Origin of the sequence: Aeromonas veronii bv. veronii, assembly GCF_000820225.1 — a bacterium.
Classification (GTDB): Bacteria; Pseudomonadota; Gammaproteobacteria; order Enterobacterales; family Aeromonadaceae; genus Aeromonas; species Aeromonas veronii.
Window position 1 is genome coordinate 15,032 of record NZ_CDDK01000006.1, and the last position, 56,920, is coordinate 71,951.

Genomic DNA, 56,920 nt, shown 5'->3' on the forward strand with positions numbered 1-56,920 from the left:
TCAGCTGACGGAACGCCTTGAGAGCATACTCGTGGATCGCATCGGCCTGCGCCTGGGTCAGCCCCTCGGCACGCAGTGCGGTCTCGGTATGGCTGGCGCTGCTGTACTTCTCTTCATAGGTGTAGAACTTGTCCTGCGGCACGCAGATCTCGCCCGGATAGGTGGCCACCAGCTCGTCACCATACTGGTAAACCGCCACTTCCAGCTCACGCGGCTTGACCGCTTTCTCGATCAGAACCTGTTCGGAGTAACCAAATGCATCGGCAATGCCCTTCACCAGATCCGCTTCGTTGCTGGCGGAGTAGCAGCCAACGGAAGAGCCCTGGGAAGCGGCCTTGATAAAGACCTTGCCCCACTTGGCCAGCGCGGCTTTGGCCTCGGCCAGCGCCGCCTCATTTTGCTCGGTCAGGAATAGGTACGGGGTGTTGGGAATGCCGATGGCGGAGAGCCACAGCTTGGTGCTGATCTTGTTGAAGCAGATCTTGCTCGCCTCGGCATCGCAACCGAGATAAGGCAATCCGGCCAGTTCGAGGAAGGATTGCAGATCGCCGGTCTCACCCGGGTAGCCGTGGATGCAGGGCACCACGTAATCCACCGGACGGGCCACGCTGTCGAACGAAAGCAGCTTGTCGAGCCCCAGCTTGCACTCGCGGCCATCGGCACTGAGCCAGCGATCGGCGAACATCTCGACGCGGGTCACTTCGACACCGGACAGAAGGCCCAGTTGTTGCTCGAGGAAATTGGCGCTGCGCAGAGAAACCTCGTGCTCGGAGCCACCGCCGCCGCACAGCAGCAAGACATGCATGTTCTTCATTAGATGTGATCCCTTGGGAAAAGCGGCCTCGTCATGACCATTTGATAAGCCAACCACCATAACAACCGGACGAAGCCAGATACGAACATAAGTGCGCGCCAGTGTAGCAAGGGAGATCAACCCTTGTCAGCTGATGGGAGACCCATGACCCCACTTCTTGCAGTGAAAAGTCTCCCCTGTGTCAAAATCGGGACACATTGCCCCTCAGCGCGGGGGATCGACCCTTCCCATGCCGTTGCCATTAACCCGAAACCAGCCGGCGATGCTGTAGCGCTCGCGATTGGCAGGCAGCACCTCATGGGGAAACTCCTCGGAGAGAAACATGACCAGCCGCCCCCCCTTGGGGCTGACATCCATCAGAAACTGCTCCTTGTCGTCATACATGCGCAGCACTCCACCCGCTTCGGGCAGCCAGTCGTTGTTGAGGTAAAACACGGTGGTAAGACGGCGGTTGGAGCGACCGGCAAAGGCATCCCGATGGGTGGCGTAAAAATCCCCGCTGCGATAGCGGGCGAAGTGGGCCTCGTAGTCGAACAATCCCAGCATCAGCATCCGGTTGGCGGCAAGACGCAGGGACTCCATCCGGGCGAGGTAGTCAGCCACCGGCGCACCGAGGGAGGGCTCCAGCCAGTGGATCTGGTCACGGCGAATATCGGGATTGCCCTGGTGCAGGGCGTTACGGCCGATCCCGGCCGGTTGCCATTCGCTTGGCAAACAGGCTTTGAGGGCATCCACCTCGGCGGCGGTCAAAAAATCATCCACTATCACCCATCCCCGGGTGTAAATGGCATCCATGGCAGCTTGATAGTCCAAGATTGGCTCACAATGAGTGGAAAGAGGGCGCTTTGTAGCGACTTACCGGCAAAGTCACAAACCGGTTTGCTTCTCTTGAGAAGTCCCAACATCAATACGCGAGTTGCAGCCCGCCTCCCCGCATTTTTGTCGCCAGTTGTGATCCCGCTCCGCCAACAGGCGTATTGGCTGTCGAAACTGTGATGGCCCTTGCAATCGGGACGAGGAGGCGCCGCGGCCTCCTTGCGGTGCCAAGAGCCAGCCGATACCGTATCCGCATCGCCATGTTGCTGTTCATCCTGCGCTTGTCTCTGTCACCGACCGAACTACTCACGGCACAACCCGCGCATCACCCACGAAAGGATCTTCTCATGCCTCTGCCCGATCTCACTTTGCAACGACTGGATGGTACCCCCTACCCGCTAACTCAACTGGCGGGCAAGGTAGTGCTGGTGGTCAACGTGGCCAGTCGCTGCGGCTTTACTCCCCAATATGAAGGGCTGGAAACGCTCTATCGGGAGCTAGGCCCCAAGGGGCTGGTGATTTTGGGCTTCCCCTGCAACCAGTTCGGTCAGCAGGAGCCGGGGGATGCGGACGAGATCGCCCGCTTCTGCTCCCTCGACTATCCGGTCACCTTTCCCATCATGGCCAAGTGCGATGTCAACGGTGAGCATGCCCACCCCTTCTACCAGTGGCTCAAGCAACAGAAACCGGGCTTTCTTGGGCTGGAAAACGTCAAATGGAACTTCACCAAGTTCCTGATCGACTGCAATGGCAAGGTGGTTGACCGCTTTGCTCCCACCACCAAGCCGGAGAGTCTGGCCGAGCAGATCAGCGAGATGCTCTGATGCTCCCGCACCGTTTTACGCCACTGCGTTGAACGATTGTATGGCGGCCGGTGCGACAGCTACTGCGCATCGGCCGCTCTTTTGCTATATTACGGCCCCGTTATCATTTCCATATCGTGGCTGGCCCCAACATGCTGGCTGCCCGTTGAGCCAAAGGCTCATCTCAGGAGTTTCTCTCGAACATGTCATTCAACGAACTGGGTCTGTCTCCGCATATTCTGCGGGCCGTCAAGGAGCTGGGTTACGAACAGCCAACCCCCATCCAGCAGCAAGCGATTCCGGCCATTCTGGCCGGTCAGGATGTGCTCGGCGGCGCTCAGACAGGCACAGGCAAAACGGCCGGTTTCACCCTGCCGATGTTGCAGCGTCTGCTGGCCAACCACGGTCGTGGCCGTCGTCAGGTGCGCGCACTGGTACTGACCCCGACCCGCGAACTGGCGGCACAGGTGGGCGAAAGCATCATCAAGTATGCCCACCACCTGCCATTCAAGACTCTGATCGCCTATGGCGGTGTCAGCATCAAGCCCAATCTGGACGCCATCAAGCTGGGTGTGGACATTCTGGTCGCCACCCCGGGCCGTCTGCTGGATCTGCTGACCCAGGGCGCCCTGACCCTGAGCCAGCTGGAAGTGCTGGTGCTGGATGAAGCGGATCGCATGCTCGACATGGGCTTTATCGTCGACATCCGCCGCATCATGAAGGCGCTGCCTGCAGAGCGGCAAACCCTGCTCTTCTCTGCCACCTTCTCAAACGACATCAAGGCGCTGGCGGACGATCTGCTGAACGACCCCACCCTGATCGAGGTGGACCCCAGCAATACTGCCGCCGAGCAGGTGACCCAGCGCATCATTCAGGTGGATCGGGAACGCCGCCGCGAGCTGCTATCCCACATGATTGGCCGTGGCAACTGGCAGCGGGTGCTGGTGTTTGTCCGCACCAAGCAGATCGCCGACCGCCTCGCCCAGCAGATGCAAAAAGATGGTCTCAATACCGTGGCGATCCACGGTGACAAGAGCCAGGGAGCCCGCAACCGGGCGCTGGCCGATTTTCGCAGTGGCGAGGTGCGGGTGCTGGTGGCGACCGATATCGCCGCCCGCGGTCTCGATATCGATCAACTGCCCTACGTGATCAACTTTGAACTGCCCCAGATGGCGGAGGATTACATCCACCGTATCGGCCGTACCGGCCGCGCCGGTCGTGGCGGCGAGGCCATCTCGCTGGTCAGCCAGGACGAGCTGGGTCAGCTCAAGGCTATCGAAGCCCTGATCGGCCAATCCCTGTCCGTGGAGATCCTGGAAGGGTATGAGCCCAGCGGCAAGCCGAGTCGCCAGACTCTGCCGGGCAGCAAGCCGGTGCAGAACCCGCCTCGGGCTCGCGGTCATGCTAACGCCAAGAGCAGCAATGCCAAGGGCAAGCCAGCCGCGGGCAAGGGCAAAGCCAAGGGTGACGCCAGCAAAAAAACTGCACCGGCCCGCAAGCGGGAAGTGGTGGGCGAGGATATCGGCTTTGCGCCAATGCGCCGCCTGCCCAAGGCGCAGCGTGACAGCTATCAGGAGAGCAGCGACGAGTAAGCTCGCGCGACGCTAACTGCCAAGCCAAAAGAGGGAGCCTGCAAGGCTCCCTCTTTCGTTATGGATCGCTCGGAGCCATGCAAGTGCTCCGTGCAAATGCTCCGCTCGGGCTCAAACCAGCGAATGGCGCACCGCGGCGGTACCATGGCTGGGCGGCGCTGAACCATCGAGCGGATTGTGCTGCAAGAACTCGAACAAGCCAGCCTGCATATTGACGTTCCAGAAGCGTCCGGCGAGGGTGAGTTGCAACCGTGCGTTCTCGATCTCGGCCAGCCCGTGCTGCTGCCAGGCGGCAAAAAGCGGCATCAGATGGGTCAGCAAAGGCGTTGGCAGACGATCCAGCGCCAGCACACCGCTGTCGAGGGCGCCACGCAGCAGACCGTCCATCCTTGCATTGGGATTGCGTCCCATCACCATCCCGGGCGCCCGCTTGCCACTGGCCAGCGCGTCGTGCCAGGGGGCCAGATCCCGCCCATACATCAAGCCGTGGCCAAGAATGCTGCCCCCTGCCCCGGCACCAAAGGGGAGGATCTCCGCACCGCGCTTGGCCATCTGGTTATAACGACTCTGCTCGGCCGGACTGCGCCGCCAGTGGCTGCAAGAGAGACGTTCCCAGCCGTGAGCTTCCAGTTGCGCCCCGCCATAGGCATACATGGCCGCCCGCTGCTGGCCATCGGCGAGCCAATCCAGGGTGCCCTTCTCCTGCGCCCGCTCCAGATTGGTGCCCTGCATGGCGATGAGCTGGTAGAGATCGACCCCGTGTACACCGCTCGCCATCACATCGCGGATATCCTGCTGCCACACGGCATCATCCTGACCGGGCAGACCAAAGATAAGATCCGCCACGATCACAGCCGCATCATCCCGGGTCAGCTCACCCAGACGGGTCAGCAAGGTCTCCCTGTCATCGAAGCGGGCCGCCTGCTGACGCACCCGGGTATCAAAGCTTTGCACCCCGAATGAGAAGCGGTTGAAGCCCCCCGCCAGCGCAACCTGCCATTTCTCATCATCAAAGCCGTTGAGACGCCCCTCCAGCGTCACCTCGGCATCGGCCGCCAATGGGAAACGGCGGATCACGGCGGCCAGCATGGCCAGCTCGTCGGCGCTCATGTCGGTCGGCGTACCGCCCCCCACATAGACGGCTGAAAATGGCATGCTCTGCGCCAGCGGGGTGTCAGCCGCCTGCGCAAGAGAGGTACAGAGGGCGTTGACATAGCGGTTGATCCGCGCCGGGTTGGCGCCATTTTCAAAGAAATTGCAGAAGCTGCAGCGCTTTCGGCAAAACGGAATATGGATGTAGAGGGCGCACTCCTCAGCTTCACTCTCTCGCTGCCACCAGCTCTGCCAGCCAGCCTCATCCAGCGGGAAGGGGCGCATCCCTCCCCGACTGGCGTGAGCCGAGGTCTTGGCGCTAAAAGCAAACTTGAGGGGATCCGGCGTGGCAATACCGGTCATGGAAGGGGTCAGATTCATGATGGTCACTATTATCAGCAAATAATGACAATGATAACGATTATCGTTACTGACAATTTGTTCTGGATCAACCCGAGGAGCAGCCCCCTCCCGAAAGGCATTTTGGCAACCTGCATTACCGATCTGCTTAACAGATTATTTACTCAAGAGTGGTTATCGTGTGCCGATAGAGAACCATCTCCCGCCGTTTCTTCGTCTACGATCAAGATGATACGGGATCACATAACAACACCAAGCGCATGGAACTTGCCCAAAATGCATAACCTCTCCTTGAACTGGAAAATATTCCTCCCTCTTGCGCTGGTCATCAGCACCACCTTTGGCCTCTGCTTCGAACTCTCCGCCTGGCTGCAACGGGATCTCGCCATCCGGCTGGCAGAGGAGAAAGTTGAGAGCATGGCCAACACCTATATGGATCAGGTGAACGTGCTGATGATGACAGGTGGCATGGCCAACCGGCAGATAGTGCAGACCAAACTCAAGAGTGAAGCGGGCATCGTTGAGGCCCGTCTGGTGCGCGCACCAGCAGTAAGCAACCTGTTTGGCCCGGGTCATCCGGATCAGAAAGTGCAGGATCCCCTCGATGAGCGTGCCATCAATCAGGGCGAAGCCATCCTGGAGCAGCAGGGCAACCGGCTCACCCTGATCAAACCGTTCAAAGCCTACAAGGAGTATCGCGGCACCCAGTGCCTCACCTGTCATCAGGTCAATGAGGGGACCGTGATGGGGGCTGTGCGGATCAGTTATGACCTCAGCCACACCTTCGGCGAGATCCGCCACAACAACCTGATCCTGAGCGGCAGCCTGGCCGCCGTCTTTAGCCTCGGCTTCGGCTTGCTCTGGTGGGTATTGCAACGCTACGTGAAACACCCTTTGCGCCAGCTGCAGCTCACCATGATCCGAATGGCCAAAGAGCGCGACCTCGCCCTCCCCCTGGTCAATCACAGCCGGGATGAACTGGGCCAGATGACCCGCGCCGTCAATGACATGGTGCAGGGATTCCGCCACAGCCTGCAGGAAGTGGAAGGGGCAACCCACCAGCTCTATCAGGAATCAAACCAGATCCGTCAGGTCGCGACCCAGACCGAAAACTCGGCCCGTCAGCAAGAGGGGATGACCACCCAGGTCGCCGCCGCCGTCAGCGAACTGGCCGCCAGCTCTCATGAAGTGCGCGAACATGCCCGCCACAGCGCCGAGCTCTCCGCCCTCACCAATCAGGATGCCGCTGACACCAGTCGCCTCGCCCAGCACTCCATCACCGATATGGGCGAGATGTCGGCAGAGATCGATCGGGTGGACCAGGTGATCCAGCAACTCGACAGCCGTTGCCTGGCGGTTGACGGTGTGCTCGAGGTGATCAAGGGGATTGCCGATCAGACCAACCTGCTGGCCCTCAACGCTGCGATTGAAGCGGCCCGGGCTGGTGAGCAAGGCCGTGGCTTTGCGGTGGTGGCCGATGAAGTGCGGGCCCTCTCCAACCGCAGCCGCGCCGCCAGCGAAGAGATCTCCCAGATGATCGCCGCCCTGCAAAATGAGGCCCAGAGCGCTGTTACGGTGATCGGGGATGCAAAAAGCAAAGCCGATGAGAGCATCAGCAAGACCGAAGCGACCCTGGCAGCCATGCAGAACATCATCGAGCGCATCGCCCGCATCAACGACCTCAACGCCCAGATGGCCCAGTCGGCCGAAGAGCAGGACAGGGTCTGCCATGAGGTAGACAGCTCGGTCAGCGATATTCGAAACACCTCCAACGACACCCTGGGTCAGGCGCACGCCGCCAACCTCGCCAGCATCCAGCTGGTGGAGCAGTGCCAGAAACTGGAGGCGCTGCTGAAAACCTACCGTTGGTAATCCACTTGACCAACGAAAAAGCGCGACCCAAGGGTCGCGCTTTTGCTTTATGGATCAGATTTGGCCGAGCGGCCGCGTTGCTATTCCAGCGGCGCTCTGACTATTAACAGCGCCGCCAAGATAGCTTTAACGGGCGTTACGGGTTGCGACGGCATCAGCCAGGTTGCGCAGCAGCACTTCGGTATCAGCCCAACCGATGCAGGCATCTGTGATGCTCTGGCCGACGGTGAGTTCACACCCTTCCACCAGATCCTGACGACCTTCCACCAGATGGCTCTCCACCATCACACCAAACACCGCCTTGCTGCCGGCACGCAGCTGACCGGCTACATCTTCGGCCACCACCATCTGGTTCTTGAACTGTTTGCTGCTGTTGGCGTGACTAAAGTCGATCATCACCTTCTGCGGCAGACCGGCCTTCTCCAGCCCCTTCACAACTTCGCTGACATGGGCAGCGCTGTAGTTCGGCTCACGACCACCACGCAGAATGATGTGACAGTCCGGGTTGCCGCGGGTCGCCACGATGGCGGAGTGACCGTATTTGGTGACCGACAGGAAGTGGTGCGGCGCACTGGCAGCGCCAATGGCATCGATGGCAACCTTGATGGTGCCGTCAGTGCCGTTCTTGAAGCCCACCGGGCAGGAGAGACCGGAGGCCAGCTCGCGGTGTACCTGGGATTCGGTAGTACGGGCACCGATAGCGCCCCAGCTCATCAGATCCGCCACATATTGCGGGGTGATCATGTCGAGGAACTCGGAGGCAGTCGGCAGCCCCATGTCGTTGAGATCCAGCAACAGCTTGCGACCGATGCGCAGACCGTCGTTGATCTTGCAGCTGTTGTCGAGGTACGGATCGTTGATCAGCCCCTTCCAGCCCACTGTGGTGCGCGGTTTTTCGAAGTAGACCCGCATCACGATCTCCAGCTGACCTTTCAGCTCGTCGCGCAACGCCTTGAGGCGCTTGCCATACTCCAGCGCGGCAACCGGATCATGGATGGAGCAAGGACCAATCACCACCAGCAGACGATCATCTTCGCCAGCCAGGATATTGTGAATGGCCTGACGGGATTCAAAAACGGTGGAAGAGGCCACCTCGGTAGCCGGAAACTTCTCAAGCACCGCAACCGGGGGTAATAACTCTTTGATTTCACTGATACGAACGTCGTCGGTTTGATGCTGCATGACAAGGCTTCCTGCTAGATGACTGCGATTAGGAAATCTCAACATAGCCCGCGACAGGGCATGTGTAAATAGGAAATTACAGCAATCACAAAACTATTTTATATATCAATCTTGCAAGTTATTGAAATGATGCTAGGCGAAATAGAAGTGCGGATGAGGAAGGCAAAAAGGCCCGCTCAGCGCGGGCCCGAAGCGTCGGTGATGACGGGTTTGTCAGTGATCAGCCACGCTGGCTGATACTGGCCAGCTTGTCGAAGTAATCCGGGAAGGTCTTCGACGTGCACTTGGGATCATTGATGGTGACCGGTGTATCCGACAGCGCCACCAGCGAGAAGCACATGGCGATACGGTGATCGTTGTAGGTATCGATCTCGGCATGCTTGAGCTGGGTCGGCGGGGTCACGGTGATAAAGTCATGCCCCTCCTCCACTTCGACGCCCAGCTTGCGCAACTCGGTCGCCATGGCGTGCAGACGATCGGTCTCCTTCACCCGCCAGTTGTAGATATTGCGAATGGAGGTCGGCCCCTCGGCAAACAGCGCGGCAACCGCGATGGTCATGGCCGCATCGGGAATATGGTTCATGTCCATATCCACTCCGTGCAGCGGCGCCTGCTCGGCCTCGATGAAGTCATCACCCCAGGTGATGCGCGCGCCCATCTTCTCCAGCACATCGGCGAAGTGAATATCACCCTGAATGCTGTGCTTGCCGATACCGGTGACCCGTACCTTGCCCTTGATGGCACCCGCCGCGAGGAAGTAGGAGGCGCTGGAGGCATCACCTTCCACCAGAAAGTCACCCGGGCTGATGTAGGTCTGGTTGCCCTTGATGTAGAACAGCTTGTAGTTGTCGTGCTCGATGACCACCCCGAACTGCTTCATGATGTGCAGAGTGATGTCGATGTAAGGCTTGGAGACCAGCTCCCCCTTGATGTGGATCCGGGTATCACCGGCCGCCATCGGCGCCGCCATCAAAAACGCGGTCAGGAACTGGCTGGAGACGGAGCCGTCGACATGCACATCGCCGCCCCACAGCCCCTTGGCATCCACCACCAGCGGCGGATAACCATCGTGTTTCAGGTACTGGATATGGGCACCCGCTTCACGCAGGGCATCCACCAGATGGCCGATGGGACGCTCTTCCATGCGCGGCTCGCCGCCCAGAGTATATTCACCTGAGCCGAGGCATAGCGCGGCGCAGAGCGGTCGCATGGCAGTACCGGCGTTGCCGAGGAACAGATTGACCGGCTCTTTCACCGCAAAGCTGCGGCCCAGACCCTGCACGGTACACTCGGTCTTGTCGGCAGAGAGCTTGTACTTGACCCCGAGCTGGGTCAGCGCAGCCAGCATGTGACGAATGTCATCGCTGTCGAGCAGGTTGGTCAAACGGGTGGTGCCACGAGCCAGCGCCGCCAACAGCAGCGCACGGTTAGAGACACTCTTGGAGCCGGGCAGATTGACCTCACCGGCCACACGAGAAATGGGTTCCAAACGCAACGAATTCATAGACTTCCTGTGCTATCTCAAAAATAAACGCCTGTCCGGACGTTAACAGCCTGCGTCCCGCTCGGCAAGGGCACTTTCAGGGGAAATCGCACGGCAAACGCCAGCGCGCTGGTTCTGTTGAAAAAAAGACGCCGGGGTATCCCCGGCGTCTTGAATCACTGCAATAGCTGGAAGCGGCTCACGGGTTGTCACGAGAGGCCACCAGCAAACACATAGGGGCTCTGTTCTCAGCCGTTGCGCTTGGCAAAGCCATCCATAAAGCTGACCAGGGCCTTCACTCCCTCCAGCGGCATGGCGTTGTAGATGCTGGCGCGCATGCCACCGACGATGCGGTGTCCTTTGAGGGCCAGCAGACCAGCCGCTTCCGATTCGGCCAGGAACTGCTTGTCCAGCTCGGCATTTTTCAGCTGGAACGGGATGTTCATCCGCGAACGGCAGCTGACATCCACCTGATTGCCATAGAAGCTCGACTGATCGAGATAGTCATACAGGAAGTCTGCCTTCTCCTTGTTGCGCGCTTCCATTGCCTCGAGGCCACCCTGTTCCTTGAGCCATTCGAATACCAGACCGGCCAGATACCAGGCGTAGGTGGGCGGCGTGTTGAACATGGAGTCGTTCTTGGCTGTGAGCTTGTAGTCAAAAATCGAGGGCACATCGGCTCTGGCCTGATCCAGCAGATCATCGCGCACGATGGCGATGGCAAGCCCGGACGGCCCGATATTTTTCTGGGCACCGGCATAGATAATGCCAAAGCGGCTCACATCGAGAGGACGGGAGAGAATAGTGGAGGAGAGATCCGCCACCAGCGGCACCTCGCCGGTAGCCGGGATGTCAAACATCTCGATGCCGTCAATGGTTTCGTTCGGGCAGTAGTGAACATAAGCCGCATCGGCGCGAAACGCCGGGGTCGGCAGCAGGTGAGAGACCCCCTGCTCGTTCTTGGCAACCCCCTGGAAGGTCTGGATATCGCCATACTTTTTGGCTTCATCCACCGCGCTCTGGGACCAGACGCCGGTCAGCAGGAAGTCCGCTTTCTTGTTGGCCCCGCCCAGCAGGTTCATGGGTACGGCGGAGAACTGACCGCGGCCGCCACCGTGCATGAAGAGCACCTTGTAGTTGTCCGGCACCGCCAGCAGTTCGCGCAGATCCGCTTCGGCCTTCTCGGCCACCGCCATGTAGGGCTTGCCGCGATGGGAAAGCTCCATGACCGAGGCTCCCAGCCCCTGAAAATTACAAAATTCGCGCTGGGCGCGCTCCATGACTTCAACCGGCAGCATGGCGGGGCCGGCGCAGAAGTTGTAAATCTGTTTGCTCATGACGCTTTCCGTGAGTGGATGAGAGTAATCGATGACTTGTCAGGTTTTACACAAGAGCAGCCAGCGGATCAAAGGCTTTTTGGGAGCTGGCTCAACCTTTTACCGTCACTCTGCATCCCCCTTGCAGGAGAAAAAGCCCTGAACGGGTCAGGGCTTGCAGGGAACATGCACAGAAATGGCGGGCAGAGCGCATAAACGACCACAGCTCAGCCATTTCTGACAAATTTACAGTTTGGCGGTGAGCTCCGGCAGCAGGGTGAAGAGATCCCCCACCAGTCCGTAGTCCGCCACCTGAAAGATGGGGGCATCGCTGTCCTTGTTGATGGCCACGATCACCTTCGACTCCTTCATCCCAGCCAGATGCTGGATGGCGCCCGAAATGCCGACCGCGATATAGAGCTCGGGCGCCACCACCTTGCCGGTCTGCCCCACCTGAAGATCGTTGGCGACATATCCCGCATCAACGGCGGCCCGCGATGCCCCCACCGCGCCGCCCAGCTTGTCGGCCAGCGCCTCAATCAGGGCAAATTGCGCCTTTGAGCCCAGCGCCCGACCACCGGAGACCACGACCCGAGCGGCTGTCAATTCGGGCCTGCTGGAGCGCACCGCGCGGCGCTCGACCAGCCGGGTACGGCCAGCGAATTCGGGCACGGCCAAGTGCTCGATGAGAGCCTGCCCGCCCGTCGCCGCCTTGGCAAACGCGGTGGCCCGCACTGTCATCAATTTGACGGGCGCCGAGCTTGCCACTCTGGCAATGGCATTGCCCGCATAGATGGGGCGCAGGAAGGTGTCGCGGCTCTCGATAGCCGTCACCTCGGAGAGCATCTCCACCCCGAGCCGGGCCGCCACCTGTGGCAGCAGCGCCTTGCCCATGGCACTAGCCGCCATCAGGCAGTGGCTGTAACCTTCGCACCAGCAGGCCAGCAGCTTGTCGACCCCATCCAGCAGCCCGTCGGCCAGCAGGGGATGTTCGGCAAGCAGAACCTTGTCGACACCGCTGAGGGCTGCCGCCTGTTCACCCGCCTCGGTCAGCCCCTGACCCAGCAACAGCAGGTCAACCTGACCGCCGATGGATCCGGCGGCGGTCACCAGTTGTGCCACGTTGTCGGCCAGATGGCCCTGATGATGTTCGGCAATGATCAGCACGCTCATGGCAGCACCTTCGCTTCGTGTTTGAGTTTGTCTACCAGCTCGTCCACCGAGCCCACCTTGATCCCGGCGCTGCGGGCTGGTGGCGCCATCACCCCGAGCAAACGGGTCTGGTTGGCCACCTCAACGGCGAGTGTCGAGAACGGGGCGCTATCAAGCGGCTTGCGCTTGGCCTTCATGATGTTGGGCAACGAAGCAAAGCGCGGTTCATTCAAACGCAGATCGGCGCTCACCACCGCAGGCAACGGCATGCCCAGGGTCTCGAGGCCACCGTCGATTTCGCGGGTCACCAGCAGTTCCCCCGCTTCCACCTTGAGGGCTGACGCACAGGTCGCCAGCGGCCAATCATTGAGGGCCGCCAGCATCTGTGCCACCTGATTGTTGTCTGAATCGATGGACTGCTTGCCGAGCAGCACCAGATCCGGCTGCTCCTGCTCACACACCTTGCGCAAGGCGCGGGCGACAGTCAGCGGGGTGAGCGTCTCATCGGTGACACTCTCACCGGTTATATAGTGCAGCGCCCGATCCGCCCCCAACGCCAGCCCATGGCGCAGTTGCTCGGCGGCAGCGTCAGGGCCGAAGGTCACCACCACCAGTTCGCTGGCAACCCCGGCTTCCCGCAGCCTGACCCCCTCCTCCACCGCAATTTCACAAAAGGGGTTGATCCCCATCTTCACATTGGCCAGCTCCACGTCGGAGCCGTCTCCCTTCACCCGGATCTTGACGTTGTAGTCGACTACCCGTTTGATTGCGACCAGCAGCTTCATGGGGTCATGCCTCGTCTCTTTGGATTGAATTCATTAGTGTGCCTCTGCGTTTGTTGCAGTACGTTCTTCCCTGATTTTTTGCTTTTTCTTGCTCAGTTTTGCTTACAACTGCTTTACGTTTACGTAAACTACCTGCATTACCCTAGGCCAACCAGAGCGCAGAGGCAAGATGGAACGGGAAGCAATGGAATTTGATGTCGTCATCGTCGGCGGCGGTCCGGCGGGGCTCAGTGCAGCCATCGCCCTGAAACAGCAGGATGCCACTCTCTCTGTCTGTCTGCTGGAGAAAGGGGCGGAAATTGGCGCCCATCTGCTCTCCGGCGCCCTGTTTGATCCCGTCGCCTTGCAAGAGCTGCTGCCGGATGGCTGGCAGCAAGCGCCGCTCGGCGTGCCGGTCAGCGACGATCAGGTTCATCTGCTGCAAAGCGAGCAACGTTCCCTGCAACTCCCCGCCTGGGCGGTGCCGCCCCGGATGCACAATGAGGGCTGTCACATCATCAGCCTCGGCAACCTTTGCCGCTGGCTTGGCCAACAGGCGGAAAAACTGGGAGTCGAAATATACCCGGGATTTACCGCCAGCGAACTTATCATGGAAGCGGGCCGGGTCAAGGGGGTCATCACCGGCGATCTGGGGCTGGATCGGGCGGGCAATCCGAAAGCAGATTATGTGCCCGGCATGGCACTGCTCGGTCGCTACACCCTCTTTGCCGAAGGGGCCCGCGGTCATCTCGGCAAGCAGCTGATCGCCGACTTCAACCTAGCAAGCCCTGCCCAGCCCCAGCACTATGCCATCGGCTTCAAGGAGCTGTGGCAACTGCCTGCTGGCCAAGGCAAAGCGGGACAGGTGCTGCACGGCAGTGGCTGGCCCCTTGGCAAGCAGGGGGGCGGCAATAGCCACGGTGGCTTCTATCTCTATCACATGGAGGGGGATCAGGTGGCAGTCGGGCTGATTGTCGATCTCAACTACCAGAATCCCTGGCTCAGCCCGTTCGACGAATTCCAGCGCCTCAAGCATCACCCGCTTATCGCCGGCGTGTTGCAAGGGGGTGAACGCATCAGTTACGGCGCCCGCGCCATCACCAAGGGGGGCTGGCACGCCCTGCCCCGCATGCACTTCCCGGGCGGCCTGCTGATCGGCTGCGATGCCGGCACCCTCGACTTTTCCCGCATCAAGGGGATCCACACCGCCATGAAATCGGGGATGCTGGCGGCAAAAACCGTCGCGATGGCGCTGCGGGGGGGCGATGAGGGAGGACGGGATCTGGCCCAGTATGGTGACGAGCTGCACCAGAGCTGGCTGGCCCGCGAACTCAAGGCAGCACGCAACTTCGGCGCGGCGCTTCACCGCTATGGTCCCTGGTTGGGCGGTGCCTTCAACTGGCTGGAGCAACGGCTGTTTGGCGCAAACTCGCCCTTCAAGCTGCTCGATAAAGCTCACGATTATCGTCAGCTGCGTGTGGCCAGCCGCTGCGAGCCCATCCATTATCCCAAACCCGATGGCAGACTGAGCTTTGACAAGCTCTCGTCTGTGTATCTGGCCAACACCAGTCACGACGAGGATCAACCTTGCCACCTCAAGCTGCAGGACGAGCGCATTCCGGTCGAGGTCAATCTGCCCACCTGGGCCGAACCCGCCCAACGCTACTGCCCGGCAGGGGTGTTTGAAGTGCTGGAAATGGAAGGCGCGGCCAAACTGCAAATCAACGCAGCCAACTGCATCCACTGCAAAACCTGCGATATCAAGGACCCCAGTCAAAACATTATCTGGACGCCGCCACAGGGGGGCTCCGGGCCCAATTATCCGAATATGTGATGAAGCGGGGCAGCGGCAACAAGCAGCCCCAGCTAGCCCTCCCCCAGCCAAAGGCTGGGTTCTACCCCGCATAGCCGCTCAGGTGATCCGACCTCGCTGTTTTTTTGAACAAACAAGCTGAATCCCTGATGAATAGCCCCTGACAAGCGCGGCCCGCCCCTGTATAGTTCGCCGCATTCAGGTTTTCCATCGGCCCGATCTGCTTATCCACGGGATCGCCTTCTGCAGCGATCTAAGGCCGCATGACCTGTGCAACCATCCCTGATTACCCATGACTTTTTAAGGGGGGACAGATGATCACCGCCTACATTCTCAATAACAAGGTGCTGGACATAGTCACGCTCGGGCCTGACGACATAGTACCTGACAACACGGTCTGGCTGGATGCCTACAAGCCGGACACGGCAGAGCGAGAATGGTTGACGGGCCTGTTCCTGGAAGAGGTCCCCGACAAGGAAGAGCTCGACGACATCGAAGCATCCGCCCGTTTTTACTGGGATACCGATGGTCTGCACATTCACTCCCTGTTTCCCCAGCGGATCGGTCGTGACACTAAGGGTGTCCACGTCTCCTTTACCCTGCGCAACAACCTGCTGATCAGCATTCGCGAAGATGACATCGGGCTGGTGCGCCTGCTGCGCCACTATATGCGCCAGGATCGGCTGGAGGTGGAGGATGCCCTCGATATCCTGCTGGAGGTGCAGAACCTCAAGGTGGAGTACCTCTCCGACCTTATCGAAGATGGTTACAAGACCTTGGAAAACACCGCCGATCAGATCTTCGAGCCGGATCAGATCAACCCCATGTTGAAAGAGTTGATGGCACAGGAAGAGGCCAACGGCCAGATCCGTCTCTCCCTGCACGATACTCGCCGCGCCCTGCGTTTCCTCAAACGCAGCCTGCGCCAGCGCATGAGCCTTGAGCAGAACAAGTGGATCGACGAGATGCTGCATGACGTGGAGTCCCTGTTGCCCCACACCCAGTTCCTGTTCGACAAGATCAACTTCCAGCTGGAGGCCTCCATGGGGGTGACCAATCTGGAGCAGAACAAGGTGATCAAGATCTTCTCGGTAGCCGCCGTGATCTTCCTGCCGCCGACCCTGATCGCCAGTATCTACGGCATGAACTTCGGCCGTATGCCGGAGCTCGCCTGGGAGTACGGTTATCCCATGTCACTGGTGCTGATGGTGATGTCATCGCTCGGCACCGGCCTCTTCTTCAAGCGCAAAGGCTGGCTGTAACGCCGCCGACGCGCACTGCGATATCTGAAGAAACGGATTGGGGGGCATTGCCCCCCGATTAATTTGCGCCACGCCCAACGCCTTGCAAAGGACGCTTCGTCGCCCCATATCCCTTCCATCACTCAATTCAAGTGGATAACGGGCAACCATGACCCTCTACCCCGAACACCGATATGACGATCACGGCCAGTTGCGCCCGCCTCTCTGGTTCTGGCCCATCGCCCTGTTGCTGACCCGCTCGGTCTGGCTCTTTCTGATGGCGGGAGTGACCCGCGAGAGCGGCAGCGAGATCCTGACCCTCTTCTATCCGGACAAGATCACCCTCTACATCAGCCTGCTGACCGACGTCCCCGCCATCCTGGCGTTGCTCGCCTGCGGGGGCACCTATCAGCAGACCCAGAGCATTCGCGCCAGACTCCGGCGCCATAGCCCGCTGCTGCTACTCTGCTCTGCCGTCAGCGGCCTGCTGATGCAACTGCACAGCCTCAATCTGCAAAAGTGGTCGTTCAGCTGGCCCACCGCACTGGTGCTGGTCGCCAGCCTCTGGGCGCTCTGGTATCTGCTGCGCAGTCGCCAGCTACGGGAATATGCCGCAGACCAGCCCCACTAACGGGGCTGACACCTATTGACGAGTGACCCGGATCTGCAGGGTCTGGCGCTCGCTCTGGCTGCCTCGCCCTCCCTGTAGCTGGGTGCCGAGGCTGCTTCCTTGATCCGCTGAGCTGGTCGAAAGCTCTCCCACCGTCAGCCACTGGCCCGGGGCCCCGCTCACCTCGGTAGCACTCTGCCCACGATTGATGGTGCCCTGATCCAGCCTCGCCTGTTCGCTGCTCAGCGCAATCTGCACCCGATCGCCAATCAAGGTGGCCGTGGCATAGAGGCCGTTCACCAGCGGCATCATCCCCACCACTGCCCCCCCGTTCCATTGGTAGAAAGTCACCGGCTGATAGGAGCCCATCTGCAGCAGCACGGGACGGCCAGACAGCCCGCGCACCTGCCAGCTGTCGTTCTGGCTGCGCTGGTACTGCTGGGCGTTGCCATCGACCAGCCACTGCCGCTTGGCCTCGTCGCGACTGATTGAGCCCCCCAGTTGCTGACCGCTGGCGGCACCATCGACCCGCCACTCGATAAGCAGGCTTTGCGGTGGCTGGTTGACCTGCGCCAGCGTGGCTTCGGCCTCCTGCAGCTGGGCTGGCGTCCCGCTCAGCACCAGCTGATTACCCATGGCACTCACCCCAAGCTGGGGATAGATCTCCTTGAGGGTCTGCACCGCCGCCTGCGCCTCGAAGACCGGGATCACTTTCACCTCAGCCCACAGCGACGGGCTCCACAGTCCCATCATGCAGCCAAGCCACAGCAGCGCCCTGCGGCCAACCTTGCCCATCCAAACCATTACGCTCTCCTCGTTCTCTGTGCTCTTCTCGCTCTCTGTTCTCGCGTAGACCCACACCCGCAGCCAACTGATCGGCCCTATTCCGCTCACCCATCGATGATGAACCCGACGGTTGCCAAAAAACAACCGGGAATGCAGCAACCCCGTGATTTCCCACGGTATGAGGCTCTCATTCCACGCCCGTTATCGCGTAAGATAGCGCCATCATAGTTGCCCAAGCGGAATCCATCATGTTGAAACAGCTGTTGTTACTCCTCCTCGCCCTGCTGCTGGGAGCCTGCTCCCTGACCCAGTACAACGTCAGCGAGGCCGAAATCAACCAGTACCTCAAAGATCAGGTCTCTTTTGAAAAACAGCTGGGGATCCCCGGCATCATGTCGAGCAAGATCCGTCTGGATGAGATGCAGAGCCGTATCGGCCGCAAACAAGCGGATCGCATCGAGCTGGACGCCGCTGGCGACCTGCAGGTGAGCAGCCCCCTTGGCAGCCAGCAGATGAAGATCCGCTTTGCTTTGAGCGCCCGTCCGGACTATGTAGCCGATCAAGGCGCCATCTATCTGCGCGACCTTGAGTTGGTCTCGGTCAAGACTGAGCCGGCCGATATCGGGGCCGCCCTCACCCCGCTGCTGCCTACCTTCAATCAGTCGCTCTCCCTGTTCCTGTCGCAAACGCCGGTCTATCGCCTCGACAGCAGCCGCAAGAACGAAGCCAGGATCAAGGAAAAGGTCGAAGCCCTCAAGGTAGAGCCGGGCCGTCTGGTCATCCCGTTCAAGCTGCTCTGATCGCCGCCGCACCGGCACGTTCAGCGCAATAAACAGATAACCGCCCTCTTCGACAGCACACGTCTGCTTTAACGTGCTACCGATCAGGGCGGTTTTTTACTTCTCAAGTCCCCCTCAACACAGCATAATGCAGACCATTCTCATTTAGATTCGTCATGAGAAGCGTCAATAATAAAACCAATGGTGAGAAGGGACATGAGAAAAACCGTACTGGTTCAGGCGATCGCCTGCGCACTGATCAGCGGCGCCGCACACGCTGCCGTCAAGGTCGAAGACAAGACATTCAATACCGCAGCCAACATGCTGGCCTATACCGAATTCGAGCTCTCCGGTGAGCCGCTGGCCGAAGCGCTGGGGCTGGATCTGGACGTGCTGGATGCCAACCGTGCCGATGAGCCGACCCCGTTCGACTTCGCTGCCGGCATCGAATCCTACGAATACTCCGAAGAGGCGATGTACGCCCTCAACTACCAATCCGGCATGGGCCCGCATCTGGTGAACGGGCCGCAAAACCTGGCCCGTGGCGGCACCATGGTCTCTCTGGGGCAACGGGTGCTGGCCATGGCCGACGCCGTTGGCTTCCCGGCTGATGAAGTGCCGCAGGGCATGTATCCCCTCTCCCTGCCCTATGCCTCAGCCAATCCGGAGTTTGCCCAGGCCGTCAACGCCACCCCGGTCAATGGCGACCAGATCACCATCAAAACCGCCAAAGGCACCGAAAAAACCGTCAAGACCCAGGTACCCGCCTACTTCCGCGACTACAGCACTCTGCGCTGGAGCGGCAGTGACAACCTGCTGGTGCCCGCAGCGGTGGGCGGCATCCTGCTCAAAGAGGTGATGTGGTCCCAGGACTTCCTCGGCGGCATGCACGTGGCCGAGAGCGATGAAGAGGTGGAAGCCGCGTCCGCCACCATGGATCAGGACGGCAAGCACAAGCTGGGCGTCTCTGCCGCCGACGGCTTCAACGGCATGATGCTGACCGAGCAATCCATCGACAAGCTGACCATCATGCAGAACCAGCTCGGCTTCGATGGCAAGCAACTGGGCGCCAAGATCACCCCGCAGTACGATCCGGCCAAGGGCGTTGTCTACTTCCCCCATCAGGTGAAAGTGACCGAAACCAGCAACAACGATGCCGGTGCCATCGGCAAGCTGGAGGTGGTGGATGGCTCCGCCCAGCTGCGCGATGCCTGGATGATGCTGTGGCCGCTCTCCGAGTTCTACGCTTTCAGCGATCAGCGCAGCGCCAACACCAACCAGAACCCGGCCTTCCACGCCGTGTTTGACGGTGCGCCGTTTGCCGCCGCACCGGCTGCCAACAAGACCAATGACCTGGGCAACGCCGTTGCGGGCAGCGATGCCTTCTCGCTGGCGATCAATCTCTCCAACCTCACCTTCAAGAACCTGGCTGCCCTGCACTTTGATGCCAAGTCTGGCACCCTGGTCGACAGCTGGCAGGCAAGCAAACAGGGCAAGCACGTCACCACCTTTGACGCCGCTTACGCACTGGTCGCCCTGCAGATTTTCCAGCGCGCTCAGGACGCGCTGCCGGTCGGTTACGCCGCCGGTGACAATGGCGAGCTGAACCTCAAGACCAGGCAGGGTCAGCAAGCGCTTGAGCTTATCCGCAAGCAGGCCGATTTCATCCTTGCCAACCTCAAGGGCAAAAATGGTCTGGTGCATGACGGCATCACGCTGGGTGGTAAGCTCGATGCCGGCCACTCCATCGATGCACAGTTCGCCGCCATCCGTGGTCTGACCGCTGCGTTCCTCGCTACCTCCGATGCCAAGTACCGCACTGCCGCCCGCGAGCTGTTTATCGCTGCCGACAAGGCCTACTTCAATGCCAAAGCGGGCACCTGGCTGGCGGGTAAACAGGGTGAATACACCCCCTGGACCCAGGCCGCCATCTCCGGCGCCCTGCGCTCTGCCATGCTGAACCTGCGCAACGAAGGGGCCGAGAAGGCGCCCGAGCTGGAGCTGGCCAAGCTGACAGGTCAGTACGTCAGCTGGTTCCGTGGCACCGTCAACGGTGGCATGCAGATGGCCGAGTGGATTGGTGACTCCGGCGAAAACATCATCGAAGGTGCCGGCAGCGACACCGATGAAGATGGCGTACCGCAAGTGACCGCCGCAGGTGGCAAGCACGGCACCGCCATGGTGATGGCCGCCAAAGCAGTGGTTAGCGAGTAATCCTCGCCATTCACCAGCATGAAAAAGGGAGCCAAATTGGCTCCCTTTGCATTACAGCGTCTGACACAGTTTCAAGGGGTTTCCTCAAACCAGCTTGTCCAGCATCTCCTTGGTCACCAGCACAATCCCCTGCTCGGAGCGGTAGAAGCGGCGGCTATCCTCATCGGCATTCTCGCCCACCACCAGCCCATCGGGCAGCACACATCCCTTGTCCACAACCACCCGGCGCAGACGGCAACCGGCGCCGATCTCTACCCCGGGGAAGATGATGGCCTGATCCAGGGTGCAGAAGGAGTGCACCCGCACATTGGTAAAGAGCACCGAGTTGAGCACAAACGACCCGCTGACGATGGTACCGCCCGAGAACATGGAGTTGATGGTCATGCCGTGCTGACCATTGCGGTCCTGCACAAACTTGGCAGGTGGCGTCAGGGTCTGGCTGGTCCAGATGGGCCAGTTCTGATCGTAGATATCGAGCTCGGGCAGCACGGAGGCGAGATCCATGTTCGCTTCCCAGAACGAGTCCAGCGTACCCACGTCACGCCAGTAAGGCTTTTGCCCCTCGCGCGCCCCGACACAGGACATGTTGAAGGGGTGAGCAAATGCCATCCCCTCCTCCACGATGCGGGGGATCACGTCCATCCCGAAGTCGTGTTTGGAGTCCTGATTGTGAATGTCCTCCTCCAGCAGTTGGTAGAGGTACTCCGCCTCGAAGATATAGATCCCCATGGAGGCCAGCGAGCGATCTTCGCAACCCGGCATGGCGGGCGGATTGGCCGGTTTTTCGACGAAGGCGCGGATCTTGCGCTGCTCGTCGATATCCATGATCCCGAAGGCGGATGCCTCGGCCCGCGGCACCTCGATACAAGCCACAGTCACCTTGGCGCCAAGGCGCACATGGTCGAGCAGCATGGCAGCGTAATCCATCTTGTAGATGTGATCCCCCGCCAGCACCACCAGGTATTTGGGGCCGTAGTCGCGGATGATATCGACGTTCTGATAGATGGCATCGGCGGTGCCGCGATACCAGTGCACCTCGTCCACCCGTTGCTGGGCAGGGAGCAGGTCGATGAATTCGTTCATCTGGTAACGCAGGAAGGACCAGCCCGATTGCAGGTGACGCAGCAGGCTGTGAGATTTGTATTGGGTGACTACACCAACGCGGCGGATCCCCGAGTTGATACAGTTGGAGAGCACAAAATCAATGATCCGGAATTTGCCACCGAAATGGACGGCAGGCTTGGCGCGGTTGTCAGTCAACTGCTTCAGGCGACTACCACGTCCACCCGCCAGCACCAGTGCCATACTCTGGTTCAATAATTGTCGTGCTTTGGCACTATTTTCGGGCTCTAACAACATGATTTACCTCTGCCTTGTTTGATCTATTTTCAACTCATCTTCGCCTGTTTCGGCACCTGTGAAAGTGGTTTCACTCACATTTAACCGATCTCAATTGACCCTTTTCGCCGAGTTGCGAGGAATAGCATGCTTTGCTCCGCCAGCTTGGTTAAAATTCCCCCACAAAGCAGCCACTTCAAGGATGACAAGATGGTTCACAAGCTCGGACGTACCCTCTTTCTGATCGCCACCATAGTGACCATACCCCTGCTGCTCCTGCAAGCAGTTTGGTTGGCCCTTCAGAGCACACCGCTCACTTTGGCCATTATTCTGGCCACCACACTGCTTGGCATGATCCTGCTGTTGATGTTGGCCATACGCACCATGGATGGCATGCTCCAGCATCAGGAGCTCATCTGGGTCAAGGCGATCAGGGGGCGGGATCCCTCACAACTCGATGAGCCCGCCTCCCAGGAGGTGCTGCAACAGCTGCTGGAACAGTTCGAAAGCGCCGAGCAGAGCGCTCATCGCCAGCTGACCGAGCTCAGCAATCTGGCCACCACAGACGAGCTGACTCAGCTACTCAACCGCCACGCGTTTCGCCGCGACATGACCGAGTTGCTGCAGCGGGATCAGGACACCCAGACCGCGACCCTGGTGCTGATCCGTGCCACCGAGCTTGGCAAGATCAACGCCCAGCGCGGCTTCCAGTCTGGTGATGCCTATATCAAGGACATGGCCGCTCTCATCAAGCGGGTGGTAAGCCGCTTCCCGGGCAATCAGGTCTACCGCATTTCGGGGGCTGATTTCGCCGTGCTGGTGCAACCGGTGGCCAATATTCCTCCCCATCTGCTGGGGCAGGATTTGAAGGTGGCCTTCGATCACTATCAGGATCAGCACGAGCTGGAGAGCACCGGTTACTCGGGGCTGACCAAGCTCAGCAGCGGCCAGAAAATTGAAGCCGTGCTGGCCAGAGCGGATCTGGCGCTGGCTCGCGCCCAGACCGAAACTATCAACGGCTGGGCCATCCAGCAGGATGACAGCGCCTCCGATCTGCAGGGGCAACACCACTGGCGCGACGTGCTGACCGAAGTGCTGGCGCAGGAGCGGCTCAGCTTTACCTATCAGCCAATCCAGCCCCTGCACCGCAGCATGCTGGCTTACAACGAGATCTACACCCGCTTCAGCGGCAATGACGGCACTGCCCTGCCCACCGACACCCTGTTTGCCATGGCCCAGCGGCTGGATATGGTGATGCGGCTGGAGCAGCTGGTCATTACCCACATCATGCGCCAGTACCGGGCCTTTGGTGCCAACCAGAGTCGCTGGGGGATCAACCTCTCCCCCAACTTGCTGCAAAACAGCGCCTTCCTGATCTGGCTTGACCGCCAGCTGCTCAAAGATCCCAATACCAGCGCCAATCTGGTGTTCGAACTGGATGAAGAGCATCTGGAGCGCAACCTGACCGGCGCCAAGCGGGTGTTTGAACTGCTGCGCCGCAACGGCAGCCGCTCGGCCATCGCCAATTTCGGCAAAGGGATCGGCTCCTTTACCCTGTTTCGCGAGCTCAAGCCCGACTATATCAAGCTGGACCCTGCCCTGATCACCGGGCTGGAGCAGGATCAGACCAACCAGCAGTTCGTGCGGATGATCGTCGATGTATCACATCGGATGGGGTGTCAGGTGATTGCAGAGGGGGTAGAACAGCTTGGCCAGAAACAGCTGCTGCAGGGGATGTACGTGGATGGTTTGCAGGGCTATCTGATCGCCCGGCCGCAACCGCTGCGACCGGATATCAGCCAGCTGGGGCTCTTTACTGAGGATGCTTCAGCTTCAAAAGGGTCAGAATGATGTCATTGAGCTGGCGATAACGCTCCAGCTCTTTCTGATCGTAACGGGTTGCCAGCGTGGTGGGGTTGTGGCGATTTTTGAGGTAACGGTTGATTTGCAGGCGATTGAACCCCGCCACCTGATAGACCTGGCCAAGCAGGGTATTGAGTTCATCGTGCTCCAGACCGGCTCTGGCCAGATAGTCCCCATCGGCGGGACTCTCGGTCTGGTGACTCCACTTGCCAATGCGACCGCTCTCTTGCAGATAGCTGAGCCACTGCTCGATATAGAGGGGTTTGCACCCCGCCAACAGATTGAAAAAGCCCACCGCGTCGCAACGACAACCGCTCAGGAGCACGACCGCCAGCTTATCATCATCGCATTGGAAGGTCACAGGTCCGACTTGCGCCCAATCCAGCGCCTGCACCCGAATGCTGGCCTTCTCACCCGCAGCTCCCGTTACGTCGAATACAAACATGGTGCTCCTCCCTTGGCAAAAGGTTGATGATGGACCATCCCCCTGACAGGTGCAAAGGCAAATCGGCTTTTAACTCATCAATCGGGCCATTCGACCATAAAAAAGACCGGCCCCCTCACGGGTGCCGGTCTTTGTCACGATGGCCTGTACGTTCAGGCCATCAATGGAGGCGCTTTCAGGCGTCCAGTTCAACCAGTGCCTTGGCCAGCTCGATGGGTTCGAGCTCCTGGCCTTCCAGATCGGCGTTCCAGTTCGGGCCGACCAGCACATCATCTTCATCCAGATCGTTGATCCAGATATCGAGAAACTCTTCCAGATCGATCACTTCCGGCTCGTAATCGGCCCACTCGTCGACGCAGTGCAGACGGGCGTCCTCTTCGGCAGACCAGAGCGGCATCACGTCGGCATCTTCAAATTCGGCGGAGCGGCAGACGACCCAGTCTTCCCCATAGCGCAGACCCCACACCTGACCCGACTCGCGGACTTGTTCGATAAACAGTTGGAAATTGGCGTCAAGGTTGTCGTTAAGCATGCTCATGGGATTCTCTCTTTCTTTCGGGTGCTGCGGCATTGTCGGGCGACAATACGATGGCCAAATGGTGTCGTAAAAGTGACATGGACTCAAGCATATTGGGGTTATTCCGGGAAAAAAGCCGGGATAACCCATATTTGCTTGCAAAAACGCCTCCCGATGGAGGCGTCTTGCAGATTCAGGAGATCAACGCTCCCAGTAAACCTCTTCCAGGCTGTCCTCTTTCTCCGGCAAACCGCGGGAGAGACGGGGGCTGCTCTGGGCCAACACCTCGTAGCTGACGCGGTTGGCGTATTTGCACACCTGGGCCAGTGAGGAGTAAGTCAGGAACTCGGAGATGTGCTTGGCGGAGTTGGGCACATTCATCCGGTGATAAGAGTTGGCCACCATGTCGTGCAGCACAGCGGAAAGGGCGCCATCCCCTGCCCCGTTGGTGTTCTTGATCTTCTCCGGGCCACCCATGTACGGGGAGATGTGGGAGTAGATGCGGGCCGGTTTACGGCACTTGGCGCGGGCCATCGGGCGGCTGAACTCATACATGTTGAACTCGGGGATAACGCCGGGCAACAGGGTATGAGTGGTCTCGCGCTTGTAGTCCTCATCGGTGTAGCTCGCCATGTAGAGGCCGATGGGGCCAGCAGTACAGAGCACCATGTCGGCCCAGTCGAGCGCCTTGTCGGCCGCACCGAGCGGATCAGCGATACCGGTCAGGGCTTCACCTTCGTCTTCGTTCATCGCCAGCACGGTCACGTTTTCGGCAATGAAGTCGCGCCACCACTGGGGATTTTCGTCGATGACGAAACGGGTGCCCAGGGTCAGCACCACGGGAATACCGGCCTCGCGGGCATAACGCACCGCGGTCATGGCCGCCTCTTTCATCGGATCACCATCGTCACCACGCACCAGATAGGCGGTGATCACCAGGGCAGATGCCCCTTTGATCACATCCTCCGGAATATGCTGCACATCCAGCTGGTTCATCTTGCCGGCGTTGATGCCGAAGCTGCGCTCGCCGCACTCGGTAATGAAAGTGAAGCAACGGCCGATGGGGCCATCAACTGGCTGCAGATAGTCCAGATTGACGCGGGAAGAGGTGTTGCACAGATAACGGTAGGCGTAGCAGCCGATGCGAATGTCCTGACTCATCACACCCAGCAGGATGGAGTGGGAATCGGCCAGTACCGAGTAGTTGTGTACCGTGTTGCCAATGGTGCCACCGGCAAACTCGCTCACCACCATGTTGTTGGCCTTGAGCTCGTCATAAATGCGTTCTGCCACGTCGTCGTTGATGACGACGGAGTGCCCCTTGCTCAGACCATAACGGGTCAGAAAGTCTTCATCCACATGGGCTTCGATATCAACCAGGGTCTGATCAATCCCGACCACGTAGGCTTTGCCCAGCTCGGTTAACAGGGGATTTTGCGGAACCAGGGGATCGCGTCTGTCGACAGGGAAGTAGTGTTTGGACTTGCGCTGACCGGGAAATTTCATGGCAATGTTCTGTGCTCTGGGGGAAAGAGGGGCGGGATTTTAACACAATCCGCCGCCCCGAAAAGTCGCCCTGTTTAAATAATGGAGTCAGTATAGACAAGGCTTGCAAGGAAAAACGTTTGCCTTTTCACCATAAAAAAACCACCCCGTGCGGGGTGGCTCCATAGCATAAAAAATCGCTAGTTTTCAGGCGGCCGCCATGCCCTGAAACAGGGCCAGCAGCGAGAAGAGGCCGAGGGCGAGCCAGAACAGCAAGGTCCCCAGAAAACGGGGCACATTGGGGGCTTTGGGGATCTGGATGCCGATGGCATGCAGGATGCGGCCAACCAGTAGCATGGCGCCACCGGTATGCAGCCAGAGCGCACCGGCACCGGAGAGCTCGCACAGCGCCATCAGCAGCAGGGTCAGCGGCACATACTCGGCAAAATTACCGTGGGCCCGGATCGCCGCCAGCAGCTCGGGGGCCTCCCCCTGCCCTATCATCACCCCGAACTGGGCGCGGCGTTTGACCACCCAGAAGGAGAGCCCCAAAAACAGCAGCCCCAGCAAGCCTGCGTAAATCAGCGTGATATGCACCATAAGACGACTCCTTGTTTGACTGGCTGCAGGTCACTCATGCCAATTCGCGGCAGATGAGTGAGACCATCATCCTGATGTGGGCCTGATCGCTGTTGAGGGCCGGAATATATTCAAACCGCTCGCCACCGGCCTCCATGAAGATCTCCCGGTTCTGTACCTGAATTTCCTCGAGGGTTTCGAGGCAATCGGCCGCAAAGGCAGGACAAATTACATCGAGCCGCTTGATGCCCGCAGCAGGCATACCGCCAATGGTCACGTCTGTGTAGGGCTTGAGCCACTCCTCCTTGCCAAAGCGAGACTGGAAACTGGCCGTCCACTGCCCGGCCTCCAGCCCGAGCGCCTCGGCCAGCAAGCTGGCGGTATGGCGACACTGGTGACCATAGGGGTCCCCTTCGTTCTCGTAGCGCTCGGGAATACCGTGGAACGACATCAGTAGGTGATCACCCTGACCGTGCTGCTCCCAGTGACGGCGCACGCTCATGGCCAGCGCCTGAATGTATTCGGGGTGGGCGTGATAATCACGAATGAGCCGTACCACCGGCAGATTGCGTTCTCTCTTCATCGCCTTGCCCCAGGCATCGAAGACCGAGGCGGTGGTACTGACCGAATATTGCGGATAGAGCGGCAACAGGATCACCCGGTTGACCCCTTTGGCCTTGAGCGCCTGCCAGCCATCATTCACTGACGGGGAACCATAGGTCATCGCCAGCTCCACCGGCACCTCAACCCCCTCCCGCTTGAGCTCCTGCTCCAGCGCAGCACGCTGCTGCTTGCTTATCACCATCAGCGGCGAGCCCTGCTCGGTCCAGACCTGCTGATAGAGCTTGGCCACTTTGGGCGAGCGCGTCGGCAAGATGATGAAGTGGAGCAGCGGGCACCAGAGGTAACGGGGCAGGTCCACCACACGGGGATCGTGCAGAAACTGGCTGAGGAACGCTTTGACGGCAGCGGTGGTCGGTGCGGCTGGGGTACCCAGATTGACCAGCAATATTCCGGTTTTCGTGGTCACGTTGGCTTCCTGTCTATCTGTCATTATGCAAAAAGGGCCCGACAGGGCCCTTCTCTTTATTTATCTGATGGCACGGGAAACAGTGCCGGCAGCAAAGATCAGCCCAGAATGGTGGCAAGCTGCTTGCTGACCAGATCAACCGGCTGGGTGCCGTCGATCTTGACGTAACGGGTGTGGCCCGCTTCCGCCTCTTTGCCGTAGAAACCGATCAGCGGCGCGGTCTGCTGATGATATACATCCAGACGCTTGCGTACTGTGGTCTCTTCGTCGTCGGCGCGGATCACCAGATCTTCACCGGTCACGTCATCCTTGCCTTCCACTTTCGGCGGGTTGAACACCACGTGGTAGGTACGGCCGGAGCCGGAGTGAACACGACGGCCGCTCATGCGCTTGACGATCTCTTCGTCCGGCACATCGAACTCCAGTACGAAATCAACCACGACACCGGCGTCCTTCATGGCTTGCGCCTGGGGAATGGTGCGCGGGAAACCGTCCAACAGGAAGCCTTTGGCGCAGTCCGGCTGAGCGATGCGCTCTTTCACCAGACCGATGATGATGTCGTCAGAGACCAGCTGACCTGCGTCCATCACAGCTTTGGCTTTCAGACCGAGCTCGGTGCCCGCTTTGATCGCCGCACGCAGCATGTCGCCGGTGGAGATCTGGGGAATACCGTGTTTTTCCATGATGAACTGAGCCTGGGTACCTTTGCCGGCGCCCGGAGCCCCCAACAGAACAATGCGCATACACGCTCCTATTGATTGGTTATTCAAATCTTGCGAAGGCAAAAAAGTACACGGTTTCGCCCGTTTCTACAAGGGTGAGCCACTTGAATGAGCACTTTATCACCACAATAACCGGCTGATCGAACAGGATTTCATCGCAAGGGGAAGACGCAAAAATAGCTAGGGATTCAGCATAGAGCGCCAAAAGCAGGAAGGAGGTACGACAGAAAAAAAGATCCCGGCTCAGGGCCGGGAATTGCGCTCAAAAGTAACTACTTGTCGCTCGTAGTAGGAACAGGGCAATAGTAGTTTGCCCCCTGTGCGTCAACAACTGTCAGATGTGACAGGCAGGCCGCTATGAAACCTGAACTGCGGATCCGGCGAGCAGATAAGCTCGGCTTCCAGCTTGCCAAAGAAGGCCACCCGCTCGCTGATATCCTCCCCTGCGTACTGTTCGGCCAGGCTCAGGTAATCCTGATAGTGGCGCGCCTCGGAGCGCAGCAAAGAGATGTAGAAGCGGCTCAGCTCTTCATCCAGATGGGGCGCCAACTTGGCAAAACGCTCGCAGGAGCGGGCCTCGATATAGGCGCCGATGATCATCTTGTCGACTATGGTGGCCGGTTCATGGGTGCGCACATGCTGCATCAACTGGCGGGCATAGCGGGAGGCCGTCACCGGCCCGTATTCGATGCCGCGGGCCTGCATGATCTCCAGCACCTGCTCGAAGTGATGCAGCTCCTCCTGAATGAGCCGCACCATGGGAAACAGCAGTGGATTGCGCTCCAGCTCGGCAAAGACGGTGCGATCAGACTCCCCCATGCTGCGTTTGCCCAGGATCTCGGCCTTCTCCGGAATGGCATCCAGCTCGCGATAGAACTCCAGCTTGGGCAGCAGATGGCGCTTGCCCTTGGGCAGGCAGTAGCGGCGCACCAGACTGTGGGCAGTGAGTGCGGCCTTGGTCTCGCAGTTGGCGTGATCGATAAGCAGGGTCGGTAAACGGGCCGGATCCCGCGCCATCTCTACCCACTCATCCGGGGTCTCGCACTGCAAAAACTGGCGCACTGGGGCTAGCAGATCATCCATCTGAACTCTCGTCTCTTAAAAGCGTATCGATCATATATATTGCCGCCTATGCTAGCGGATCCCGCTGGCCATGCCCATATCCGGCAAGATAAACGGATGTTTTTCAGACAGATACACCCTACCCCTTCTGGCGGTGCGAGGTAGAAACGACAATGGGGGCCACTGGCCCCCATCTCGCTATCCCATCCGGCAAAACCGCAAACGTTTAACTGCCTTCGTTAAAAATTTCCAGATTGCTGGTGCCTTCCTGCCATTCACGCACCGCTTTGGTGTCATCGTTGCGCAGGGCGTTGAGGTGATCCAGATAGGACTGGTCCACATCGGAGGTGACGTAGTGGCCATTGAACACCGAGGTCTCGAAGTGACGCAGATCCGGGTTGATCTCCCGCACGGCGGCTTCCAGATCTTCCAGATCCTGGAAAATCAGACCGTCAGCGCCAATCAGCTTGCACACTTCTTCCACTTCGCGACCGTGGGCGATCAGCTCGTTGGCGGTGGGCATGTCGATGCCATAGACGTTGGGGAAACGAATTTCCGGCGCCGCCGAGGCGAAGTAGACCTTGGCTGCCCCCGCTTCACGGGCCATCTGGATGATCTGCTCGGACGTGGTACCACGCACGATGGAATCATCCACCAGCAACACCTTCTTGCCCTTGAATTCGGAGCTGATGGCGTTGAGTTTGCGGCGCACTGACTTCTTGCGCTGGGTCTGGCCCGGCATGATGAAGGTACGGCCGATGTAGCGGTTCTTCACGAAGCCCTGACGGTATGGCAGATCCAGGGTGTGAGCGATCTCCAGCGCCACGTCACAGGAGGTCTCGGGGATGGGGATAACCACATCGACGTCGAGATCTTCCCACTCGCGGGCAATCTTCTGACCCAGCTTGCGACCCATGTTGAGGCGGGCGGCGTAGACCGAGACCTTGTCGATGCACGAATCGGGACGAGCGAAGTAGACGTATTCGAAGATGCAGGAGCTCATCTGCGGGTTCTCCGCACACTGCTCGGAGAAGAGCTGGCCCTGCTCGGTGATGTAGATGGCTTCACCCGGCGCAATATCCCGCACAGTTTCGAAACCGATGGCGTCGAGCGCCACGCTCTCGGAGGCGAGCATGTACTCCACCTGGCCCTGCTCGTCCTGACGACGACCGAGGATCAGTGGGCGAATGCCGTTGGGATCACGAAAACCGATGAGACCATGGCCAATCACCAGCGAGACCACCGCATAAGCACCGCGGATCTGCTGATGGGTTCTGCGCACCGCGGCGAAGATATCTTCGGGGCGCAGGGCCATCTTGTCACAGCGATCCAGCTCGTGGGCCAGCACGTTCAGCAACACTTCCGAATCGGAGGTGGTGTTGATGTGACGACGGGCGACCTTGAACTGCTGCTCCTTGAGCTCCTTGGCGTTGGTGAGGTTGCCGTTATGGGCCAGCACCATGCCGTAGGGCGAGTTCACATAAAAAGGTTGGGCTTCAGCGGCACTTGAGCTACCTGCGGTGGGGTATCTGACATGACCTATGCCGATGTTCCCTTGCAGACGCTGCATGTGGCGCACTTCAAACACGTCCTTCACCAGGCCATTGGCCTTGCGTTGCCGGAAGTTTCCACTATCTATGGTCACGATCCCGGCGGCATCCTGTCCCCTGTGCTGCAACACCGTCAAGGCGTCGTAGAGGGCCTGATTGACGGGGGTGGTGCCAACTATACCGACAATACCACACATGTCTTTGCTACCTCGAAGTCACTATACCTGTTTAAGAAAACTGGATGAGTTCAACATGAACCCGAAAAACCACTGGATCACCGGCTTGAACTCCGGCACCAGCTTGGACGCCACCCACCAGTCGCTCTGGGAGAGGCTGGTGAAGGTATCCATGAAAAAAAGCAGGGCACTGACGATCAGCACCCCGCGAATTGCACCGAAGCAGACCCCCAGCACCCGATCGGTACCGGAGAGACCCGTCTTGTCCACCAACAGGCCCACCACATAGTTGACCACACTGCCGAGGATCAGGGTCGCCACAAACAGCGCCGCGATGGCCAGACCGTTGCGAACCAGCGCGTCGGAGAAGGAGGTGAAATAGACGGCGAGATCGGGATAGAAATGGCTGGCAATAAAGAAGGCAACGAACCAGGTGACAAGAGACATGGCCTCCTTGACGAAGCCGCGCACCAGGCTGATGAGAGCAGAGAAACCGACGATGCCGATGATGGCGTAATCAATCCAGACCATAGAAAAAGATGTCCTGCGAAATTGCGGCGCAGTCTAACAAAAACGATTGCGCATTGCTTGATAAAAATGTGTTAACTGTTCAAAGCGACGCCGAAAAGCCGCATTTTTTCAGCACTAAAACGGTTGATCGGCGCCAGAATGCACAACGCCATGGCAATGCCATGGCGTTGTGGTCTGCGGTGTGAGCTTACCCGATGTGGGTCAGGCCACCCATGTAGGATTGCAGCGCAGCCGGGATGGCGATGCGGCCATCTTCCTGCTGGTAGTTCTCCATCACGGCAACCAGGGTACGACCCACCGCCAGACCGGAGCCGTTCAGGGTGTGCAGCAGCTGCGGCTTGCCGTCGATGCGCACGCGAGCCTGCATGCGGCGCGCCTGGAAGTCGGTGCAGTTGGAGACAGAGGAGATCTCACGGTAAGTATTCTGGGCCGGCAGCCACACTTCCAGATCGTAGGTCTTGGAAGCGCAGAAGCCCATGTCACCGGTAGAGAGCGCCATCACGCGATACGGCAGCTCCAGCAGTTGCAGCACCTTCTCGGCGTGACCGACCATCTCTTCCAGTGCATCCCAGGATTTCTCCGGGTGAACCAGCTGAACCATTTCAACCTTGTCGAACTGGTGCATACGGATGAGGCCACGGGTATCACGACCGTAGGAACCGGCTTCGGAGCGGAAGCAGGGGCTGTGGGCGGTCATCTTGATCGGCAGTTCTTGCGCGTCAAAAATCTCGTCACGGGCCATGTTGGTGAGCGGCACTTCGGAGGTCGGGATCAGGGAGAACTTGCGCAGTTTGCCCTCTTCTTCCCCTTCGCCTTCGATACCGGTGTTGAACAGGTCCTGAGCAAATTTCGGCAACTGACCGGTGCCATAGAGGCTGTCCGGGTTCACCAGATAGGGCACGTAGCACTCGGTGTAACCATGCTGCTGGGTGTGCAGATCCAGCATGAACTGAGCCAGGGCACGGTGCAGACGGGCAATCTGACCCTTCATCACCACAAAACGGGTACCGGAGAGCTTGACGCCGTTTTTGAAGTCAACGCCCTTGGCCGCTTCGCCCAGATCGATGTGATCGCGTACCGGGAAGCTGAACTCGCGCGGGGTCCCCCAGCGGCGCACTTCCACGTTGTCGTTCTCGTCACGGCCTACCGGGGTGGTCTCGCTCGGCAGGTTGGGGATGGCGTCGGCAATGGCTTTCAGCTGGGCCAGCAGGGCATCCAGCTCGACCTTGCTGGTTTCCAGCTCGTCGTTGATCTTGGTCACTTCGGCCTTGAGCGGGGCAACATCTTCACCACGACGGGCAGCTTCACCGATGGATTTGGAGCGGGCGTTGCGCTCGGCCTGCAGCTCCTGGGTACGGGACTGCAGATCCTTGCGTTTCTCTTCCAGAGCGTTGACAGCCGCTACGTCCAGAACGTAGCCACGTGTCGCCAGACGAGCGGCAGCCTCTTCGATATCGCTGCGCAGATATTTGGGATCCAGCATGGTTTACCTACTTTTTTAAAATGGGATCTGGGCCTGAGTCGTCATGACGGGCTGGGAAACAGATCCGGAAGTTAACATCGGTTGGCGCACCCCAATCGTCTTCAGAATCGGGCCTCAACTATCAGGCCTTCGAGATCAAGAAGATGGCGCAAGGCCAAGACAAGCGGGGTCAGACGGGCAGTGTAGCAGACCGCCCCCCCGCCCGAACAGGGACTATTTGTGTCGTTTTTACCGACTTTGGCACGCAAACCGTCCTGCATATTCAAACGCCTGACCAATTTTCAGCCACGCGGGGTAACAAAGGGGCTATTTGCCCCGTTGCTGCGGACTTTGCCTGTCCAGTTCATGGAGGTAATCGAGCTTCTGGCCAATCTGCTTTTCAAGGCCGCGATCGGTGGGCTGGTAGTACTGCTTGCCCGCCAGCTCGGGCGGGAAATACTGCTCGCCTGCGGCATAGGCGCCCGGCTCATCATGGGCGTAGCGATACTCGGCGCCATAGCCCAGATCGCTCATCAGTTTGGTCGGCGCATTGCGCAGATGTACCGGCACCTCGAAGTCAGGGAGGTTTTTTGCATCATGAAGCGCCGCCTTCCAGGCGGTATAGACCGCATTGCTTTTCGGGGCGCAGGCGAGATAGACGATCGCCTGGGCGATGGCCCGCTCCCCTTCCGCCGGCCCGATCCGATGGAAACAATCCCAGGCCGACAGGGCGACCTGCATGGCGCGCGGATCGGCATTGCCCACATCTTCCGAGGCAATCGCCAGCAAGCGGCGGGCAATATAGAGGGGATCGCAACCGGCGCTCACCATACGGGCGTACCAATAGAGCGCCGCATCCGGCGCCGAACCGCGAATGGATTTGTGCACCGCCGAGATGAGGTCGTAGAAGTGATCCCCCCCCTTGTCGAAGCGGGCCACGTGCTCCCCCACCACGGCGGCGAGCAGGGCACTGTCGATCACCCGCGCCCCTGCGCTGTCGGTTTCGGCCATGTCGGCCAACAGCTCCAGATAGTTGAGGGATTTTCGCCCGTCCCCATCAACTGCCTTAGCCAACGCCTCTTTGACGCCGGGGGCAAAGGTGAGTGCCGGATCATTGAGACCACGGGGATCGGTCATCGCCTGATCGAGCATGGCGAGAATATCGCTCTCCTCCAGTCGCTTGAGCAGATAGACCCGGGCTCGTGAGAGCAGTGCGTTGTTGAGTTCGAACGAGGGGTTTTCGGTGGTGGCACCGATAAAGGTGATGGTGCCATCTTCGATGTGGGGCAGGAACACATCCTGCTGGCTCTTGTTGAAGCGGTGCACCTCATCCACAAACAGAATGGTACGCACCCCGCGCCAGCTGTTCTCCTTCGCCTTGTCGATAGCGGCGCGGATCTCCTTGATACCGGAGGTGACCGCAGAGAGTCGTTCCACTTCCGCCTGACAGTAGTGAGCCATCAGCTCCGCCAGCGTGGTCTTGCCGGTCCCGGGTGGCCCCCACAGGATCATCGAGTGGCAGTGACCCGCCAGAATGGCTTTGCGCAGGGGCTTGTCAGCCCCCAGGATATGTTGCTGACCGATATACTGGTCGAGGTTTTGCGGCCGCATCCGGGCCGCCAGCGGACGAAAGTCCGATGAGAAATCCAGCGACAAGTTGCTCATCTGTATTGACCACCCAACGTCACGCCACTCGCCTTTGACTGGCGCAGTGGCGAGCAATCCAACGACCGCTTGCTCATTAGCGCTGGTCGTCCAGCTCGACCCCCTTCGGGATCTTAAAAACAAATTCGTTGCCCTTGAGCACCGGCTTGCGGTTGAAGCTGCTCAGGGTGAATTCACTCCACTGCCCTTGCGCCTCTTTCACATCGAAACGACTGATGTTGTCTTGTCTGTCGAAGGTGACACGGAAGGAGGCAATCAGCTCATCCTTGTTGCGGCTGGTGACGGTGTAGACATCCCCCTCCTTAGTCACGTCATAGTTCTTCCAGAACTTGTCGTCATTGCCAGCGATCAGAATAAAGGGGGTGTTGAGCACCGCATCTTTCAGCTTGAGGGCGGTAACCTGCTCGACGAAGGGATCATAGACCCAGACATCCTGACCATCGGCAACGATCAGGCTCTCGTCCGGCGAGGTGGTGTGCCAGTTGAAACGGTTTGGCCGCTGCACCAGCAGATCGCCGCTGGCCTTTTGCAGCTCCTTGCCCTTGCTGTCATAGACGGTCTGGGCAAATTTGGCGGAGAAGAGGCTCACTCCCGCCAGCTTCTGTTTGAGATCGCTGGCCGCATCGGCCCACACCTGGCTGCTGGCCATCAGCAGCACGGTACCCATCAACAGTTGTTTTTTCATCACGCTCTTCATAAAGACGCTCTCGATAAAAGGCCACGCCCACGGAGGGCATGGCCAGGGATAGTAAGAAACGGTGAGGCTTAGTCCCGCACCGGCGGCGGTGCCAGCACGTCGCGCTGACCATTGCCACCCGGTGAGCTGACGATGCCCTGATTCTCCATCTGCTCGATGAGACGGGCTGCCCGGTTGTAACCAATCTTGAACTTGCGCTGGACGCTGGAGGTCGAGCCACGGCGGGACTCCACCACAAAAGCGACAGCCTCATCGAACAGGGGGTCGAGCTCTTCATCGCCACCACCGCCATATTCGCCGCTGCCACCTTCGCCACCCGACTCACCGGAGAGGATCTCCTCGATGTAGTTCGGCTCGCCGCGCAGTTTCCAGTCCGCCACCACCTTGTGCACTTCGTGATCATCGACGAACGCACCGTGTACCCGGGTCGGGTTGGAGGTCCCGGCTGGCATGTAGAGCATGTCGCCCATACCGAGCAGAGATTCGGCGCCGCCCTGATCGATGATGGTGCGCGAGTCGATCTTGCTCGACACCTGGAACGAGATACGGGTCGGGATGTTGGCCTTGATAAGACCGGTAATGACATCCACCGACGGACGCTGGGTCGCCAGAATAAGGTGAATACCTGCGGCCCGCGCCTTCTGGGCGATACGGGCGATCAGCTCTTCCACCTTCTTGCCGACGATCATCATCATGTCGGCAAACTCGTCCACCACCACCACGATGTGGGGCAGTTTCTCCAGCTCCGGCGGCATCTGATCCATGGAGTCACCCGGGCGCCACAACGGATCCAGCAGGGGTTCCCCCTCCTCGATGGCGGCCAGCACCTTGTCGTTGTAGCCCTTGAGGTTGCGCACCCCGACTGCCGACATCAGCTTGTAACGGCGTTCCATCTCGCCCACACACCAGCGCAGGGCGTTGGCGGCGTCCTTCATGTCGGTCACCACCTCGGTCAGCAGATGCGGGATCCCTTCGTAGACGGAGAGTTCCAGCATCTTGGGGTCAATCATGATGAAACGCAGATCATCGGGGGATGACTTGTAGAGCATCGAGATGATCATGGTGTTCACCCCCACCGACTTACCGGAACCTGTGGTACCAGCCACCAGCAGGTGCGGCATCTTGGCCAGGTTCACCACCACCGGCTCGCCGGCGATGTCCTGACCCAGGCCCATGGTGAGCGGGTTGCGGCTATCGCGGAAGGCATCGCAGTCGAGGGTTTCGCGCAGGTAAACGGTCTGACGCACCCGGTTGGGCAGCTCGATCCCCACATAGGTCTTGCCCGGGATCACCTCAACCACCCGCACGCTGCTGGCAGACAAGGAGCGGGCCAGATCGCGCGAGAGGTTGGTGATCTTGCTCGCCTTCATGCCCGGCGCCAGATCCAGCTCGAAACGGGTAATAACCGGACCCGGATAGACACCCACCACCTTGGCCTGCACGTTGTAGTCGGCAAGCTTTGCCTCCACCAGACGGCCCATGCGATCCAGCTCATCCTTGCTCATCATCTGAGTCTTGGCTGGCGGTCTGTCCAGCAGTTCGATACTCGGTAACGGCGGCATTGTTGACTGCGGACGACGCTTGGGTTTGGTCGGTGCGACTGCAACAGGTGCGGCGACCTCATCGTCCCCTTCGGCCCACGGCAGATCCAGATCGTCCTCATCATCGTCATCGGCCACAGCCAGTACCGGCTGACGGCGACCATTGGCGGCCGCCACCGCACGTTTCGGCTTGGCAGCCGGAGCCGACTCATCATCTTCATCATCAAACTGAGGATCGAACTCGAAGGTATCGTCGTCGAGTTCCGGCAGCCACTCTTCGGCGGCAGCCTTCTGGTTCTTGGCCTTGGGCTTGCGAGTCCAGCTGGTGTGCGGCTCATCTTCCTCGTCATCAAACGCGATGGCCCCTACCCCGCCTTCCAGCAAGGGATCCGGCCCCTCGTTACGGGGTTGACGCCAGCCACCGGTCAGCCAGCGGCCGAGGGTGGTCGGGAAGTGGTAAACAGCGCTGACCGAACCGGTACAGGCCGCGCCGATCTGCTCGACGATGGTGAGCCAGGACCAGCCGGTAAACAGGGTGATGCCGGTTGCCACGAAGCAGAGCAGCATCAGGTTGGCCCCGACGCCGCCAAACAGCGGCACCACCGCGGAAGCGATCACATCCCCCACCAGACCACCGGCGGAGAAGTTTTGCATATCGTTGAAGTTCATGCTGGCAATGGCCGACATGCCGAGCACGGTCAGGATAAAGCCGATGATCCGCACCCCCAGGGTGAGGTAATCCACATCGAGCAGACGGCTCGGGCGCCAGAACAGACTCCAGCCCAGCAGCACCACCAGCGGCGGCACCAGATAGGAGAAGGCACCAAAGGTAAACATGGTGATATCGGCGAGCCAGGCACCGGCACTACCGGCGAGGTTCTTTACCTCCCCTTGCCAGGAGGTCTGGGACCAGCCGGGATCAGCGGGATGATAGGACAACAGGGCAAGCAGAAGATAAGCAGCCATCAGGGTGATGGCGATCAAGACGGCTTCGAAGATCCGTTGTGTACCTGATAAAGGAGTAAACAGCTTTTTATCGGCCAAACTCCGGCTCCTTTCTGAAAACATGTAATGCAGGAAATAAGGGGGCCTAGTATCCCCGAAAAGCCCATCGATTGTCAGCCAGAGCCTGATGGGACGGGGCCATATTTGCAATTATCTTTACAAGAAGAAACGAGCGGACCGGCCGCTCGTTTCTGACTGTCATGGTGTCTCATATGGAAAAGATACCACGGCATAACCTGCTTTATCGGGTGCTGATCACCAGACGACTGCTCTGCTTGACCTCTTCCATCACCACGTAGGTGCGGGTGTCATTGACACCGGGCAGACGCAGCAGGGTTTCCCCCAACAGACGGCGGTAAGCCGACATGTCGCTGACTCGGGTCTTGAGCAGATAGTCGAAGTCACCGGAAACCAGATGACACTCCTGGATCTCTTCGAGCACCTGAACAGCCTTGTTGAACTGTTCAAACACATCAGGCGCCCCGCGATTGAGGGTTATCTCTACAAACACCAGCAGAGATGCGTCCAGATAATGAGGGTTCAGAATAGCGGCATATCCTTCGATATAACCTTGTCGCTCGAGGCGACGAACCCGTTCCAGACACGGTGTAGGACTCAGGCCAACTCGCTTGGACAACTCAACATTCGAAATCCTGCCATCCTTTTGCAGTTCATTAAGAATGTTGCGGTCAATCCTGTCCAAATCCTTTAGCCGACTCTTAGCTTCCATCATTTTATTCCATCCTTTGGCTATTTTTTGGTAAGAATCACCAGTCATTTTATAATTATGGTCACAAATCCTGTCAATACCTGAATATACTAGGCGCAAATGTTGGTTAACATTTTGGCAACATGAAACACCAATCTATAGACGAGGGATAGCATGATTATCGGTGTACCTAAAGAGATAAAAAACCATGAATACCGCGTAGGCATGGTTCCGGCCAGTGTACGTGAACTGACAGCACGAAACCATACTGTTTTCGTCCAAAGCGGTGCTGGAAACGGCATTGGCTTCAGCGATGCAGATTATATCGCTGTTGGAGCCGAAATTTTGGCCTCTGCAGCAGAGGTTTTCGCCAAAGCCGAGATGATCGTCAAGGTCAAGGAACCTCAGCCTGTCGAATGTGCCATGCTGCGTCCGGGTCAAACCCTGTTCACCTATCTGCATCTGGCGCCAGACTTGCCCCAGACCGAAGCCCTGCTGAAAAGCGGTGCCATCTGTATCGCCTATGAAACCGTCACCGACGGCCGTGGCGGCCTGCCCCTGCTGGCCCCCATGTCGGAAGTGGCCGGACGCATGTCTATTCAGGCGGGTGCCCAGGCGCTGGAAAAATCGCGCGGTGGTAGCGGTGTACTGCTCGGCGGCGTACCCGGTGTCGAACCGGCCAAGGTGGTGATCATCGGCGGCGGCGTGGTCGGCTCCAATGCAGCCCGCATGGCCATTGGCCTGCGCGCGGATGTGACCATCCTCGACAACAACGTCGATACCCTGCGCCGTCTCGATAACGAGTTCCAGGGAGCGGCCAAGGTGGTCTACTCCAACAGCGAGACACTGGAGCGTCATCTGCTGGCGGCCGATCTGGTCATCGGCGGCGTGCTGGTACCGGGCGCCACTGCGCCAAAACTTGTCCGCCGTGACCACATTGCGCGCATGAAGCCGGGTTCTGCCATCGTCGATGTGGCCATCGATCAGGGCGGATGTGTGGAAACCTCCCACGCCACCACCCACCAGGATCCGACCTATATTGTCGATGAGGTGGTGCACTACTGTGTCGCCAACATGCCGGGGGCGGTGGCCCGCACCTCGACCGTGGCGCTCAACAATGCCACCCTCCCCTTTATCATCAAGCTGGCCCAGCAAGGGTATCGTCAGGCACTGCTGAACGATCCCAACCTGCTGCACGGGCTCAACGTGATGGAGGGCAAGCTCACCTGCAAGGAAGTGGCCGTGGCGCATGGCCTTGCCTACACGGATCCCCTGACCCTGCTGAACTGATCTGCGCTGGCCTGCGCCAGTTGGAGATGAGTGAAAATCCGCCCGCGATGGGCGGTTTTTTTATTCCTTTATTTTGCATGTCACCCCTTGTGAACACGATTAATGCAATCGACTCACCAGCCTTTGACCCCGGATCACGAATTACCTACAATCGCGCAAACTCATCACATCCCGGAAATGACATCATGAGCCAAGTCACTCACAGCAAATTGCTGATCTTAGGGTCAGGCCCGGCCGGTTACACCGCGGCCGTCTATGCCGCCCGCGCCAACCTCAATCCCCTGCTCATCACCGGCATGCAGCAAGGGGGTCAGCTGACCACCACCACCGAAGTAGAAAACTGGCCAGGTGATCCGGAAGGCCTGACCGGCCCTGCCCTGATGGAGCGCATGAAAGAGCATGCAGAGAAGTTCGACACCCGCATCCTGTTTGATCACATTAACAGTGTCGAACTGACTCAGCGCCCGTTCCGTCTCAAGGGCGACAACGGCGAGTACACCTGCGATGCCCTGATCATCGCGACCGGCGCCTCCGCCAAGTATCTGGGTTTGCCCTCCGAAGAGGCCTTCAAGGGGCGCGGCGTCTCTGCCTGTGCCACCTGTGACGGTTTCTTCTACCGCAATCAGGAAGTGGCGGTGATCGGCGGCGGCAACACCGCCGTTGAAGAGGCCTTGTATCTGGCCAACATCGCCAAGAAGGTGCACCTGATCCACCGCCGCGACGAGTTCCGTGCCGAGAAGATCCTGATCAAGCGTCTGCACGACAAGATCGAAAGCGGCAATATCGTGCTGCACACCCACCAGACCCTGGACGAAGTGCTGGGCGATCAGATGGGGGTCACCGGTGTGCGCCTGCGCAACACTCAGGACAACAGCACCAGCGAGCTGCCGCTGATGGGCGTCTTCATCGCCATCGGCCATCAGCCCAATACCCAGATCTTTGATGGCCAGCTGGAGATGCAAAACGGCTATCTGAAGGTACGTGGCGGCCTCGACGGTTTTGCCACCCAGACCAGCATTGAAGGTGTCTTCGCTGCCGGCGACGTGGCCGACCACAACTACCGTCAGGCGATCACCTCTGCCGGTACCGGCTGCATGGCCGCCCTCGATGCCGAACGCTACCTCGACGCGCAATAAACAAGCGCAGTTGTGATATAAGGCATACCAGTCGGTATGCCTTTTTTATTTAAAGGAGTCTAATGAAACAGAAGATATTGATTGTCGAAGATAGCCTGACCATCCGCCGTATGCTGACTCAGGCCATTGCCCAGCAGACAGGCCTCGAGATTGACGCCTTCGATACCCTCGAAGGAGCCCGTCACTGTCGGGGCGAGGAGTATGTGGTCGCGCTGGTGGACCTGACCTTGCCGGATGCGCCCCGTGGCGAAGCGGTCAACGAGCTGCTGGCTCGAGGTTTGCCGGTGGTGATCCTCACCGCCGACATCAGCGAGGATAAACGTGCCGCCTGGCTGGAAACCGGCGTGCTGGACTATGTGATGAAGGATTCGCGCCACTCGCTGCAATATGCCGTCAGTCTGGTGCACCGCCTCTATCTCAACCAGTCGATCGAAGTGCTGGTGGTCGACGACTCACGCACCTCCCGTCACCGCACCATGGCCCAGTTGCGCAAGCAGTTGTTGCAGGTGCATGAGGCCAGTCATGCCCGTGAAGCGATGGCGATGCTGGAGCAACACCCGGACATCCGGCTGGCACTGGTCGACTACTATATGCCGGATATCGATGGCATCAGTCTGGTGCGGATGCTGAGAGAGCGTTACAGCAAGCAGCAGCTCGCGATTATCGGGATCTCTGTCTCGGACAAGCGAGGTCTCTCTGCTCGCTATCTCAAGCAGGGCGCCAACGACTTTCTCAACCAGCCGTTCGAGCCGGAAGAGCTGCAGTGTCGGGTCAGCCACAATCTGGAAGCCCTCGAGCAGTTCAACAGCATTCAGGAGTCAGCCAATCGTGACTACCTGACCGGTCTCTACAACCGGCGCTACTGGTTCAACGAAGGGCAAAAATGGTTTGAAGAGCATCAGCGCCAGCAGACGCCTCTTGCACTCTGTGTGCTCGATGTGGATCACTTCAAGCAGGTCAACGATCACTGGGGCCATGCCATCGGCGATCAACTGCTCTGCCATCTGACCCGGTTACTGACCCAGTTCTTCCCCGATGCCATGATCGCCCGCTTTGGCGGAGAGGAGTTTGCCATGATGGTGCCTCACTGTACCGTCCCCGTGTTGATCAAGCGTCTTGAAGGGCTGCGTCAGCAGCTGCGCCAGCAACCTTTGTCACCGGAAACCCCGCTCTTTGTTCGCGCCAGTTACGGCGTGATCAGCGTCGGGCGGATATCCATGGACGAGGCGCTGAGCGTAGCGGATCGGCTGCTCTATCAGGCAAAGAACACCGGTCGCGACAAGATAGTCTCTCAAGAGACAGCTATCTGAATCCTCAGGGCATCAGTCCCGTGTATTACCGCCCGACAGACTTTCCAGCAGGAGAGTCTGCGGGTTCCTTCCCTGCCACAGTCTCCCCATCACCGAGACTATCGAAAGTCAGTAAGTCTTGTCGACCCGCACCCCATCATCGAAGTAGAGAATGCGCACCTTGTCCCCATTGGCAAAGACCATGGCGGGATCATAATCCTGGATTACGTTGATAAGGGCATTTTGCTCGTTGCGGATCAGCAACTCCACCAACTTGTTTTCCACCACGGTTCCCCCGGACTGGTATTGCTGCGCAGCCGCAGCACCTGCGAGCGCGCCGACGGCGGTGGCGATTTCACGGCCATGACCGCCACCAAACTGGTTGCCAAGCAGACCGCCCAACACGGCACCACCCAGCGTCTTCCAGCCAGAGTGCTCGGACTCCAGGATCTGGCGCTGGGTAATATTGCGCACCGTTTCGACCTGACCAAACACCACCTGATTGACTGGCCGCGCGGTATTGCGCTGGTAGACCTCCGCCCCGGCGGGCGCCGTGACAAAGCAGAGCAAGCTGGATACTATCAGGATAATGGCCTTCATCTATGAACCTCGTTGCCTTATGTCTCGCTATCTTACCCAACTGGATGATGAGCTTTGCTGGTTTCCCGACCCCAGCCATGCGCTGGAAGAACCCAACGGCTTGCTGGCGATCGGCGGGGATCTCTCCCCTGCCAGATTGCTGGCAGCTTACCACAAGGGGATCTTCCCGTGGAATGAACCCCACCAACCGACCCTGTGGTGGTCACCGGATCCCCGCGGAGTGATCCGCCCAGACCAACTCCATGTGGGACGGACACTGCAGAAGATTATCCGCCGTACCCCATTCGATATTTCCGTCAATCGCGCCTTTAATGAAGTCATTACCGCCTGCGCCGCCCCTCGTCGCACTGCCGATGGCACCTGGATCAGCCAACCCATGATCGAGACCTACCAGCAGTTGCACCGGCTGGGTCATGCCCACTCTATCGAGATCTGGCAGGAGGGAGAGCTGCAAGCGGGACTGTATGGCCTCTCTATCGGCCGACTGTTTTGCGGTGAATCCATGTTCAGCCGGATTGATAACGGCGCCAAACTTGCCATGGTGGCACTCTGTCGCCACTTCGCCCGCCATCACGGCGCTCTCATCGATTGCCAGATGCAGAACCCGTTTCTGGCGACCCTGGGTATCGAGGAGTGGCCAAGGGCCCGTTTTCTGGCCGAGCTGGCGCGCCTTGGCCATCAACCACTGTTGGCTTCCTGCTGGCAAGAGGGGGAGATCAGCTTATGACTGAAGAAGTGATCCTCAAAGTAGGGCTGACTCCCAAGCATCCCTGCAGTTATCTGGATCATGAACAGGAGCAGTTGCTGGTGCTGATGGATCACAATCTGCTCAACGCCAACGGTTACGAGCGATTGTTGACTGCCGGTTTTCGCCGCAGTGGCAACGACATCTATCGTCCCCACTGCCCGGCGTGCCATGCCTGCCAATCCCTTCGTATTCACAGTGAACACTTTCGTCCCAGCCGCGGCCAGAAGCGGATCCGCCAGCTCAACAGGGATATCGAGATCGTCCTGAGCTACGATGACAAACCCGAGTATTACCTGCTCTACGAACGTTATATCCGCGAACGACATCACGATGGCAGCATGTATCCCCCCAACCGCAGCCAGTATCGCGGGTTTCTCCATTGTGACTGGATGCCGCCACTCTATCTGGAGATGCGCAAGGAGGGTCGTCTTATCGGTGTGGCCACCACAGACCTGCTACCCCACTCCTTGAGCGCCATGTACACCTTCTTCGACCCCGATTATGCCGATCGCTCCCTGGGCACCTTTGCCATCCTCTGCCAGCTCGATCTGGCCAGGCGAACCGGGCGAAGCTGGCTCTATCTTGGCTATCTGGTGGAGGCGTGCCGCAAGATGAATTACAAGCGCAATTATCTCCCTCACGAGCTGTTAATTCAGGGGGAATGGAAAAATATCGACACCAAGCCCGAGTAAACTTTACACATAGCCTTAAATCCGGCATGATCCAGCGGTTTTTTGTTGTGGCTTATCAAGAGGATTCAATGGCTAAAGAAGACAGTATTGAGATGCAGGGCACTATTCTCGAAACCCTGCCCAATACCATGTTCCGTGTGGAACTGGAGAATGGTCACGTGGTTATCGCTCATATTTCAGGCAAGATGCGCAAAAACTACATTCGTATCCTGACTGGAGACAAAGTAACGGTAGCACTGACTCCCTACGATCTCTCCAAGGGACGTATTGTTTTCCGCTCTCGCTAAGCCAGGAATTCAGCAAAAAACCCCAACCTTTCGGTTGGGGTTTTTTGTCGTTTTCTGATCACTGACGCTTAGTGGGAAACAGCTTCAACATTGACCTGAAAATCAAAGCTGAGGCTGTCATTTACCAACTCAACCTTCACAATTCCCCCGTCAACCAGTGAGCCGAACAGGATCTCGTTGGCCAGGGGTTTCTTGAGGTGCTCCTGGATAACCCGACCCATCGGTCTGGCCCCCATGGCTCTGTCATATCCCTTCTCTGCCAACCAGTGGCGGGCACGTTCGGACACCTCGAGAGAGACTCCCTTCGCATCCAGTTGAACCTGCAATTCGACAATGAACTTGTCGACCACCTGATGGATCACCGTCATATCGAGATGGTTGAACCAGATGGTGTGATCAAGCCGGTTACGAAACTCCGGACTGAAGGTCTTGTTGATCACCGCCATGGCATCGTGGCTCAAATCCTGTTGCTGGAAGCCAATCGATTTGCGCTGAGTCTCCTGCACACCGGCGTTGGTAGTCATCACCAAAATGACGTTACGGAAATCCGCCTTGCGTCCATTGTTATCGGTCAGGGTACCGTTGTCCATCACCTGCAACAGCAGATTGAATACGTCCGGGTGAGCTTTCTCAATTTCGTCAAGCAACACAACGGAATGAGGATGCTTGATCACCGCATCAGTCAGCAGACCACCCTGCTCAAAACCAACATAGCCGGGAGGCGCACCAATCAGACGTGAGACGGTGTGACGTTCCATGTACTCGGACATATCAAAGCGCAGCATCTCGACACCCAATGCCTTGCCCAACTGCTGGGTAACCTCGGTCTTGCCCACCCCGGTCGGGCCAGCGAAGAGGAAGCAACCTACCGGGCGACGCTCGTTACCCAAACCTGAACGAGAGAGACGAATCGCATCGGTCAGCACCTCGATGGCTTTATCCTGACCAAAGACCACCATCTTCAGATTGCGCTCCAAGTTCTTCAGTACTTCTTTATCCGAGGAAGAAACTGATTTCTCCGGAATGCGGGCGATCTTGGCCACAATGGACTCAATTTCCTGCACATTGATCACTTTCTTGCGCTTGCTCGCAGGCAGCAACCGTTGACCGGCGCCCGCCTCGTCGATCACATCGATCGCCTTGTCGGGTAGGTGACGATCATTGATGTACTTGGCAGAGAGCTCGGCAGCTGCACGGATCGCCTTGGCGGTATAGCGTACGCCGTGGTGAGCTTCATAGCGACTCTTGAGCCCCATCAGGATGCGTGTGGTGTCATCGATAGTCGGCTCGACAATATCGATCTTCTGGAAGCGACGGGCCAGCGCACGGTCTTTCTCGAAGATCTGGGCGTACTCCTGATAAGTGGTGGAGCCCACACAGCGGAGCAAACCATTGGAGAGCAGCGGCTTGATCAGGTTGGCCGCATCCAGCTGACCACCGGATGCCGCACCGGCACCGATGATGGTATGGATCTCGTCGATAAAGAGGATGGCCCCTTCCTGACGCTCAATCTGCTTGAGCAGTACCTTGAGGCGCTTCTCGAAATCACCACGGTATTTGGTGCCCGCCAGCAGAGACCCCATATCCAGCGAATAGATAGTACTGCCCGCAATCACCTCGGGGACATCCCCCTTGACGATGCGATAGGCCAAGCCTTCGGCAATAGCAGTTTTGCCCACACCCGCTTCACCCACCAGCAGCGGGTTGTTCTTGCGACGACGGCAGAGCACCTGAATGGTACGATTGAGCTCCTGATCACGGCCAATCAGCGGATCGATGCGCCCTTCCAGCACCAGCTGGTTCAGGTTGGTGGCAAAGCTCTCGATCTGTGCGGTCGAAACATCATCATCAGACTCGGGATTGTTATTGCTGCCGAGATCCGGCTTGCTGTCCTTGCGCACCCCGTGGGAGAGGAAATTGACAACGTCGAGACGGCTGATCTCGGCTTTTTTCAGGAAATAGGCAGCTTGTGACTCCTGCTCACTGAAGATAGCGACCAGCACGTTGGCGCCGCTGACTTCGGTATTGCCGGAGGATTGCACATGGAAGACGGCACGCTGCAACACGCGCTGGAAGCCCAATGTCGGCTGGGTTTCACGATCTTCATCATCGCGCGGTATGAGCGGAGTAGTTTGGGTGATGAATGCGCGGATCTCCTTGCGCATCTGCTCAACATCGGCACCACAAGAGCTCAGCGCCTCATGGGCTGAACTGTTATCCAGAAGGGCTAACAACAGGTGCTCGACGGTCATGAATTCGTGGCGCTCGTCACGGGCCAGTTTGAAAGCCTCGTTCAGCGTCTTTTCTAGATCTTTATTCAACATAGGCACCTCCCCTAGTACAGCTACAATGTGGTGTCACACTCGCCATCAAGTCATCAGATTCAAGCCTTTTCCATAGTACAGAGCAGTGGATGTTCGTTGTTACGTGCATAGGTGTTGACTTGGACAACCTTGGTTTCGGCGATCTCTGCGGTAAACATGCCGCAGACACCCTTACCACTATAATGCACACTCAGCATGACCTGAGTCGCCTTGTCCAAATCCATACCAAAGAACTTTTGCAGCACCTCCACCACGAACTCCATCGGGGTGTAGTCATCGTTGTTCAACACAACCTTATACATGGGTGGCGGCTGCAGCTTTGTTTTCTCTGCTTCTGCAATCTCTTCATTAGCAAAGAGTTCTTTCTGCTTGCTCATAATCGCGCTTTGGTACCTCTAGATTACTACCGTCTAACACAAGGTTGTCAATAGACTTGTTAACCAGATCACATCAGCTGTTAACAACTTCTTGACTCGCTCAAAAGTTAGACTAGATTGGTTACTTGCTAATCTGTGCCCGTCTGCTATGGGCCCATGTCCCTAGTTATAAAGGGCTGGCGCAGGTTACTCAACGACTTCTGGGTAATCAATAAAAGGATGTAGAAGTATGGCAACCGGCACAGTTAAGTGGTTTAACAACGCAAAAGGATTTGGGTTTATCTGTCCGGAAGGGGGCGGTGAGGATATCTTCGCTCACTACTCCACGATTCAAATGGAGGGCTACAAGACCCTGAAAGCGGGTCAGGCTGTCAATTTTGAACTGCAACAGGGGCCGAAAGGAAATCACGCCTCTGTGATTGTGCCAAACGAAGCACAAAATATGTAAATAACACCCGTTGGATAAATAAAAAACCGGTTCCTCTCTGAGCAACCGGTTTTTTATTGTCAGATTTCTGGCGAATCCTGCCTCCTCACGGGATCACAGGTTATCACCAGTCATGATCAGTCGTGATATTCACTACAGGCGATCAGGGTATTTTCCATAAGGCTGGCGACCGTCATCGGGCCCACGCCACCGGGTACCGGGGTAATGAAGGAGGCATGGCTGCGCGCCGTCTCAAACTCCACATCCCCGACCAGCGAGCCATCAGCCAGACGGTTGATGCCCACATCGATCACCAGTGCCCCCGGTTTGATCCACTCCCCTGGGATGAAGTTGGGCTTGCCGACTGCGACAACCAGCAGATCGGCACGGCGTACCTGATCTTCCAGATCCCGGGTAAAGCGGTGACAGGTCGTGGTTGTGCAGCCCGCCAGCAGCAATTCGAGAGTCATGGGACGCCCCACTATGTTGGACGCTCCCACCACGACAGCATGCAGACCGTGCGTCTTCACGCCGGTGGTCTCGATCAGCGTCATGATCCCTTTCGGAGTGCAGGGGCGCAGCGCCGGAATACGTTGGGCCAGACGACCGACGTTATACGGGTGAAATCCATCTACATCCTTGTCAGGCTGGATCCGCTCCAGCACCTGAGTGGTATCAAAGTGATCCGGCAACGGCAGCTGAACCAGAATGCCATCTACGTGGTTATCCGCATTCAACTGGTCGATCAGCGCCAGCAGCTCTTCCTGACTGGCGGTTGCACTCAGATCATAGGAGCGGGAGAGAAAACCCACCTCCTCGCACGCCCGACGTTTGCTGCCGACATAGACCTGAGAGGCGGGATCCGCCCCCACCAGAATGACTGCCAGCCCTGGAGCCCGTTTCCCTGCCGCCAACCGCTGTTGGACTTGCGCCGCGACCTGGCTGCGAATCGTTTGCGCAACCTGTTTTCCATCTATGATTTTGGCAGACATCGTTCTCCACTCACCATGTGTTCAACTGCCGCGCATTGTCGCATTTTTTTAGCCGGGATGTTAGCGGCAGACGCACGCCATACCTGTAGCGGGCAATAAGTAGGCACTTGAATTTACTGGGGGAAAAAGTCGTTGACGCTGCCCCTTACGCTTGGCTATGATGCCCGCCCGTTGCCCAGTACGACTCATGTCGATATGCTGGTCAGGGATTTTCGGTGATTAGCGCAGTCCGGTAGCGCATCTGGTTTGGGACCAGAGGGTCAAAGGTTCGAATCCTTTATCACCGACCATGTTCATCGACTCGTCCTCAAAACGTGTTGGTACAAAGCGCCCTTAGCTCAGTTGGATAGTAGCAAAACTAACCCCCAAAGTGTTACCACTTTTTGAGGTGAGTAGAGCAGGCAAGGGCTGGAGAGATGGTAAGGTTACCTAGTAAAGCCTTGCTGTTACTCCTTACAAAAAAGAGTTACCATTTTGCATAGCTCTTAAGATGTTGTTGATTTGTAAAATTTGTCCCGTTAGCTCAGTCGGATAGAGCATCCGCCTTTAAGTTATTAGGAGCCTGTACAGGGAAACCTATACAGTGGAGAGGGTGAATTCAAGGAAGCCTCAGCGCGTAATGGCGGTGGTAATCTTGAGCCAAGCTCTACAAGCGTGTAGAGAAGGTGCAGAGACTAGATGGTGCAATGCGATCTCATTGCGGAATACATCATTAGCGCCCTCCACCCAAACAGATAATGCTGTGGGTGAAGATATAGTCCAGACCACAAACACCCTCGGGTGGCAGTGAAAGCTGTAGTGGTAAGCTAAGCGGATGGTCGCAGGTTCGAATCCTGCACGGGACGCCATTTTCAGAAATAAAAAAGCCAGCATTAGCTGGCTTTTTTATTTCTATAACCTCTCAATTAAATCCCCCCCCTCCCCCATTGGACAACCAATGACGACCTTATTGGTCTTTGGATGAGTACGCACTCATCACCTCCTCCACAGCAAAGTGTTGGCTCATGACAACCTTATCGATCGGATCTATGTGTGTATGGCTCTGAGCAAGATAGCGGTCTGTTTTATGACAGCCAACGGGCGTGGCATTGATGTCGCCAAGCGCCTGCTGGAGTAGGAGTTGGCTGGTGTATTGTATTGGTGGCGGGCCTGTATGCTGGCTACCGGTTTATCTGCACGAGTCTGCGCCTGCTTTGCTGGGCCCATGTACTGCGCAACGTAGCTGTTTCGTCAACGCTTACTTTCGTTGGTTGAGACGACCAAACGCTTGGGACATTGACCCCAAGAGTGACTGCATACCATTATCCGAGCCCGCATCGAGAAAACGGATTACCCCATTCACTCCGAACTGTGTGCATCAATCCCCTGACGCTGAACGGTTACATCAAGAGCCGCTTCTAAACGCCATCAACCCCCTCAAAAGCCTCTCCACGGCTTCCAGCCTGCCCCGCAAATCGCGACTTTCTGCAACGGTATGGTTGATGGCCCTTTCAATCGCTAGATCCAATATGGAGAAGTCGGTTCTTAACTCTTGGTACTCAGTGAGCATTGAATCACATTCCTGCAACGCTTGACGGTAGTGCTGTGCTCTCGCACTCAGCCCCTCCAATACGGATTCATACGTTTCCGGCTCGCGCTCCTTACCCGATTCCGTTACAAGCGCATCCGGCCCAATAAATTCCTCTTTGAAATGCACTTCATCGAACTTGGGAGTCCTGATGAAATGAGAAAAGCGCCTCCCATCATCAACGTTCTTCCTTTTTAGAAGTCCCTGATTTACGAGCTTGATCAGATGCCGATAAATGAAGGTATAACGCCGCTTACGTATCTGCGATTCTGCTTTTTCACCAAAAATGGCATTTACAAATCCTATCGCAGTGAAGTCATCCATCTGCAATCGGATGAGTGCGGTGTAGAGCGCGGTTGGTAACCACACAGTCTGGGAGCTCATAAGTAATCCTTGGTCTCGAACGAAAACACTTAGTGGAAATCTAAACTCGATTGCGGATTATAATCCGTGGTCGTTAGCCAGACAACCAGAGATAGTGCTCGCCAGTGAGAGGCGAGACATGCAAGATCTAGCAAAAAAATTTGGTGATGCTGTACGTAATAGACGGCTTCAATTGGGCGTATCGCAAGATGCACTCGCATATGCGGCCGAAATTGATAGAAGCTACGTAGGACGAATTGAGCGTGGTGAGGTTAATATCACCCTGGAAAAGGCTTATCGTCTTGCCAGAGTAATGGGGTGTGACATTCGCGAGTTGCTGCCATAGATATATTTTCCAAATAATTATATCTTCACCCAGATAAAACTATATTTCCCTATAATTATTCACAGTGATGGTAATTAGCCTCATTGCCAGCTTTAGCATTTTCCTATTAGCTATTCCCCCCCCCTGTAGCCTATCTATAGAAAGCGTCACAAACTGCCGTTTTCAGAAAATGCCTACATGGTCTCGATTGGCGCATTGATGATAAAGTGATCCTATCACTACTCTTCATCGAGCCCTCTATACATGCAAAAACCAGACCTCAGAGACATCAGCCAACTTACCAAGGACGAGTTCAAGCGCATTCTAGGCCCTGTGGCTGGAAGCCTTGATGACGGGTCGAAGGTCATATTGGGGATGCAATCTGATGTGTTTGCTTGCTGCACTATCCAGGGAGATCAAATCTCGGTGAGGGGAACACCAAAGTTTGAGCAGGCCATCAAGTCAGCATATGCCCAGGCCAAGCCGACAATGTGGTTCGGTTCGGCAGAGAAAGAGCGCCCGAAGGCAGAAACCATTCCTCCTGCTCTCAAGCCAAAAACCGATACAACATCAGCCACAACCTATCGTGTACCAGTGCTCATCTACAAGTCGAAACGTGAGCCAGGTAAGAACGTTGATGGCAGCCCCGCCGAAGATATGACCTACGGCAAAATGACGGCAGAGCAGATCAAGGCTATCCCCATGTTCGTAGGGAAGATGGGAGATGACGGCTTTATTGGTGATCTCGAAAAGACTGACCCCAAGGTGTTCTTTAGTAGCTTCCGCAACATGGCCACATTGTTTGTGACTGGCGACTTGAAGATGAACATTCTGGCAATGATCGCCAAGTTCGAGAAATCCGAGGGGGGTGAATATCGGAACCAAGCGTTGACGAGAGCAGCGCGAGCTCACCCGACCACGATCAAGTTCTCAGATACCCTTATCAAGGAAGTGAAGGCAAAGCTGGCCGAAGTTGATGGTGATGTGAATAAGCTTGTTCTGAGTGACTTGATGCAGCAATACAGCAAGACCTCCGGCTTTCGGTTACCCATCTTCAACTCTGCGGTAGATAAGGTGCAGGGCCTCACAATTGCGGTTAACGATGTATGGGCAGGCAAGGCGGAAATCACGACATACGAAAAGTTTGGCGATTTCTACAAGGGCACGATCAAAGTAACGCTATATGACCACTTCGGTCTCGATTATCCTGACATTGGGCCTGACCCCACGACCGGAAGAGTCAAGTTCTACGGCCTAGCGTCCGGTTTCAGAAGCTGGTTTGTTCTTCAACACTACAAGCGCTTTGCCTACAAGCCATTTTTGACCGTTATTGAACTCAGCTATCCATTCCAAGGGGAACTAAAGTGAGCGCAGCAGTGAAGACAGAGAGGACATGGGTATTTGTTTTGTTCATGCTCTATCACCTCTTGAATGCATCGATCCTGTTCATTCAGCCTGTCTATGACTGGTTTAACGATGAATACTCACTGACTGGCCTATATGTACTGCTCATGCCCTATCTCTGGGGCCTGATAACGATACTGGGGGCGATTTTGTTCTTGTCAGACCGCTCTTGGAAATACTTGGCAGGCAATTTACTCGGTGGTTCGATCCTTCTTATCTGGTGGCTCAGATTAGCATCCCAATATTAGTGAGTATCATCAGGCATATGAATGAGCAGACCAGACGGCATCTGCGTGTGCGTGGCTTCATGCAGCGCAAGCTGAAAGCTCACAAGAACCATTCGAAACGAAAACGAGCTTCCCGCCTCGTCTATCTACTGGTTGCAGTAGCTCCACCCAGCAGCAATAAATCCAGTTTTTCATCAGCTCCGGTCTGAGATTTTCAGCCTGTATCTCCATCCTCATTACCAGCTCTGCTGTTCTGCTGCATGTGTTATATTCGGCTCAAACATTGAGCCGAATGATGGGCTGGGTCGGCTCATTATTGAGACCCTAGCACGTTGGATGAGGAAATAATGGAACCATTTTGGATTTGGCAACAAGCAGATTGGCCCCATTTTCGTTGGCAGGATAGCGAGGTATTGCCCAGATTACGGCAGGTTCAACGCAGGCTGGGAATGCTAATAGGTAGCCATTCCAGGTTGGGGAACCCCGACCAAACGTTGGACACGTTATTGGCTAACATCATCGCCTCGTCCGCTATCGAAGGCGAACGTCTCAATGCCCAATCCGTGCGATCTTCCCTGGCTAGGCGGTTAGGGAGCTCACAAACTCAGTCCTATCCAGTATCAGAGCGCTCAGAGGGGCTCGCGGCCATGATGCTGGATGCCATCGACAACCATGAACAACTACTGACAATTGAACGACTTTACCAATGGCATCGTTGGCTGTTCCCCGCCAACGAATGGTCGGTGCAGCCAGTGAACGTAGGGCAGTTGCGAGGAGATGAGCCGATGCAGGTTGTCTCTGGGTGTGTTGATCGCCCCACCGTGCATTTTGAGGCTCCACCCAGAGCAGTTCTGGACGATCAACTGGCCGAGTTCATGCTCTGGTTTAACCAGACTCGACATGACCCCACGATGGATCCCCTTCTTCGTGCGGCAATCATCCATTTCTGGTTCGTGACCCTGCATCCCGTTGATGATGGTAATGGGCGGCTCACGCGGGCATTGACCGATCTCGCGCTGTCACAGGCTGACAGCCACAGTATCCGGCTCTATGCCATGTCAGTTGCGATTCTAGAACGGCGGGCAGACTACTATCGGGCATTGGGGTCAGCACAGAAGGGCTCGTTGGATATTACCTCCTGGATTTGTTGGTTCCTCGACACACTGGATTACGCCATAGAGCTGGCATTACAGAGTATTGCTCGTGGCCTTGCCAAGGCATCTTTCTGGCAGCGGCACTGTCATGACGGTCTGAGCCCAGAGCAAACCAAGGTGGTTAACCGTTTATTGGATGGCGGCCAAGAAGGTTTTGAAAATGGCATCAATGCAAGCCAGTATCAAAAAGTGGCAAGAGTCAGCAAGGCGACCGCTACACGCCATCTTGCGCAACTGGTGGATAGGGGGTGCATTGAGAAATTACCTGGTGGCGGGCGCAATACACGCTATCAGATCCGCTTGCACACCGAGGGAGTTTGAAAAAGCATCGCCATGGGGCGTTAATTTCATCTGGTAGATGAGAGCTGCGATTGGTGTACAAATGACGCTATTTAGTTAAATGTTGACGCCATGATGTGTGCCGTCAGGCATATGAACGAATAGACTTAACCGACAGTCATGGCTCTCAACTAATCTTTTGAGTGATAACAAACTATCGAGAACATCGGGATCTATTGCAGGAACATCACCAGGCTCGAGATTTGAAAGCAGTTTGGTCACACTGAGACGTACCAGTTGCTCTTCGGCAAGAGCCTTGGCTCTCTGGACAACCTCGGGTGATTCGGATGAAATCATATCCTCCAATGTCCTCCCCATACGGTGCTCCTACTACAATCTGCTATGAAACTATGTAGCCAAAAATTAAATCTAGGTGGTAGTGAGCGTTGAGACCACCTCACCAGATGAGCCGATGAACGATCTTGTTCGGCTCACGAAATGAGCCGATAGGACAATATCATTGGCTCACAGAATGAGTCGATGATAGGAAATAGTTCTCTCCACACAAACTCGAATATGGGAGCATATCATTCATATTATTTCCCTATTAGAATAATCACGCCCAAATGTGTCTGGGTTTGCAGCCTCATAGTCATCGTCAAACATATGATCTCCGCGATGCATCTCCCTCACTGTTGCGAGTGTGCCGAAAAAGCACATTTCACACAGATGCACCTTATAACGTTCACCATCGTGACGGGAACCATAGCCAAAATCCGCCGATAACGAGCCGTATTGGTTGGTTCCAACAGTTGTTTTTGTACTACGACCACAGACATCACAGAGGACATCGACAACTTGCTCTGTTGGCACAATTTCTTTTACGAGCATGCTAAGCTCCTTATTTAAGGCTTTATGAAACTATAATTTTTCTGCTTTTGATGTGGGAGTAACCTGGGCTGGCTATTTATCACTGCCATAACCAGCATTGAACTCTCATTTGTTATTTTTGGATGTCTTTGCACTCAAATTTTGGAGGTGTTTTCCAACCTGTAACGCGCCCGCTGCGTTTGTTGACCCTGCGGTATTCATTACCCAACAGGATTTCCCATTCAGAGCCGTTCTCCGATAGAACCTGAAAAGTAGTCCCAGGCTCAATGCCTAAACCTGGTTCAGTACAGACCAACTCGGCCATCAGCTCTCCTCAATGCAGGGGCATTCTGCTGTGAATCTTCCACTCAAAGCGACAGTTTGGAGTAGGATAGCTCATGAGAGGTCGTGTTTGTACAATGAGGAATGCTACATGATGCCCTATGCAACCTATCATCCTAGTAGTGACGCAGCAGCTACTGCGAACTTTCTCCTGGAAGCCCTTGGTATTCCTTGTGACCCACTAGGAGCACATCAATGGATCGTGGCTGGCGTAGCACCGGACATACTCTATCGGCTCGCTGAATTGATGAAGACGGATGTGGGAACGGTTTGCCAATGGGCTGGTATTAGCCGGAGTACACTGGCCCGCAAGCAGCGGATTGCAGTCCCCCTATCAATATCGCAGGGTGCCAGGGTATACGGGGTTGCACAGGCCCTCGATGCGGTTCTCGACTTTCACAGGAACGATACCGTCAAGACACTGTCGTGGTTAAACCGCACCGCCTGGGGCCTCGGTGGCGTAGCCCCAGTTAAGTTGTTGGCTACACCAATGGGGGGTCAGGCTGTTGTCGATCTAGTGGGACGGATTCGGCATGGGGTGTGCCTATAAATTTAGGCAGCCTGCGGCCTCATCTTTCAGTTCAAAAAAACATCACGATAGTTTTTTTTCAAATTTTTTCATTTTAGCCACTTGAAAAACTCTGAAAACTGTCCATTTACTAATTATGAGAACAAAATATTTTTTTAAACATTCCGCTGCTTCGCAGCGAAGATAAACCAGCTTTTATTTTAAGCTACCAATTTTTATTGATCGAACCTATCGTGTTTTACTGAGCGATTGACGTAATATAACTGTACATATCAAAATTCTTGATAACTACAGGCAAATTTTATTAATTGATGTCGCCTCGCTGAGTTATTAAATGTAAATTCCATTTCTTCAGCAATAACACACACTAATAAATACAAACCAATAATCAATTTTAATGGGTGGCTAAAATATATGAAAAATCAACAAGTGAAGATATTGCGCAGTGGGTAAGCTTGGAATTTAAATACTAAGATTTGAATGGAAGTGATTTAAAGGTTATAGAAGCCCATTCAAGTCTAGAACACGCATCCATGTTATGCAAATCGACCAATAAATTTAAATTATAACTATTTTCATCCCTACCAGATGCATCGCCTATACTGCAAGCGTGGTTACGAAATACCTTATCT

The 56,920-nt window shown here is 57.2% G+C and carries 52 protein-coding genes, 1 tRNA gene and 2 pseudogenes; 24 read left to right on the forward strand and 31 right to left on the reverse strand.

The features are described 5' to 3' along the window. A partial coding sequence (locus BN1139_RS02520) for a D-alanine--D-alanine ligase (RefSeq protein ID WP_041980107.1) occupies nt 1-814 on the reverse strand: 814 nt, incomplete at its 3' end. Between the two features lie 204 nt (nt 815-1,018). Further along, on the reverse strand, nt 1,019-1,627 hold the full coding sequence (locus BN1139_RS02525) for a 2OG-Fe(II) oxygenase (protein WP_005351278.1): 609 nt from the start codon (nt 1,625-1,627) through the stop codon (nt 1,019-1,021). Between the two features lie 350 nt (nt 1,628-1,977). On the opposite strand from BN1139_RS02525, the gene BN1139_RS02530 reads away from it, so the two are divergent. Both BN1139_RS02530 and BN1139_RS02535 read left to right on the forward strand, forming a co-directional pair. Continuing rightward, complete coding sequence (locus tag BN1139_RS02530) at nt 1,978-2,454, forward strand: glutathione peroxidase (RefSeq protein ID WP_005351277.1); 477 nt, start codon at nt 1,978-1,980, stop codon at nt 2,452-2,454. Nucleotides 2,455-2,636: 182 nt separating this feature from the next. Continuing rightward, a complete protein-coding gene (locus BN1139_RS02535; protein WP_005351275.1) occupies nt 2,637-4,025 on the forward strand; it encodes a DEAD/DEAH box helicase in 1,389 nt (462 codons plus the stop codon). Nucleotides 4,026-4,136: 111 nt separating this feature from the next. Here the strand turns inward: BN1139_RS02535 and hutW are convergent, their stop codons facing one another. Continuing rightward, nucleotides 4,137-5,498, reverse strand: a complete 1,362-nt coding sequence (gene hutW / locus BN1139_RS02540; protein ID WP_005351273.1) for a heme anaerobic degradation radical SAM methyltransferase ChuW/HutW — start codon at nt 5,496-5,498, stop codon at nt 4,137-4,139. 255 nt (nt 5,499-5,753) lie between these two features. On the opposite strand from hutW, the gene BN1139_RS02545 reads away from it, so the two are divergent. Beyond that, nucleotides 5,754-7,349 carry a methyl-accepting chemotaxis protein gene (locus tag BN1139_RS02545; protein ID WP_005351270.1) on the forward strand — a complete coding sequence of 532 codons (1,596 nt, stop codon included), beginning with the start codon at nt 5,754-5,756 and terminating at the stop codon, nt 7,347-7,349. Nucleotides 7,350-7,475: 126 nt separating this feature from the next. Here BN1139_RS02545 and aroG read toward each other — a convergent pair whose 3' ends face one another. The 5 genes from aroG to BN1139_RS02570 all read right to left on the reverse strand — a co-directional run bounded on the left by aroG (nt 7,476) and on the right by BN1139_RS02570 (nt 13,267). Further along, nucleotides 7,476-8,531 (reverse strand): 3-deoxy-7-phosphoheptulonate synthase AroG, encoded by a 1,056-nt coding sequence (gene aroG / locus BN1139_RS02550; RefSeq protein ID WP_005351268.1) that lies wholly within the window; start codon nt 8,529-8,531, stop codon nt 7,476-7,478. Between the two features lie 220 nt (nt 8,532-8,751). Next, a complete protein-coding gene (aroA, locus tag BN1139_RS02555; RefSeq protein WP_005351267.1) occupies nt 8,752-10,035 on the reverse strand; it encodes a 3-phosphoshikimate 1-carboxyvinyltransferase in 1,284 nt (427 codons plus the stop codon). 227 nt (nt 10,036-10,262) lie between these two features. After that, nucleotides 10,263-11,351: a 3-phosphoserine/phosphohydroxythreonine transaminase gene (gene serC, locus BN1139_RS02560; RefSeq protein WP_005351264.1), complete on the reverse strand. Its 1,089-nt coding sequence runs from the start codon at nt 11,349-11,351 to the stop codon at nt 10,263-10,265. Nucleotides 11,352-11,576: 225 nt separating this feature from the next. Continuing rightward, nucleotides 11,577-12,503 (reverse strand): electron transfer flavoprotein subunit alpha/FixB family protein, encoded by a 927-nt coding sequence (locus BN1139_RS02565; RefSeq protein WP_005351262.1) that lies wholly within the window; start codon nt 12,501-12,503, stop codon nt 11,577-11,579. Continuing rightward, entirely contained in the window at nt 12,500-13,267 is a 768-nt protein-coding gene (locus tag BN1139_RS02570; protein WP_005351260.1) for an electron transfer flavoprotein subunit beta/FixA family protein, read from the reverse strand. The genes BN1139_RS02565 and BN1139_RS02570 overlap by 4 nt, the downstream gene beginning before the upstream one ends. A gap of 169 nt (nt 13,268-13,436) precedes the next feature. On the opposite strand from BN1139_RS02570, the gene BN1139_RS02575 reads away from it, so the two are divergent. The 3 genes from BN1139_RS02575 (at nt 13,437) to BN1139_RS02585 (ending at nt 16,931) form a co-directional block, all read left to right on the forward strand. After that, a complete protein-coding gene (locus tag BN1139_RS02575; protein WP_005351257.1) occupies nt 13,437-15,080 on the forward strand; it encodes an electron transfer flavoprotein-ubiquinone oxidoreductase in 1,644 nt (547 codons plus the stop codon). 293 nt (nt 15,081-15,373) lie between these two features. Beyond that, nucleotides 15,374-16,321, forward strand: a complete 948-nt coding sequence (gene corA / locus BN1139_RS02580) for a magnesium/cobalt transporter CorA (protein ID WP_005337059.1) — start codon at nt 15,374-15,376, stop codon at nt 16,319-16,321. Nucleotides 16,322-16,469: 148 nt separating this feature from the next. Continuing rightward, a complete protein-coding gene (locus BN1139_RS02585; RefSeq protein WP_005337060.1) occupies nt 16,470-16,931 on the forward strand; it encodes a DUF2919 domain-containing protein in 462 nt (153 codons plus the stop codon). A gap of 12 nt (nt 16,932-16,943) precedes the next feature. On the opposite strand, the gene BN1139_RS02590 is transcribed toward BN1139_RS02585, so the two are convergent. Further along, the gene (locus tag BN1139_RS02590) at nt 16,944-17,663 is read right to left on the reverse strand and encodes a hypothetical protein (protein ID WP_370510290.1); all 720 of its coding nucleotides are present in this window, start codon (nt 17,661-17,663) and stop codon (nt 16,944-16,946) included. 281 nt (nt 17,664-17,944) lie between these two features. On the opposite strand from BN1139_RS02590, the gene BN1139_RS02595 reads away from it, so the two are divergent. Both BN1139_RS02595 and BN1139_RS02600 read left to right on the forward strand, forming a co-directional pair. Further along, nucleotides 17,945-18,496 carry a lipoprotein gene (locus tag BN1139_RS02595; RefSeq protein ID WP_005351241.1) on the forward strand — a complete coding sequence of 184 codons (552 nt, stop codon included), beginning with the start codon at nt 17,945-17,947 and terminating at the stop codon, nt 18,494-18,496. A gap of 195 nt (nt 18,497-18,691) precedes the next feature. After that, entirely contained in the window at nt 18,692-20,689 is a 1,998-nt protein-coding gene (locus BN1139_RS02600) for a hypothetical protein (RefSeq protein WP_005351238.1), read from the forward strand. Between the two features lie 84 nt (nt 20,690-20,773). Here BN1139_RS02600 and glgC read toward each other — a convergent pair whose 3' ends face one another. After that, entirely contained in the window at nt 20,774-22,048 is a 1,275-nt protein-coding gene (gene glgC / locus BN1139_RS02605; RefSeq protein WP_005337070.1) for a glucose-1-phosphate adenylyltransferase, read from the reverse strand. 189 nt (nt 22,049-22,237) lie between these two features. Here glgC and BN1139_RS02610 point away from each other — a divergent pair, with 189 nt between their 5' ends. After that, complete coding sequence (locus tag BN1139_RS02610) at nt 22,238-23,878, forward strand: EAL domain-containing protein (RefSeq protein WP_041202690.1); 1,641 nt, start codon at nt 22,238-22,240, stop codon at nt 23,876-23,878. Here the strand turns inward: BN1139_RS02610 and BN1139_RS02615 are convergent. The 9 genes from BN1139_RS02615 to BN1139_RS02655 all read right to left on the reverse strand — a co-directional run bounded on the left by BN1139_RS02615 (nt 23,841) and on the right by BN1139_RS02655 (nt 31,987). Beyond that, complete coding sequence (locus BN1139_RS02615) at nt 23,841-24,335, reverse strand: hypothetical protein (RefSeq protein WP_005351233.1); 495 nt, start codon at nt 24,333-24,335, stop codon at nt 23,841-23,843. The two genes, BN1139_RS02610 and BN1139_RS02615, sit on opposite strands and share 38 nt — an antisense overlap. A gap of 175 nt (nt 24,336-24,510) precedes the next feature. Continuing rightward, nucleotides 24,511-24,873 (reverse strand): DUF2750 domain-containing protein, encoded by a 363-nt coding sequence (locus BN1139_RS02620; RefSeq protein WP_005337077.1) that lies wholly within the window; start codon nt 24,871-24,873, stop codon nt 24,511-24,513. A 180-nt stretch (nt 24,874-25,053) separates the two neighbouring features. Continuing rightward, on the reverse strand, nt 25,054-26,358 hold the full coding sequence (locus BN1139_RS02625; protein ID WP_005337079.1) for an inosine/guanosine kinase: 1,305 nt from the start codon (nt 26,356-26,358) through the stop codon (nt 25,054-25,056). Nucleotides 26,359-26,544: 186 nt separating this feature from the next. Beyond that, entirely contained in the window at nt 26,545-26,937 is a 393-nt protein-coding gene (locus tag BN1139_RS02630) for an MAPEG family protein (protein ID WP_005351232.1), read from the reverse strand. Nucleotides 26,938-26,971: 34 nt separating this feature from the next. Continuing rightward, nucleotides 26,972-27,946, reverse strand: coding sequence for a ferrochelatase (gene hemH / locus BN1139_RS02635; RefSeq protein WP_005351231.1), 975 nt, complete (start codon nt 27,944-27,946; stop codon nt 26,972-26,974). A gap of 98 nt (nt 27,947-28,044) precedes the next feature. After that, a complete protein-coding gene (gene adk, locus BN1139_RS02640) occupies nt 28,045-28,689 on the reverse strand; it encodes an adenylate kinase (protein WP_005337083.1) in 645 nt (214 codons plus the stop codon). Nucleotides 28,690-28,992: 303 nt separating this feature from the next. After that, complete coding sequence (miaE, locus tag BN1139_RS02645) at nt 28,993-29,751, reverse strand: tRNA isopentenyl-2-thiomethyl-A-37 hydroxylase MiaE (protein WP_005351230.1); 759 nt, start codon at nt 29,749-29,751, stop codon at nt 28,993-28,995. Nucleotides 29,752-29,956: 205 nt separating this feature from the next. Beyond that, complete coding sequence (purF, locus tag BN1139_RS02650; RefSeq protein WP_005351229.1) at nt 29,957-31,477, reverse strand: amidophosphoribosyltransferase; 1,521 nt, start codon at nt 31,475-31,477, stop codon at nt 29,957-29,959. 21 nt (nt 31,478-31,498) lie between these two features. Next, on the reverse strand, nt 31,499-31,987 hold the full coding sequence (locus tag BN1139_RS02655) for a CvpA family protein (RefSeq protein WP_005337086.1): 489 nt from the start codon (nt 31,985-31,987) through the stop codon (nt 31,499-31,501). Between the two features lie 8 nt (nt 31,988-31,995). Between BN1139_RS02655 and BN1139_RS21280 the strand changes: the two genes are divergently transcribed. Then, nucleotides 31,996-32,172, forward strand: a complete 177-nt coding sequence (locus BN1139_RS21280) for a hypothetical protein (RefSeq protein WP_155396129.1) — start codon at nt 31,996-31,998, stop codon at nt 32,170-32,172. 2 nt (nt 32,173-32,174) lie between these two features. Here BN1139_RS21280 and serS read toward each other — a convergent pair whose 3' ends face one another. From serS to lrp, 5 genes are all read right to left on the reverse strand, one after another. Further along, entirely contained in the window at nt 32,175-33,470 is a 1,296-nt protein-coding gene (serS, locus tag BN1139_RS02660) for a serine--tRNA ligase (RefSeq protein ID WP_005351225.1), read from the reverse strand. A 306-nt stretch (nt 33,471-33,776) separates the two neighbouring features. After that, a complete protein-coding gene (locus BN1139_RS02670; protein ID WP_005337091.1) occupies nt 33,777-35,114 on the reverse strand; it encodes a replication-associated recombination protein A in 1,338 nt (445 codons plus the stop codon). 76 nt (nt 35,115-35,190) lie between these two features. Next, complete coding sequence (gene lolA / locus BN1139_RS02675; protein WP_041202762.1) at nt 35,191-35,799, reverse strand: outer membrane lipoprotein periplasmic chaperone LolA; 609 nt, start codon at nt 35,797-35,799, stop codon at nt 35,191-35,193. A gap of 80 nt (nt 35,800-35,879) precedes the next feature. Continuing rightward, the gene (locus BN1139_RS02680) at nt 35,880-38,396 is read right to left on the reverse strand and encodes a DNA translocase FtsK (protein WP_005351216.1); all 2,517 of its coding nucleotides are present in this window, start codon (nt 38,394-38,396) and stop codon (nt 35,880-35,882) included. 202 nt (nt 38,397-38,598) lie between these two features. Next, nucleotides 38,599-39,090 carry a leucine-responsive transcriptional regulator Lrp gene (gene lrp / locus BN1139_RS02685; RefSeq protein WP_005300047.1) on the reverse strand — a complete coding sequence of 164 codons (492 nt, stop codon included), beginning with the start codon at nt 39,088-39,090 and terminating at the stop codon, nt 38,599-38,601. Nucleotides 39,091-39,240: 150 nt separating this feature from the next. Here lrp and ald point away from each other — a divergent pair, with 150 nt between their 5' ends. The 3 genes from ald (at nt 39,241) to BN1139_RS02700 (ending at nt 42,802) form a co-directional block, all read left to right on the forward strand. Beyond that, on the forward strand, nt 39,241-40,356 hold the full coding sequence (ald, locus tag BN1139_RS02690) for an alanine dehydrogenase (RefSeq protein ID WP_005351212.1): 1,116 nt from the start codon (nt 39,241-39,243) through the stop codon (nt 40,354-40,356). A gap of 185 nt (nt 40,357-40,541) precedes the next feature. After that, nucleotides 40,542-41,492: a thioredoxin-disulfide reductase gene (trxB, locus tag BN1139_RS02695; RefSeq protein ID WP_005351209.1), complete on the forward strand. Its 951-nt coding sequence runs from the start codon at nt 40,542-40,544 to the stop codon at nt 41,490-41,492. Nucleotides 41,493-41,554: 62 nt separating this feature from the next. Beyond that, nucleotides 41,555-42,802: a diguanylate cyclase gene (locus tag BN1139_RS02700; protein WP_005351207.1), complete on the forward strand. Its 1,248-nt coding sequence runs from the start codon at nt 41,555-41,557 to the stop codon at nt 42,800-42,802. 108 nt (nt 42,803-42,910) lie between these two features. Here BN1139_RS02700 and BN1139_RS02705 read toward each other — a convergent pair whose 3' ends face one another. Continuing rightward, nucleotides 42,911-43,381 carry an outer membrane lipoprotein gene (locus tag BN1139_RS02705; RefSeq protein WP_005337104.1) on the reverse strand — a complete coding sequence of 157 codons (471 nt, stop codon included), beginning with the start codon at nt 43,379-43,381 and terminating at the stop codon, nt 42,911-42,913. 19 nt (nt 43,382-43,400) lie between these two features. Between BN1139_RS02705 and aat the strand changes: the two genes are divergently transcribed. The 3 genes from aat (at nt 43,401) to infA (ending at nt 45,108) form a co-directional block, all read left to right on the forward strand. Next, nucleotides 43,401-44,108, forward strand: coding sequence for a leucyl/phenylalanyl-tRNA--protein transferase (gene aat / locus BN1139_RS02710; protein ID WP_005351205.1), 708 nt, complete (start codon nt 43,401-43,403; stop codon nt 44,106-44,108). Further along, on the forward strand, nt 44,105-44,821 hold the full coding sequence (locus BN1139_RS02715) for an arginyltransferase (RefSeq protein WP_005351203.1): 717 nt from the start codon (nt 44,105-44,107) through the stop codon (nt 44,819-44,821). The genes aat and BN1139_RS02715 overlap by 4 nt, the downstream gene beginning before the upstream one ends. A 68-nt stretch (nt 44,822-44,889) precedes the next feature. Then, nucleotides 44,890-45,108, forward strand: coding sequence for a translation initiation factor IF-1 (infA, locus tag BN1139_RS02720; protein ID WP_005300033.1), 219 nt, complete (start codon nt 44,890-44,892; stop codon nt 45,106-45,108). Between the two features lie 68 nt (nt 45,109-45,176). Here infA and clpA read toward each other — a convergent pair whose 3' ends face one another. Together clpA and clpS are read right to left on the reverse strand one after the other, a co-directional pair. Next, complete coding sequence (gene clpA / locus BN1139_RS02725; RefSeq protein WP_005351201.1) at nt 45,177-47,432, reverse strand: ATP-dependent Clp protease ATP-binding subunit ClpA; 2,256 nt, start codon at nt 47,430-47,432, stop codon at nt 45,177-45,179. A gap of 59 nt (nt 47,433-47,491) precedes the next feature. Beyond that, nucleotides 47,492-47,809, reverse strand: a complete 318-nt coding sequence (gene clpS, locus BN1139_RS02730; protein WP_005337111.1) for an ATP-dependent Clp protease adapter ClpS — start codon at nt 47,807-47,809, stop codon at nt 47,492-47,494. Between the two features lie 229 nt (nt 47,810-48,038). On the opposite strand from clpS, the gene cspD reads away from it, so the two are divergent. Then, nucleotides 48,039-48,257, forward strand: a complete 219-nt coding sequence (cspD, locus tag BN1139_RS02735; protein ID WP_005300025.1) for a cold shock-like protein CspD — start codon at nt 48,039-48,041, stop codon at nt 48,255-48,257. 116 nt (nt 48,258-48,373) lie between these two features. Here cspD and folD read toward each other — a convergent pair whose 3' ends face one another. Beyond that, on the reverse strand, nt 48,374-49,228 hold the full coding sequence (folD, locus tag BN1139_RS02740; RefSeq protein WP_005351199.1) for a bifunctional methylenetetrahydrofolate dehydrogenase/methenyltetrahydrofolate cyclohydrolase FolD: 855 nt from the start codon (nt 49,226-49,228) through the stop codon (nt 48,374-48,376). 213 nt (nt 49,229-49,441) lie between these two features. Between folD and BN1139_RS02745 the strand changes: the two genes are divergently transcribed. Both BN1139_RS02745 and BN1139_RS21920 read left to right on the forward strand, forming a co-directional pair. Then, nucleotides 49,442-49,518, forward strand: a tRNA-Pro gene (locus tag BN1139_RS02745). A gap of 746 nt (nt 49,519-50,264) precedes the next feature. Further along, a pseudogene (locus BN1139_RS21920) lies at nt 50,265-50,452 on the forward strand (IS66 family transposase); the annotation flags it as partial. Nucleotides 50,453-50,612: 160 nt separating this feature from the next. Here the strand turns inward: BN1139_RS21920 and BN1139_RS02750 are convergent. Further along, nucleotides 50,613-51,179: a hypothetical protein gene (locus BN1139_RS02750; protein WP_041980115.1), complete on the reverse strand. Its 567-nt coding sequence runs from the start codon at nt 51,177-51,179 to the stop codon at nt 50,613-50,615. A 118-nt stretch (nt 51,180-51,297) separates the two neighbouring features. On the opposite strand from BN1139_RS02750, the gene BN1139_RS20735 reads away from it, so the two are divergent. The 4 genes and pseudogenes from BN1139_RS20735 (at nt 51,298) to BN1139_RS02765 (ending at nt 54,589) form a co-directional block, all read left to right on the forward strand. After that, complete coding sequence (locus BN1139_RS20735) at nt 51,298-51,504, forward strand: helix-turn-helix domain-containing protein (protein WP_074045178.1); 207 nt, start codon at nt 51,298-51,300, stop codon at nt 51,502-51,504. A gap of 243 nt (nt 51,505-51,747) precedes the next feature. Then, nucleotides 51,748-52,851, forward strand: a complete 1,104-nt coding sequence (locus BN1139_RS02755; protein WP_041980117.1) for a DUF3289 family protein — start codon at nt 51,748-51,750, stop codon at nt 52,849-52,851. Nucleotides 52,852-53,461: 610 nt separating this feature from the next. Then, nucleotides 53,462-53,695, forward strand: a pseudogene (locus BN1139_RS21735) (DUF4172 domain-containing protein); the annotation flags it as partial. A gap of 66 nt (nt 53,696-53,761) precedes the next feature. Further along, the gene (locus BN1139_RS02765) at nt 53,762-54,589 is read left to right on the forward strand and encodes a Fic family protein (protein WP_238325692.1); all 828 of its coding nucleotides are present in this window, start codon (nt 53,762-53,764) and stop codon (nt 54,587-54,589) included. 549 nt (nt 54,590-55,138) lie between these two features. Here the strand turns inward: BN1139_RS02765 and BN1139_RS20750 are convergent. Next, complete coding sequence (locus tag BN1139_RS20750) at nt 55,139-55,438, reverse strand: hypothetical protein (RefSeq protein ID WP_074045180.1); 300 nt, start codon at nt 55,436-55,438, stop codon at nt 55,139-55,141. A gap of 112 nt (nt 55,439-55,550) precedes the next feature. Further along, nucleotides 55,551-55,742 carry a hypothetical protein gene (locus BN1139_RS20755; protein ID WP_074045181.1) on the reverse strand — a complete coding sequence of 64 codons (192 nt, stop codon included), beginning with the start codon at nt 55,740-55,742 and terminating at the stop codon, nt 55,551-55,553. Nucleotides 55,743-55,853: 111 nt separating this feature from the next. On the opposite strand from BN1139_RS20755, the gene BN1139_RS02770 reads away from it, so the two are divergent. Further along, entirely contained in the window at nt 55,854-56,309 is a 456-nt protein-coding gene (locus BN1139_RS02770) for an antitoxin Xre/MbcA/ParS toxin-binding domain-containing protein (RefSeq protein ID WP_041980150.1), read from the forward strand. The last annotated feature ends 611 nt before the right edge of the window (nt 56,310-56,920 follow it).

What these genes read in the sequence shown, in the direction of transcription:
- BN1139_RS02530 (WP_005351277.1), top strand. Translation starts at nt 1,978, where the DNA reads ATGCCTCTGCCCGATCTCACTTTGCAACGACTGGATGGTACCCCCTAC.
- BN1139_RS02535 (WP_005351275.1), top strand. Translation starts at nt 2,637, where the DNA reads ATGTCATTCAACGAACTGGGTCTGTCTCCGCATATTCTGCGGGCCGTC.
- hutW (WP_005351273.1), bottom strand. Translation starts at nt 5,498, where the DNA reads ATGAATCTGACCCCTTCCATGACCGGTATTGCCACGCCGGATCCCCTC.
- BN1139_RS02545 (WP_005351270.1), top strand. Translation starts at nt 5,754, where the DNA reads ATGCATAACCTCTCCTTGAACTGGAAAATATTCCTCCCTCTTGCGCTG.
- aroG (WP_005351268.1), bottom strand. Translation starts at nt 8,531, where the DNA reads ATGCAGCATCAAACCGACGACGTTCGTATCAGTGAAATCAAAGAGTTA.
- aroA (WP_005351267.1), bottom strand. Translation starts at nt 10,035, where the DNA reads ATGAATTCGTTGCGTTTGGAACCCATTTCTCGTGTGGCCGGTGAGGTC.
- serC (WP_005351264.1), bottom strand. Translation starts at nt 11,351, where the DNA reads ATGAGCAAACAGATTTACAACTTCTGCGCCGGCCCCGCCATGCTGCCG.
- BN1139_RS02565 (WP_005351262.1), bottom strand. Translation starts at nt 12,503, where the DNA reads ATGAGCGTGCTGATCATTGCCGAACATCATCAGGGCCATCTGGCCGAC.
- BN1139_RS02570 (WP_005351260.1), bottom strand. Translation starts at nt 13,267, where the DNA reads ATGAAGCTGCTGGTCGCAATCAAACGGGTAGTCGACTACAACGTCAAG.
- BN1139_RS02575 (WP_005351257.1), top strand. Translation starts at nt 13,437, where the DNA reads ATGGAACGGGAAGCAATGGAATTTGATGTCGTCATCGTCGGCGGCGGT.
- corA (WP_005337059.1), top strand. Translation starts at nt 15,374, where the DNA reads ATGATCACCGCCTACATTCTCAATAACAAGGTGCTGGACATAGTCACG.
- BN1139_RS02585 (WP_005337060.1), top strand. Translation starts at nt 16,470, where the DNA reads ATGACCCTCTACCCCGAACACCGATATGACGATCACGGCCAGTTGCGC.
- BN1139_RS02590 (WP_370510290.1), bottom strand. Translation starts at nt 17,663, where the DNA reads ATGATGGGACTGTGGAGCCCGTCGCTGTGGGCTGAGGTGAAAGTGATC.
- BN1139_RS02595 (WP_005351241.1), top strand. Translation starts at nt 17,945, where the DNA reads ATGTTGAAACAGCTGTTGTTACTCCTCCTCGCCCTGCTGCTGGGAGCC.
- BN1139_RS02600 (WP_005351238.1), top strand. Translation starts at nt 18,692, where the DNA reads ATGAGAAAAACCGTACTGGTTCAGGCGATCGCCTGCGCACTGATCAGC.
- glgC (WP_005337070.1), bottom strand. Translation starts at nt 22,048, where the DNA reads ATGTTGTTAGAGCCCGAAAATAGTGCCAAAGCACGACAATTATTGAAC.
- BN1139_RS02610 (WP_041202690.1), top strand. Translation starts at nt 22,238, where the DNA reads ATGGTTCACAAGCTCGGACGTACCCTCTTTCTGATCGCCACCATAGTG.
- BN1139_RS02615 (WP_005351233.1), bottom strand. Translation starts at nt 24,335, where the DNA reads ATGTTTGTATTCGACGTAACGGGAGCTGCGGGTGAGAAGGCCAGCATT.
- BN1139_RS02620 (WP_005337077.1), bottom strand. Translation starts at nt 24,873, where the DNA reads ATGAGCATGCTTAACGACAACCTTGACGCCAATTTCCAACTGTTTATC.
- BN1139_RS02625 (WP_005337079.1), bottom strand. Translation starts at nt 26,358, where the DNA reads ATGAAATTTCCCGGTCAGCGCAAGTCCAAACACTACTTCCCTGTCGAC.
- BN1139_RS02630 (WP_005351232.1), bottom strand. Translation starts at nt 26,937, where the DNA reads ATGGTGCATATCACGCTGATTTACGCAGGCTTGCTGGGGCTGCTGTTT.
- adk (WP_005337083.1), bottom strand. Translation starts at nt 28,689, where the DNA reads ATGCGCATTGTTCTGTTGGGGGCTCCGGGCGCCGGCAAAGGTACCCAG.
- miaE (WP_005351230.1), bottom strand. Translation starts at nt 29,751, where the DNA reads ATGGATGATCTGCTAGCCCCAGTGCGCCAGTTTTTGCAGTGCGAGACC.
- purF (WP_005351229.1), bottom strand. Translation starts at nt 31,477, where the DNA reads ATGTGTGGTATTGTCGGTATAGTTGGCACCACCCCCGTCAATCAGGCC.
- BN1139_RS02655 (WP_005337086.1), bottom strand. Translation starts at nt 31,987, where the DNA reads ATGGTCTGGATTGATTACGCCATCATCGGCATCGTCGGTTTCTCTGCT.
- BN1139_RS21280 (WP_155396129.1), top strand. Translation starts at nt 31,996, where the DNA reads ATGTCCTGCGAAATTGCGGCGCAGTCTAACAAAAACGATTGCGCATTG.
- serS (WP_005351225.1), bottom strand. Translation starts at nt 33,470, where the DNA reads ATGCTGGATCCCAAATATCTGCGCAGCGATATCGAAGAGGCTGCCGCT.
- BN1139_RS02670 (WP_005337091.1), bottom strand. Translation starts at nt 35,114, where the DNA reads ATGAGCAACTTGTCGCTGGATTTCTCATCGGACTTTCGTCCGCTGGCG.
- lolA (WP_041202762.1), bottom strand. Translation starts at nt 35,799, where the DNA reads ATGAAAAAACAACTGTTGATGGGTACCGTGCTGCTGATGGCCAGCAGC.
- lrp (WP_005300047.1), bottom strand. Translation starts at nt 39,090, where the DNA reads ATGATGGAAGCTAAGAGTCGGCTAAAGGATTTGGACAGGATTGACCGC.
- ald (WP_005351212.1), top strand. Translation starts at nt 39,241, where the DNA reads ATGATTATCGGTGTACCTAAAGAGATAAAAAACCATGAATACCGCGTA.
- trxB (WP_005351209.1), top strand. Translation starts at nt 40,542, where the DNA reads ATGAGCCAAGTCACTCACAGCAAATTGCTGATCTTAGGGTCAGGCCCG.
- BN1139_RS02700 (WP_005351207.1), top strand. Translation starts at nt 41,555, where the DNA reads ATGAAACAGAAGATATTGATTGTCGAAGATAGCCTGACCATCCGCCGT.
- BN1139_RS02705 (WP_005337104.1), bottom strand. Translation starts at nt 43,381, where the DNA reads ATGAAGGCCATTATCCTGATAGTATCCAGCTTGCTCTGCTTTGTCACG.
- aat (WP_005351205.1), top strand. Translation starts at nt 43,401, where the DNA reads ATGTCTCGCTATCTTACCCAACTGGATGATGAGCTTTGCTGGTTTCCC.
- BN1139_RS02715 (WP_005351203.1), top strand. Translation starts at nt 44,105, where the DNA reads ATGACTGAAGAAGTGATCCTCAAAGTAGGGCTGACTCCCAAGCATCCC.
- infA (WP_005300033.1), top strand. Translation starts at nt 44,890, where the DNA reads ATGGCTAAAGAAGACAGTATTGAGATGCAGGGCACTATTCTCGAAACC.
- clpA (WP_005351201.1), bottom strand. Translation starts at nt 47,432, where the DNA reads ATGTTGAATAAAGATCTAGAAAAGACGCTGAACGAGGCTTTCAAACTG.
- clpS (WP_005337111.1), bottom strand. Translation starts at nt 47,809, where the DNA reads ATGAGCAAGCAGAAAGAACTCTTTGCTAATGAAGAGATTGCAGAAGCA.
- cspD (WP_005300025.1), top strand. Translation starts at nt 48,039, where the DNA reads ATGGCAACCGGCACAGTTAAGTGGTTTAACAACGCAAAAGGATTTGGG.
- folD (WP_005351199.1), bottom strand. Translation starts at nt 49,228, where the DNA reads ATGTCTGCCAAAATCATAGATGGAAAACAGGTTGCGCAAACGATTCGC.
- BN1139_RS02750 (WP_041980115.1), bottom strand. Translation starts at nt 51,179, where the DNA reads ATGAGCTCCCAGACTGTGTGGTTACCAACCGCGCTCTACACCGCACTC.
- BN1139_RS20735 (WP_074045178.1), top strand. Translation starts at nt 51,298, where the DNA reads ATGCAAGATCTAGCAAAAAAATTTGGTGATGCTGTACGTAATAGACGG.
- BN1139_RS02755 (WP_041980117.1), top strand. Translation starts at nt 51,748, where the DNA reads ATGCAAAAACCAGACCTCAGAGACATCAGCCAACTTACCAAGGACGAG.
- BN1139_RS02765 (WP_238325692.1), top strand. Translation starts at nt 53,762, where the DNA reads ATGATGCTGGATGCCATCGACAACCATGAACAACTACTGACAATTGAA.
- BN1139_RS20750 (WP_074045180.1), bottom strand. Translation starts at nt 55,438, where the DNA reads ATGCTCGTAAAAGAAATTGTGCCAACAGAGCAAGTTGTCGATGTCCTC.
- BN1139_RS20755 (WP_074045181.1), bottom strand. Translation starts at nt 55,742, where the DNA reads ATGGCCGAGTTGGTCTGTACTGAACCAGGTTTAGGCATTGAGCCTGGG.
- BN1139_RS02770 (WP_041980150.1), top strand. Translation starts at nt 55,854, where the DNA reads ATGCCCTATGCAACCTATCATCCTAGTAGTGACGCAGCAGCTACTGCG.